Source organism: Pseudomonadota bacterium, from assembly GCA_026388255.1.
GTDB lineage: Bacteria > Desulfobacterota > Syntrophorhabdia > Syntrophorhabdales > Syntrophorhabdaceae > JAPLKB01.
The window spans coordinates 1-57,671 of sequence record JAPLKC010000093.1 but is presented as its reverse complement, the minus strand read 5'-3'; the positions used below and the strand labels follow the sequence as shown (position 1 = coordinate 57,671).

Here is a 57,671-nt window from a genome sequence, read left to right as displayed (position 1 = left end):
CTCCAACTTTGACCAGATCCCCCAGCCCGATATTTGCCTGAATGATAAATTTATTTCTTTCCGGTTTTTCGAGCATAAGTACAGAACCCACGTTTGCGTTTGCCAGTTTCAGGGCACGCTCCAATGTTATATACATAAGCTCCTCTGCATCGTAGGTTATATAACATAGATCTGAAAGCTCTTTTAGCATTGATATTTTGGATGATTTTTTTTCGAGTTGCTCAAATGTATCCTTAAATTGATGTTCGATGGCGCTAAAAGAATGAACGATATTTGTTAATTCATCTGTACTATCCTCAAATTGAAAGCCGGAGATACCGTCACGAAGCTTTTCCGAGATTTTCTTAGAAATGTTTATCATTGAATTAAATATATGCCGGAGTATTAAAAAACCCAGAAAAGAGAAGGCAAGTAAGGCGATCAAAAAAACACTTAATGTTTTATCTTCGAGAAAATCATATTTAATTGCATAAAAAAGAAAACCAAAAACCGGGAAAACAAAAAAAAGACCAACAATAATATAAAGTTTGTAATAAAGTTTTTTATTCTTTAAAGATATTTCATCCAACCATTGTTTATTTAATTTCATACTTTACCTTTTAGGACAGGGCAGACAGGGAATATCATGAATTTACAGACCAGTTCTCATGTCAAAACATCGTTAAGCTGATTTTCCCATCATGCCAAATCTTTTTTCATTTTCCTCCAAGTTTAATAAAAATGCAACTATTTTATGTGATGGCATCTTACGGCTTTGCGTTCGAGGGCGGCTACACTCCCGGGAGAGTTGCGCAGCTTAAAGATTATCGGTTTCAACTATAGTAAGGTTATCTTCTTCAAAACGGGTTTATCCGTAAACTGTATTGAGGGGATGATCCTTTTTGTTGTATAGTATCCTCATGACTGCTGTTCCAAGAAATGCGTCGACTGTCATAGTCCTGAAAGAAGCTCCTCCGGAAGGGTTTGAAGTATTCCTTCTTAAACGGCACGAAAAGAGCGCCTTTATGGGCAGTAATTTTGTTTACCCCGGCGGCGTTGTGGACAAGCACGACAGTGATCCTGAAATCCTCTCTTTCTGCAACGGCATTCCATCAGACAAGTCACAAAAAGAACTTCTCCCTTTCATGATTGCGGGCATCAGGGAACTTTTTGAAGAATCAGGCCTGCTCCTCACCTATGATAAAGATGGTCTGCCTTTCACTATTTGCGATGAGGCAACAAATAACCGTATCCATCAATACAGGAACCTCCTCAATAAGAGAACGATCACTCTTAAAGAGATTGTAAAAAAAGAAAGGCTATCTCTTGCCCTTGACCAACTTTATCACTATGCCCATTGGATTACCCCTGAAGCACGGCCTATGCGTTTCAATACACATTTTTTTGTAGCTCGCTATCCTGAAGGCCAGAAGGCAAGCGCTGATGAAACGGAGACGACGGAAGGGGCATGGATGACGCCAGGCCGGGCGCTTGAGAAAAATCTGGCAACCACCCTTGTACTGAGCCCACCTACCTTGAAGACCCTGGAAGATCTTTCGAGGTTCAGCACCATAGAAGAAGTGATCTCATTTTCAAAAGCCGGCGATAAACCCCCTATCCTTTCCCTTCTTCTTACTATTTCAAATGACTGGTTTCTCGTTTTCCCCTGGGACCCCGAATACGATAGTCTTGGAAAGGGAGAAATCCCTATCTGCCCGGACCACGGCAGGGTATCAACTCTGGCTGACAACACAACCCGCATCCTCACCAGAGAAGGTTGCAACATTCCATACTGTAAAAAACCTGTCGATAGTGTGTAGATGAAGCGTTGAAAGATGTTTATTTCATTCTTTTCCCTGTTGAAATGAAAGAACTATTGGAGTAAACAGTCATTGAATATTATAATGAACCTCCCCGCAGCAGAGCTGCGAGGTATCAGAGGAATGGGGAACATGATTATTTACCCTCACCCCCGTATCAAGTACGGGGCAGGCTCTGCCGTCTCCCGCAAGGGGCGAGGGAATGTGGTTGCCCCGAAGCAGAGCTTCAAGGAATCAATTGATTGAAGGAGATCCCCTGTATTGATTCAGGGATATACGATATACTTATAATTTTGTGTACATCCTCTAAACCTATCAAAAGGTGAAATAATGGGCATTCAGATCTTCGGCACACTCAAATGTCAGGAAACACGCAAGGCACAGAGATATTTCAAAGATAGAGGCGTCCCATTTCAGTTCGTCAACCTTGCAGAAAAAGGTCTCAGCAGAGGCGAGTTAAATAACATTAAGGCTGTCATAGGAATAGAAAACCTGATCGATAAAGACGGTAAAGAGTATGGCCGGCTCAACCTGAAATACCTCACTCATAATGCGGAGGAGGAACTCCTTAATCACCCACTTTTGTTCCGTACCCCCATCGTCAGAGACAATCGCAAAGCAACAGTGGGCTATACACCCGAAGTCTGGAAAGAGTGGATATAAAACTGAGCAATATATTAATTATTTCCAATTGGCGGCAGAGAGATATCGAAATATTGAAGGATGGCCCCGTCAGACGTTTCCATTTAATGAAATAAATGGCTCCAGAGTCAAGAATAAAGATTTGACCCCAGCCTGTTTCACAATATCAGGGAGTTATTCCTTCCCTTTGGTTCGCGAATAGTATCCTGTTTTCGTAAACAAATTGTACGTAAATTTATTGTACAGATGAAACATGTCGTAATTTAAGTATGTTAACCAAATATAGCCCGACAGTGTAAAGTGTATAGAATCTTAACAGTATCATAACATCCCTAAATCATTGCTTTTTCTGCATGTTACCCTCTTTTCCTTATCACCGAATTGAAAGTTGATTGCACCTTCTATATAGTAACTTGCTATTAATACAAGCGTTTTATCTCTGGCACAACCCTTGCAAATAAACAATCATGAACATGAAAAACCATCCTGAAAGGAGACAGACAATGGAAAAAAGGGTATTAGTGGTCGATGACGAGGGTTCTTTGCGGCGGATGGTTGCTTTTGGTTTGATGCAGCGCGGTTACGACGCAGAGCTCTGCGAGAATGGTATGAAGGGATTGCAGGCTCTCGAAGCATACAAAAAGAGAAATATGCCCCTCGATTGTGCTATCGTAGATATCCGGTTGCCTGATATCGATGGCCTGAAGCTCCTCAAGGCAATAAGGTTTAACTATCCTGGCGTTCCGGTCGTTATCATCACCGGTCACGGGACGGAGAAGATAGCGGAAGAGGCGAAAGATGCAGACGGGTATCTGGAAAAACCTTTCCATATGGACGATCTCGCCAAGCTTCTGGAGGAGATACCGGAGGCAAAGGCACAAGACGCTATTGCGCCTCAGCCCCAGCCCGGCCACCCGTATAGCGCCTATGTGCTGGTGACCGTCGACCCAACGGCAAACCAGATGGACGTCTGCCGTAAGCTCAATTTGGCTCAAAACATAGTCTACTGTGATGCAGTTAGAGGGGAGGACCTGATGCTCTTGGTCCAGGCAGAAAGCCCAGAGAAGTTAGCGGCCATCATCGACGAGCAGGTGAAGACCGTCCCCGGAGTGGCCTATGTGGCAACGCTTAACGTTGACACCCCTGTTGTTGCCGATAACGTGGTCGACATCATCGCCACAGTGGATAGGGCGCTCGGGCCGGACAAATCGCACCTGCACAGCCGCTTCGTATTAAGTCTTCTCGACTTCCTCGATCTTCTGCGTACGAGATGAAGGTATATCATAGCGGGCTGTAGGTTGAAGGGCTACGATTCTGAGTTGCGCCTACGCTTCAACATTTCAAGAGCGTCCGGGTTGGCACATTCTCGCATTAACATCTTCAAGTGAACCCATGAACGGACCGGCGGATTCCAACTTAATCGATGTCAGAGCTGCAGCGAACAGGAGAGAGTCTTCAATGGAATGATCCAGCCTACACGACAGATACGCTCCCATAACAGTGTCACCACGACCCATTCTTCCTTGGCTGCTCCTATTGGTAAATTTTGCAAATATGGTTCTACCATTGCTTTTAACCAGCGCTCCATTTGAACATGTTATCACGGTCTCGGAACTCCCCCAGTCTTCCAGAATATCGGCCTGGTCTTGCAGAACCTCAGTACCGGTAAGTGTTTTTGCCTCCACTGCATCAAGTTTCACAAAATCAGCCATATCCAGAATTTCCTTTTTCTCCGGAATATCCTCAATGTAAAGAGCGCCTGTCTTACTGTCCGCCTGGAACATGAAAGCCTGCATATCCACTGATAAACGGAATCCGCGTGCTTTCAGTGCGTGCATAAACTCCAGCGGAAATTCGTGAAGGTGCCATCCGGCAAGGTGAATCAGGCACGGTTCAATAGGAGGTATGTCATTAATAACAAAATGTTCTCCGCTTTTTACGAGAAAAACTTGCCTTTCATCGAATTTTGCAGTCGGAAATACAACACGGTATCGAGGGGTTTCTCGATGCTGCATGAAGAGATCAATGCCAGCCTCTTTGAGCAGCTCCACAAGGCGTGCTTCGCTTTCGGAAACTCTTGTTACCATGCAAATTCTTTTTACAAGACAGGAAGCTGCTGCCACACTAAAAAAGACCGGACCGCCCGATTCGACGGAAGAAGGTCCATCAAAAGGAACAACTGTATATGTACCTAAATAACCCACAAATACAATATCGTAATGACTCATTTCCGCCTTTCCTGCAATTTGGGGTTGCCAGTGGACCGGCTACATATTTGCTTTGTGTACCACATATTAATATTTTTCTCTATCGAAAATAGAATAAACAGTAGTTTTAGCTTATTGGAAAGAGGCCGAACATATAATTTTCGGATGAAGACTCTGGGCGAGACTTTTCTCCGGGGTCTGCCTGCCAACATAATGTTCAATAAAAGAAACCTGTAAAGCGGCGAAGTGGAAAATGTGTTATTGCAAGACCTGACCCCTTATGTTTTTACTTGTTCTATCAATCCTCAGCCAAAACTTGATAATCTACCCCCCCCTCAACACCATATCCAGGCAAAACTCTGTCTCCTGATATGAGTTTTTATTATTGATTAATAAAATATTTTAGAATATATTGCATTCAGGAGGTGCAATATGGCAAAAGTAGTAACACTCAGGCTTAATGATGAGGTATATAACACCTTCAAGACAATAGCTGAACAAGAAAACAGGCCTCTCTCTAATTTTATTGAAACAGCCGCATTGCGGTACATCAACGAAATTGAATTTGTTGATGAATTCGAGATGGCAGAGATAAATTCCAATACAACGCTAAAGGATTCGATGAACCGGGGGATCGATGATTACAAGAATCACAAAGGTCAGCTTCTCTGATGTACCGGATTTTTCTTACATCCGAATTTCTGAAACAAATTGAAAAAATAGAGCCTCGTTTCAAAAGATCTCTTGAAAAAAAAATCGATGAATATATTTCTCCACTATTGTAAGGATGTTCTTCCATTATTTTTCCCGTTGAAATGAACATTTTATCTGTGATATTCTAAAGATACAAAGAGGAGGTTCCTGATGAAAACAAGTCATAAAATTACTATGGATATACCTGATGAAATATTTGCCGGAATCTCTGATTTCAAGAAAAAATCAAAAATAACCGATGACGCTGCAGCAGTATTTGAGCTTATTAAGTATGCGTTATCCTTTCCCCTGTATTTCAAAAATTATGATTGGGATAAAGCGGAGAAGGAAGCTGATAACGACATCAAAAAGGGCAGAGTTAAAAGCTTTTCTTCAGTTGATGAATTCCTTGCCGACCTAAAGGCATGAAAATAATCCATACTGATTCCTTTAAAAGAAATTTCAAGGAATTGCCAAAGCATATTCAAGACAAATTTGAAAATAAGATTGACGACATAACCATTTATGCGTAGAATGAAGAATTGAGGTGCATAAAATGGCTATTAAAAACGAAGCGATAGAAAAGATAAGAAAACAGCGTGACTATCTTTCTTCAGAATTTGGTGTTGAGAAGATTGGTCTCTTCGGTTCTGTCGCTACGGGAGCCGATAACGATAGCAGCGATATTGACCTTATTGTAGAGTTCAGCCGGCCCATGGGCCTCAAATTTATCAGGCTTGTCGAATACCTTGAGGAAATTCTTGGAAGAAAAGTGGATCTTCTAACGCGTGACGGTCTTGAAAATATACGCGTAAAGAAGGTCGCAGATGACATACGAAGCACCCTGACCTATGTCTAAACGAAACGATCAGGAACTCGTTCAAGATATTATTGAATGTGCTCATCGGATCCGGTCATATATTGAACAAATGGAATATGACAATTTCCTGCAAGACCACAAAACTCAAGATGCCGTAATCAGAAATATCGAGATTATTGGAGAGGCAGTCAAACTTCTATCTGATAATATTAAAAAAAGACATCCCAATATAACATGGAAAGAAATTGCAGGTACAAGAGACAAACTGATCCACGACTATTTCGGCGTTAATATTGATGTGGTTTGGAGCATAGCAAAGGAAGATCTGCCAGGTTTTGTCGAGCAACTGGAAAAAATGTTATGAAGACAGGCCACAACAAAAATATATTGAAATATTTAAGGACGGCACCGTCAAGTGCTGCCTTTTAATGGAATAAAATAGCTCCTGAGCCATATTGGTTTTACGAGAATATTTATATTTTCTAACACTGTGTTAGCAAATATTTTGAGGGGGGGGCGGGAACGGCACATTGGAATATTTTCAACCAGTGGCAGGGAGATATTTATAATTCGTACATCCAATTTTCAGCAACTGTTGCTGCAAATCTAATTCCATTTCTAAATCAAAGATGATATCAAGGCGGCAAGGAAGAGGTGGCGTAGGCGTACTAAAACGGTACGTCGAGACACCGACGACGAAGGCAACGATGGTAGCGCTTTGATTTAGGAATGGAATAAATCATCTGCAAACCCAAGCCAGCGCTTGTTTTATCACATCTTCTTTATTCTGAGAGAGACTTTTCTCAGGGGTCAACCTGGCAAAACAGTTTTTTATGAAATAAAACAATTGAAAAAACCTTAATAAAAGTAGTTAAATAAAGAATACAATTCAACTTCGCAGGTCAGAAAGAAGCATAGAACGCAATACATTATGCAGGGGGAGTGACCATACCCCCCCTCTTTAGTACAACACAAGTTTAGAGGTTTTGTATTCATCCTGTCAATATCATTCGCTCTGCATATTCTACAGGGGTTAAGCCATAATTTACTTGACAGGAGGATTATAGGATTTCCTCTAAGCCCTCCTCGCACGACAAGAGCCTTTAAGGATTGTTTTCAATAATATTGATGATTTCTTCATATGCTGCCTTGAGTCTGTGAGCAAATTTATTTCTCTCTTGCGTTTTCAAATAGTTTGTTTGACTGCCAGTTTTCTTTTCGTAAGGATGCGAACCAGGAATACTGTTTCGTCGTTTATTCATATCTCTAAAAACGTCTGCAATGGACGGGTAAGTTTTTGAAAAACTCGTATTGTTGTCCAAGCGGACTCCAAAATCTATTAATTGGCTGTTTGCATTAGTGATTTTTCCAGCACCTGCGAGGCTTCTACTGTTTAAGTATGCAAGTAATGCTTTTTGCACTGCGTCGTTAAAGGAGTTTTGCCACTGAATCCAAATACTCGGGGCAGGAAGATAATAAACTTCAGCTTGTATAAGTATTTGTAACACATGCGTAAATTCATCCGAAAAAAGCTTTCGCCAAGACTGGCTCTCCTTGACACCAAATTTTCTGTATAAAATGTCAGATATTTGGTCAATTTTTGGCGAAAACCTTTTGCCAACTATTCCAAGTGATTTTAATATGTTTTGTATCACAGGATGACAATCTTTCGGTTTCAATAAATAATCTTTTAACGTCTGGCTTCTTATAAAAAGTTGCTCGGGAGCCAACAGGCCTGACATAAAATCCTTTGCGGATATCAAGTCCTTGAGTATACCTTTTTCACAAAACTCCTCATCTGGAATAACCGGAAACAACAAAGCCTGGACGATGGACTCTTGCTTAGTTATTCTACTAGATATCCGACATATGCCAAACTTCTGACAAGAAAGGAGGAGAGAAATTGCCCCCCACTTCAATACTACACATGCGTTTTTGTCTTTTAAGTCTCTTTTTGCTTGCATTTGCAGTATTCTCAAAGACTCCAAAGTTCCTATACGAGCCATTATATGATATAGTTCTCCTCTTACGTATCCATATGGCGAACCTTGTTCAAAAATTTTCAATATTGTCTTTTCAAGTGGGGCGCTCTTGTCGTAATTTCTTAAGAAATTGGCAAAAACATCTATATGTTCTGGGTGTCTTGCCAGAAGTATTAAAACTTTATTCATGATTATCTTAGATTTAGGGGACCGGAATAGGACGTATCGAGCTTTTGAATTGTCGTCTATTCTCAGAGGTCTTTTGTTCAGGGATCCCAAAAAGAGTCGTTCCGCTTCATCAATTGTCATCTGAGGAATTTCTTCGGCAGGCACAGTATCTTGTGGCTGAATGCTGGGTAATGCACCCAATGCATCACTAAGTTTTTCGGCTCTCTTGATTGCAAACTTGTTACCTTGGGGGATCAAACCAAGGTTTCTACAGTAAACCTCTAATTCAACTGCTGCCTGTTGCGCAGCCAACTCTGTCTTGGTAAAAATGCGTATGTCGTCAACATATATGACATAACGGACACCTTTTTTTAAAAACATTTCATCCATTGGTAGTAAGAATGCCTCAGCCAAAAAATCAGCAGCTATTGGGCCCTGTGGTATGCCATGCCCGTGTCCATCAACGCCTTCAGGAGACGACCAGAGACCCAACCATTTCTTATAAGTCTTCCAAGGTTCCTTTTCATGGGATTTTGGCGCAATAGTCTTAATTAATAATTCATGCGAAATAGTATCGTAGTATGCAGCCAAATCAAAATGAGCAATCCATCGAAAGCCTTTCCGATAATTTTCTTCACATTTTTTTTGAAAAATTAAATATGCTTTATGCCAATCCTCAAGAAAAAAGACATTGTCTTTTGCACTGGCTAACACATTACTAAAAGCCACATGGTATTCAATTTTTTTTCGCCTTGCATACAACTTGTCGGCAATCCTATTTGCTATTAGTTGCAAGACAATCTGGTCTTCAATATGTAAAAGTGTGATGGGTCGTTGTAGGCCTGAAGACTTTGGAGTGTAAATCCTCCAAGGCTTTTGCGGCTGCCAACTACCTTTGAGCTTGTCCCTCAATCGGTTCAAGTTTTGTTCCTCGGCCAGTTGGTATGCCAGATACATGGAACGAAAGAATCTTTTGTATGCGATATTACGGCCAGTGGAAACTCTCTGTAACGCAAGCTTCAATTCTTTCAGTGCGATTTTCATGCTAAGTATGCTTTCTCCAATATCGAATAACTGAGCGAAGTAGTACTATAGAGTATTAATCTGTCCTCATCGTGCCCATCACTCCAACATCACTCACTAACTCTCCAAATATTCTCTCAAGCTCATGATCCTGATCCCCTTAAATTCTTTCAGTTTGAGCATCTCCTTGTCGCCGGTTATGATAGCATCGGCTTTGCCCGACACAGCACATTCAAGAATTCTATTGTCAGGTTCGTCTTTAAGTACCGTCAACTTTACCTCCACCGGCTCCACAATTTGAGCAATTTCTGAAAGATAGATTGCCAGATGACTCAATGCTTCTTTATCCCGATAGAATTTTGTCGAAAGCACTGTAAGTGTCTCATTTATAATATCTTTTGAGATGAGCAGCGCGTCTTTACCTTCTATAACCTTCAGAATCGCTTTCTCGGCTTTACTGTGAGGAATGACAAATGCGGATATGTAAATATTCGTATCAAAAACGAGTTTCACTTTTTCAGGTAATCCTCAAGATCATCTTCAGTAAGAATGCCCTTTTCCTTTGCTTTATCACTCCAGTATCCCTGAATATGATAGAACTCTTTTTTCTGCCTTTCCTTCAACGAAATCCTTACGGCATCCTGAACCAAAGCGCTGATAGTCTTGCCTTCTTCTTTGGCCACAAATTCCATCTCTCTCGCAAGGTCATGAGGAAGAGATATGGTCCTCTTAACTGCTGTTGCCATTTAATACCTCCACACATAGTATGAATTAATCATACCGCATCAATATACCATAGTCAACGATCTTTTCATGTTATTATCCAAAACACTATTTTGGGTCAGTGGTATATCAACATACAAAGACACTATTTTTTGGCCGGAAATACTTTCGATGGGCAAGCAGGCACGCGATGGCTGTGGTTTGCAGGCTTACCAATACAGATTTCACCGGGAGGCACGTTTTGTGGCCGATCCAGTGGAACGCTTTGATTGGCCTGTTGTTTTTTGCGCAATTTCAATAAGTGAAAGAAGGGCGTTATTGACTGCCTCTTCATTTGGAAATACTTGTGCAACCTCTGGCTTAAGCACAACGATATTGGATGATTCTTTTATGCGTTTTGCGTATTTGCCCCTTACAAGACAGCCGGGAAAATCAGAACTCTTATACTCGGCCCGTAATTCGTCTTTATCAGATTCTTTATCCTTTTTCATAGAGTTCTCACTCTCCTTTACTCGCTTTGGTAAAGTATTTAGGAACATTCTTCATTATTTCAATAAATTATCTTACATAAAAATTATCAGTTATTCCTTGCCGAAGCGGAATTTCGATGGATAACGCGGAAACAAAGGGTTGCCAACCGGAAGCGTAGCAGCGCTACGTTGAGGATTGTGCGACCCTGCAGTTGACAAAGTTTGCCGCGAAATAACGCTTCGGCTTCTTACTCCACCAAGAAGCATGCAGCAGCATGATTATTGGTGGAGGTGGTGGAACCAGTCAGTTCCGGTTCCGCCACTAAACATGACTGCTGCCTTCTTTCACATCTCGGATAATATGGACACCCACCTGTCACATGTCCATCATCCCCTGCCCTTTTTGCGAATTTACCTTTTACGGAATCTATTAGCATTTTTGTATAAGGGTGGAGTGGATTATAAAATACTTCATCCCCCTTCCCTGCTTCAACCACCCTGCCCTTATACATAACTATAATTTCGTCTGATAAGAACCTTACAACATTCAAATCGTGGGAGATAAAGAGCATCGTTATCCCGGCTTTTTCTTTTATATCCATGAAAAGGTTTATTATCTGCGCCTGGATTGATACATCAAGAGACGACACAGGTTCATCGGCAACAATCAAGGAAGGATTTGTCGTAAGGGCACGGCCTATTGCCACCCTCTGTCTTTGCCCTCCACTCATTTCATGTGGATATTTGTAAAGATAATCAGTACTTAGCCCGACAATCTCAAGTATTTCCTCGACTTTTTCCATAACATGCTCTTTTTGCACAATATTATGGAATAAAACAGGCTCAGCCAGGGTTTCATAAATCTTCATTCTCGGATTGAGGGAGGAATAAGGGTCCTGAAAGATAATCTGCATTTCTCTTCGTAATTTCCTTAAATCCTGCCCATTTATTTCATTCAGGATATTTCCTTGGAAGACAATTTTCCCGGAGTCCGGCCTTTCAAGGAACATGACGCATCGCGCCAGAGTGCTTTTCCCTGAACCGCTTTCACCGACAATGCCAAGGGTTTTCCCCTTATCCACCTGAAAAGATACGCCGTCAACTGCTTTTACTATTTCCTTAGCGTATGAAAAGGCGCTTCTTTTAACTTCATATGTCCTTTTCAGTTCTGACACTGAAAGTATCTCACTCATACGGATAGCACCTCACTCATAGAGAAAGCACCTCACATATTTCCCCTCACCTTTTTCACACATTGATGGTTCCTTTTCTTTACATATGGGCATTACAGATGTACATCTCGGATGGAATTTGCAGCCTTCAGGGATTTCCGACAGTTTCGGCACAAAGCCGGGTATTGCCGTCAGCCTTTTTTCCCTGCTTTCAAATCCGAAAACAGAATTCAGCAGCCCTTTGCTGTACGGGTGCAGAGGCTCTTTAAAAAAATCTTCAACAGGGCTTTGCTCCAGCATCCGCCCCGCGTACATTATGTTTACTGTATCGCACAGCTTTCTTACAATATGGAGATTGTGGGTTATAAAAAGCATGGAAGTATTGAATTGGCGCACCAGCTCCTTGAGCAGAAAAAGTATCTGCGATTCCGTAGCAACATCAAGGGCTGTTGTCGGCTCATCGGCTATTATCAGAGAGGGATTGCAGGATATGGCAATCGCGATTAACACCCTTTGCCTCTGCCCTCCGCTTAACTGATGAGGATACTGCGTATATCTTTTTTCCGGTTCATCAAAACCGACCTGTTTTAAAAGATCAATTGAACGTTCTTTTGCCTCGTCCATTTGGACATGCTTATGGATCATGATGGTTTCACTTATCTGTTCGCCGATCCTGATAACCGGATTCAGGGCAGTCATAGGTTCCTGAAAAACCATTCCGATCCTGTTGCCCCTTATGCTTTCCATTTCTGTTCCTGATAATTGAACGAGGTCTTTATCCTCGAAAATAATCCGACCTTCAGTGATCTTTCCCGGAGAAGGCACAAGACGCATTATTGAAAGGGATGTCATTGTTTTTCCGCATCCGCTCTCCCCTACCAGTCCGAATATCTGACCCTTCATGATGTCAAAACTGACGCCTTCCACGGCCCGGACTATATAAGAATCCGTTTTAAATGATGTATTTAATCCTGTTACACTGATTGCAGGCTCATTCATAAAAATCTCTTTGATTATTTTAACCCTATGCATTATACTAAACCAATAAAAAATGGCAAGCCTTTTATAGGCTATAACGTTTATCTTCTTTGTTTATACAAATAATTTACAAGCTATGGATTTAATAAAACTACCGGAATCAATTAACAGAGAAAAAGCATATTCCTGAAACGCAATTATAACAAGGAGCCGTTATGGATGAAAACAGAATAGAAGAAGGTCTTACATTTGACGATATTCTCTTATTACCGTCATACAGTGAAATAATGCCGAAGAGCGTAGACGTGTCCGCCTATATAACAAGGGATATAAAACTTAATATTCCTCTTTTAAGCGCTGCCATGGATACGGTAACAGATGCAAAAGCGGCCATCTGTATCGCACAGGAGGGTGGCATAGGCATTATTCACCGGAATATGAGCATTGAAGATCAGGCGCACGAGGTGGAAAAGGTAAAGAAATCTGAAAGCGGGATGATTGTTGATCCCATTACCATATCACCCGCACATAAGATTAAAGATGTCCTCGATCTCATGTCAAAATACAGCATATCCGGCATACCGGTTACAGTAGGGAAAAAACTTGTGGGCATCATAACGAACAGAGACCTGAGATTTGAAACCAACCTCGAAGAAACTGTAGAAAACGTCATGACAAAGGATAATCTGGTCACTGTTGAAGAAGGCATCAGCCTTTCGGAATCGAAAAAAATCCTGCATAAACACAAAATTGAAAAACTTCTTGTTGTTGACAAAAAATATAACCTGAAAGGTCTGATTACCATAAAAGATATTGAAAAGATGAGAAAATTCCCTAATTCCTGCAAGGACCATCTCGGCAGGCTCAGAACCGGAGCGGCCGTAGGCGTAAGCAAGGACAGGGACGCCCGCGTTGATGCCCTTTTAAAGGCAGGATGCGATGTAATCATCATTGACACTGCCCATGGACATTCAAGAAATGTCATCGAATCAATTATTGATATTAAAAAGAATTTTAAAAATGTTCAGCTCATAGCAGGAAATATAGCGACGGCAAAAGCATGCGAAGCCCTCATTAAGGCAGGATGCGACGGCGTAAAGATCGGCGTCGGACCGGGCTCGATCTGCACAACAAGAATCGTTGCAGGCATTGGTGTTCCGCAGATAACGGCCATCATTGAAGTATCAAGGGCAGCAAAAAAGCACGGAATACCGGTTATTGCCGACGGCGGCATCAAATTTTCCGGAGATATAACAAAGGCCCTTGCGGCAGGCGCCAACACCGTAATGATAGGCAACCTTTTTGCCGGGACAGACGAGACTCCCGGGGAAATGGTGTTGTATCAGGGGCGTACATATAAGGTTTACAGAGGTATGGGCTCCCTTGAAGCCATGAAAGAAGGGAAGACAAGAGACAGATACTGCATAGAAGAAGACGAGATAGAATCCAAAATCATACCGGAAGGCATAGAGGGCAGAGTCCCCTACAGAGGTTCCCTTTCCGTCTGCATTCAGCAACTCGTTGGCGGGCTGAAGGCCGGTATGGGATATGTAGGATGCACCAATCTGGAAGAACTCAGGACCAGATGTAAATTCGTCAGGATAACATCTGCCGGATTACGGGAAAGCCACGTTCACGATGTGATTATTACAAAAGAATCCCCTAACTATAGAATTGAATGAGGAATTATGGATTATCATAAGGAAATTGTCTTAATACTTGATTTCGGTTCACAGTATACTCAACTCATAGCAAGAAAAGTCAGGGAACTCGGCGTTTATTGCGAAATATACCCATATAACATGAATCTTGATACAATTAAGGCCTTAAAACCCAAAGGCATCATCCTATCCGGCGGTCCGAAAAGCGTATCCGAATCTGACGCCCCCATATGTGATAACGGTATTTTTGACTTACATATACCTATACTGGGAATATGCTACGGCCTCCAGCTTATCACAAAGCTCTACAAAGGTGAAGTGGACAAATCAGAAAAGAGGGAGTACGGTAAGGCCCATATTTTCATTGAAAAGTCCGATGACCTCCTGAAGGGGATAAAAGATAATGATATTATATGGATGAGCCATCAGGACAGGATATTCAGAATGCCGGTGGGGTTTATCTCTATTGCCAAATCAGATAACTCACCTTATGCTGCGATAAAAAAACATGATGAGAAGATATACGGGGTGCAGTTTCATCCTGAAGTGCACCACACGCCAAAGGGAAAGCGCATCCTGAAAAACTTCCTGTATAATATCTGTAAAGCAAAAGGGCTTTTCTCCCCGAAATCCTTTGTCGAGCTTTCTATAGAAAAGATTAAAAAAGAGGTAGGCGATGACAACGTCATATGTGGTCTCAGCGGCGGGGTGGATTCGTCGGTTGTTGCTACATTAATCCATCGGGCTATCGGGGACAGGCTGACCTGTGTTTTTGTAAATAACGGTGTACTAAGAAAAAATGAGGCACAGGAGGTGCTTGATCTATTTAAAGATAGACTCCATCTTAATTTGAGATATATAGATGCAGAAGAAAAATTTATTGCTGCATTAAAAGGCGTAACAGACCCGGAAAAGAAGAGGAAAATCATCGGCAGGCTTTTTATTAAAATTTTCGAGGAAGAGGCATTAAAGATAGGCAATGCAAAATATCTTGCCCAGGGCACTCTCTATCCTGATGTAATAGAAAGCACATCTTTTAAGGGTCCCTCCGCAACAATTAAAAGTCACCACAATGTAGGGGGACTTCCGAAAAGGATGAAGCTTAAGCTTTTAGAACCGTTGAGAGAGCTTTTTAAAGATGAAACAAGGGTAGTAGGGAAAGAACTCGGTTTACCTGACAATGTGATTCACAGACAGCCCTTTCCAGGTCCCGGTCTTGCCATCAGGATTATCGGGGATATAACAAAAGAGAGACTCCACATATTAAAAGAGGCAGATGACATTGTAAGACAGGACATTGAAAGAGACGGGCGTTTCCGCCATATCTGGCAATCTTTTGCCATATTGATACCGGTAAAAACCGTGGGCGTTATGGGCGACGAAAGAACATACGCGCATGTGATAGCCCTGAGAATCGTTGAGAGCGAAGACGCAATGACTGCCGACTGGGCGCGCATCCCCTATGAAACGCTTGACAAAGTGGCGCGAAGGATCATAAATGAGGTCCCTGGCGTCAACCGTGTCGTTTATGATATATCATCAAAACCACCAAGTACCATAGAATGGGAATAGAAAACAACAATTTTGAATTTAGAATGTAGAATTTAGAATGTAGAATTTAAAAAACGAATGAAAATAACTGAAAAAAATAGAAACTTTAACGGGAATAGACAACAACAATTTTGAATTTAGAATTTTAAATTTTGAATTTAAAGAACAAAAGAACGGATGAAAACAACTAAAACCTTAGAATATTTAGCTGGACAGGATTAATGAAAGATTTTGTGCATCTCCATTTACATACACAATACAGCCTGCTGGACGGTGCAATAAGGTTTGACCGGCTCTTCGACCTTGCCCATACATATAAGATGCATGCATGTGCCATAACAGACCATGGGAGCATGTTCGGCGTTGCCGATTTTTATTTTGCTGCAAAACAAGCAGGCATTAAGCCGATCCTCGGCTGCGAGGCATACATATCCCCGAAATCGCGTTTTGATAAAAAAGGCAGAGGCGAGGATAACGCATACCATATTGTACTTCTGGCACAAAACAACACAGGGTATAAAAATCTGATCAAAATGGTAAGCTCTGCACAACTTGAAGGCTTCTACTATGTACCGAGGATCGACAAGGAACTGTTAAAGTCTTATCATGAAGGTCTGATATGTCTCACTGCCTGTATTAAAGGTGAGATACCCAACGCAATCCTTAAGGGTGACGAGAATCATCTGAAAGATCTCATAGAAGAATATTATTCAATCTTCGGGGATAGACTTTTCTTTGAATTGCAGGATAACGGTTTAAAAGAACAGGAGATAATAAACAGCAGGCTGATAGAGCTGTCCTCACATTATGGAATACCTTATGTGGCAACTAACGACTGCCACTACCTGAGAAAAGAAGAAGCAAAGGCTCATGAGCTCCTCTTATGCATCCAGACAGGCAAAACAATGCTTGACAAGGACAGGCTCAGCTTTAAAAGTGAAGAATTTTACTTTAAAAGCTGTGAACACATGGAATCGGCATTTGCAAACTACCCCGAATCCTTATCGAATACCATGAAAATTGCCGAAATGTGCAATGTAACCATCGACACCAGCACATATCACTTTCCTGAGTTCAAACCGCCAAAGGACATGGAACTAAATGAATATCTTGAAGATCTCTGTAAAAACGGTCTCTTACAGAGACTCCCGAAAATCAAATCTTTGTATGAATCATTTCCCGAAGAACTATCGGAAAAATACAAAAAAAGACTGGAATATGAGCTTGGAGTTATTAAAAAAACAGGATTTTCAGGATATTTTTTAATCGTTGCGGATTTTATTAACTATGCAAAGTCAAACAATATTCCTGTCGGGCCGGGAAGAGGCTCTGCTGCCGGAAGTCTTGTGGCCTATTGCCTCGGTATTACAGATATTGATCCCATAAAGTATGATCTGATCTTTGAAAGGTTCTTAAACCCTGAGAGAATCAGTATGCCCGATATCGATGTTGATTTCTGCAAGGATAAAAGAGAAGACGTGATCAGGTATGTAACTGAAAAATACGGCAAGGATAATGTGGCTCAGATAATAACCTTTGGAACGATGCAATCAAAGGCTGCTGTTCGGGATGTAGGCAGGGCGCTGGGCATGCCCTATTTGGAAGTCGATAAGATTGCAAAGCTCATACCGGTAATAAATACGGGCATTAAAAGGGCAATTGAAGACGAGCCCAAGCTTAAAGAGCTATACGAAAAAGACGATAAAATAAAAGAGCTTCTCGATAATGCCATAGTGCTTGAAGGACTTGCGAGACATGCCTCAACTCATGCGGCAGGCATCGTTATATCGAACAAACTTCTCACCGAGCATCTTCCGCTCTACAAGGGTCAAAAAGGTGAGACTGTTACGCAATTTACCATGAAAACGATTGAAAAAATCGGTCTTATTAAGATTGACTTTCTCGGCCTTGAAACCCTTACTTTGATAGCTAACGTTATTAAATTGTTGAAATCCGAGGGCATAGAGATAGATATTGCAAATATTCCTTTGGATGATCAGATAACATATGAACTCCTTTCTTCCGGTGATACATCAGGTGTGTTTCAGCTTGAAAGCAGGGGCATGCGGGACCTTCTCGCAAAACTGAAGCCATCAAAATTTGAAGATATCATGCCGCTTATTGCACTATACAGACCCGGCCCCTTAAAAAGTGGCATGGTTGATGAATTTATTAGAAGAAAAAACAACCCTGCTCTTGTTAAGTATGAAACGCCTGTTCTGGAAGAGATCCTCCATGATACATACGGAGTAATTATATACCAGGAGCAGATCATGAAAATTGCCTCTGCTCTTTCCGGGTTTTCTTTAAAAGATGCCGACGCCTTGAGAAAGGCCATGAGTAAAAAAATCCCTGAAGAGCTTGAAAAATATAAAGAAAGCTTCATACAGGGCGCCGAGGCAAATAAAGTAGCGTCGAAAATCGCTTCAAAAATATATGATGTCATCCTGAGGTTCGGGGAATATGGTTTCAACAAGTCGCACAGTACCGCATATGGCCTTATCGCTTATCAGACCGCTTATTTAAAGGCCCATTACTATATCCAATATATTACCTGTATGCTTACCGGCGAGGTGAATGATACGGATAAGCTGATTAAATATATCACGGAATGCAGGGAAGCCGGGGTAGAACTGCTCCCGCCTGACATAAATGAAAGCAAAAAACCCTTTACTATTGTAAACGGAAAAATAAGGTTCGGGCTATCAGGGATCAAAAATGTTGGAGATGCTGCTATTGATCACATTCTTAGTGAACGTGACAACATAGGCAAATTTGATTCTTTTACACAGTTTTTAAGCATTGTTGATTCAAGAAAGTCAAACAAAAAGGTCCTTGAGAGCCTTGCCAAGGCCGGATGCTTCGACAGCCTGGGTTTAAAGAAATCACAGATCCTTTATCTTCTTAAAGAGAAGTTGGACAGGTTTCAAAAAAAGGAAGAAAAAAACAGCTATCAACAGATGGATATGTTTGGTAACGATTTCGGCATGAATAATGTTATTGATATTCCTGATATGGATGAGCTTTCACAGGATGAGATATTAAGGGCTGAAAAGGAAGCCTTTGGTTTTTATTTCAGTCAGCACCCTTTGAAATCCTATGATCACATTATAAATACAATTACACAATACAATACACAAAACATAAAAGAGCTGGATATTACTGAAGATGTTGACATTGTGGGCGTGGTAAACGGATATCGGGAGGTTGTTACAAAACGCGGTGATAAAATGGCCTATGTTACACTGGAGGATACAAGCGGTATTGTTGAGACAATTATTTTCCCGGATTTGTTGTCCAAGCATTCTACTTTATTAAAGGAAGACAAACCGTTGATGATCAGCGGAACAGTTGAAAAATCAGAAGACGGGAAGGCTAAAATAAGAGCAAAAAACATCATATTACTTGAAGATATTACCCGTGATATGGGAAAGGCTGTTAAAATTAAAATTGATTGTGCACTGTTTCCGAAAGATGGATTAAAACTGTTGAAAGATATTCTTTACGGTCTGAAAGGTAAATCAAAGGTATCTATCGAATTACAACAAAATGGTGAAAACAGATTGTTAAACATACAAGATTTAAGTGTTGACCATAATAAAATGGATATTTTGTATAAACATTTTACAGATGGTATAACATTCGAGGTGGAAAATGAGATTTTATCTTGATTTTGAGAAGAGGCTTGAACCGTTGGAAAGGAGGATTAATGAAATTGAAAGGTTTTATGATATTAACGATCCTCATTACTCAAAAGAGGTTACGTCTATTTCAAAAAAGATTTCAAAACTTGAAAAGGAAATATACGGTGATCTTACCAATTGGCAGAGGTCTCAAATATCGAGACATTTAAACAGACCGCATACCCTTGATTATATAAACTATCTCTTTTCAGATTTTACAGAGCTTCACGGGGACAGGAAATTTAGAGATGATCCGGCTATTGTAGCCGGTTTTGCAAGATACGAAGGCATTAGCCTTGCAGTTGTGGGACAACAGAAAGGGAAAGATGCGAGGGAAATGGCCAACAGAAACTTCGGTATGGCACATCCCGAGGGATACAGGAAGGCAACAAGAGTAATGGATATGGCCAACAGATTGGGAAAGCCGATTATTTCTTTTATTGATACACCCGGGGCTTTCCCCGGAATCGGCGCTGAAGAGAGGGGACAGGCAGAAGCAATTGCCTCGAATATTGAGTTTATGTTTTCCTTGTCTGTTCCCATAATTTCCTTAGTTATCGGCGAAGGGGGCAGCGGAGGCGCACTGGGAATAGGTGTGGGGAACAGGATTCTCATGCTGGAAAATGCTACATATTCAGTAATATCCCCGGAGGGTTGTGCAGCCATCCTCTGGAGGGACGGCTCAAAAGGGGCTTTGGCTGCAGATGCTTTAAAGCCTATTGCTTCCGAACTTCTAAAATTGAATGTTATAGACGATATTATTAATGAACCTTTTGGTGGCGCACATAGAAACTGGGAAGAAACATTTATTAATACAAAAGGCATGTTTGCTAAGCATTTAAAAGAATTGCTGGAGATTTCCAAAGAAGAATTACGTGAAAATAGATATAATAAATTCAGAAACATGGGAATATTTATGGAGGGAAGATGAACAGCATATATTTTGATATTACAAATGTACTTTCAACTGCTGTAGGTAAAGAAGGCCTCGAAAATACATCCATAGCAGCTATCTCTGAAAAACTCCAATCTTATAATATGAAACTTTGGGCTACCCCCTACCCCTTTATGGATCTGCCTTCAAAGAAATTTCAATTTTCGGAAATGAAGAGGCTTTGTGATACCATTAACACAAAAAAGCTGAAGAACATCGTGCTTCTCGGCATCGGAGGCTCTTCTCTCGGCACTGAGACGATTTTCAACGCGCTTCTCAAACCCTTCCACAATCTGAGCGATACGGCAAGAGGCAATAAACCGAGGTATTTCATACTTGACAATATAGACCCCAATAAAATTAACATGATTATTGATATCATCACGCCTGAAAAAGAAGATACTCTTTTAATAGCAATCAGCAAGTCAGGCGAAACACCGGAAACGATATCTCAATTCATGATTTTCAAAGAACTGCTTGGCAATGCAAAGGAAAGGATTGTGGTAATAACCGACAGAGATAAAGGGATTCTCAAGGAAATTGCCGAAAGAGAAGGATATCCTGTCCTGAATGTTCCTGACGGCGTGGGGGGAAGGTTTTCCGTACTTACGCCTGTCAGCATGTTCCCGGCAGCCTTAATGGGTATTGATATCGATAAAATAATGGATGGCGCCAAAGATATGGCGCAGCACATTAAAGAAAAAAGGCCTGATGAGAATATCGGCATCATAATTTCAAGCATCCTTTACCTTATGGACAAACAGGGCAAGAACATCCACGTAATGATGCCTTACTGTGAAAGACTTTCCGGCTTTGCCGACTGGTTCAGGCAGCTTGAAGGGGAAAGCATCGGAAAAAACACGAAGGGCCCAACTCCTTTAAAATCCATAGGCGTTACTGACCAGCATTCTCAGCTCCAATTATATATCGATGGTCCTAAAGATAAATTTATTACCCTCATATACAGCGCCGATGATGACCGGACCATTCCCGATTCCTTTTCTTACATCGAATCCATTGATTATCTTGCAGGGAAGAATCTGCGCGACCTTTTTTATGCTGAATTCCTCGGAACCGCCCTTTCAATCACTGAATCCAAAACACCTAACATTACCATCCTCATTAACGAAATTAACGAATACAATCTGGGCGCGCTGTTTATGTTGTATGAAATGGTTATTGCTTTTCTCGGCTATCTATACGAAGTAAACCCCTTTGACCAGCCTGGTGTTGAACTTGGAAAAATATACACAAAGGCAATTATGGGAAAAAGAGGTCTTGAAGATAAACAGGAAACAATCAATGCAAAGCTTTCAACTTCAAAAACCATTATAAAGTTTTAATAACCTGCTCTGATGCGAACACCAGTTACTGCACCTGCAAGGTCGCCCGGTTGCACCTAAGAGACATTTTTTTATGATACAGGATTGTTATACTTGATATTCCAATAATTTTAAGATGTTTACAAATAAGCTCTTAAATCAAGGACAAAAACCGAGATATTATCAGCGCTTCCATATTCCAATGCCGCTTCTTTTATCTGTCGGGCTCCTTCCTGGGGGTTTTCAACAGACCTCGCTATGCCGATCACTTCCTGCGGGGTAAGCACATCCCATACACCATCACATGCAAGTATGACAAAATCGTTTTCTCTTTCCAGACGGCCTTCGACAATCCTCGGCTCAGAGCTTACAAAAGGCTTTAGACTCGCATCACCCAATGCACGGCTTATAGCAAGTACACCCTGAACCCTCGGCGTTCCGTAACCTGATATAAAACCGCCCGATTTTTCAATTCTTGACCTCTCTTCTGGAAGTGATGGTTTGTGATCAATAGTCAATAAATCAACACCGGCCTTGGTTCCGATTATTACCCGCGTATCGCCGACATTTGATGCAATAAACTTTTTATCTATTATATAGAACGTTGCTGCTGTTGTTCCGCTTTCAACTCCAATATTTAAAATATGATCATCAACTTCAATATATGACTGCCTCAAGAGTTCCAATTCTCCACGACGTTCTTTCAAGGGTTTTTCAGCTTCCCTTGTCCATAAATGCAAAAAACAGGGTGTGAGCATTTCTGCAGCAATTTGAGCCGCTCTTTTTCCGCCGTGACCATCGTAAATTTCTGCACTGAAAAATAATTTCTCCGGTGCATGGTAGATTGCATGTGAGTCTTCCATGCTTGTACGGCGGCCGATATCTTCAATAAAACCATATGAAATATTCATTATTGTTTATATTCTCCGATTATCCACGGTTCTGGAAATGTTCCTTAACCTGGTACATAAAAGCTTCAAGCCTTGTTGTTATGTTTGTTGCGCCCTGACCGTCATAGGCTATATTAATAATGGGAGTATGATACCTCTTTTGAATCAATTTCATAATGGCGCTCGACACTGTTCCGGGCATACAGGTAAAGGGCATTGCATTAATAATCCCGGACACACCCCTGTGAATAAAATCAACAGCCTTTCCGACACTTAATATTGCCTCACCTTCAAAACTCACATGGACATAAGGACTTGCCTTTTTAATTATGTCGTCTATCTTCGGCTCTTTTCCATACCTCAGCTCTTTCGCAAATATCTTTTCAATCCGATGTTCGTCTTTCCCCTGTATATATCCGGTAATGAGAAAATTCATCATGTTGGGAATGCTGCCCTTTTTTTTTTTTTTTTTTCTATTAATATAGTTTACATAGCTTATCCATTCCGCAATAGATGCAAGCCATGCTACTCCGCCAAATTCCTCTATCTTTCTCACAAGGTCGTTATTACTGAACCTGTTAGACCTTATATATATTTCACCGACAATGCCTACAAGCGGTTTTTCTGTTATTACCCTCTTAATGTTCAAATAATTATTTATTGCGTTTTCAAGCACGTCAAAAATGTCTTTACCGCCCTTTTCTATAGATTTTGAAATATGAAGAAGCACATCTTTATAAACCTTATCCGCATCTCCCTTGATTTCCTCGTAAGGTCTTATCTCGTGAAGCATTTTCATGATAAGGTCTGTTGCCACTATTGATCTCCAGGCTAATCGTTTGAATTTGCTTCCGAGCATATCGAGTTCATCATATAGCCTGTGATCCTGATTAGGCGCATATATGGGCACTTCTTCATAACCCATTTCATCAAGAACCATTCTGTGAAACCTGTGATATTGTCCGAACCTGCACGGTCCGCCGCCTGTAGGCATAAAAAATGCGCTTTTTTCAGGATCAAAAGATGATTTGCTTACTGCTTTCAGCATATCGCCCGTAGTAAGTATGCATGGATAACATTCCTTGCCGGAGGTAATCTTTCTCCCAAGGCGCACTGCTTCTTCATCGGATTCATCCATAACATCCGTTTCAACGCCACAAGCACGGAAAGCACTTGATAATGTAACAGAGTGGTCACTCATATAGGGTATATATACCTTTCTCTTCTTGCCGTTCACATCAAATTTTGAAACCACTTTCTTCATTGTCTTCGGTTCATGCTTTGCATTCCTGATACTGTCGAGAAAAGCCTCAAGCCTTGTAATAATGCCGGCATCGGCGCTATGCTCGTCAATTTCCAACTGCAGGAAGGGTTTCCCTTTCATGATCTTTTTAAAGAAATGCATGATAAAAGAATCAGGGCCACAGCCAAAGTTTGTAATATATATCCCGTAAAAATTATCGTGTTCTTTGACAAGCTTTGCAGCCCGTAAAATCTTTTGTCCATAACCCCAGTACATATCTTTCAGGTCTTCATCTTTTTCTGCACCATCCATGATGGGCAACATGTCCAGCGGCACAGGAGTTACACCAAGGTCCATCAATTTTTTATGTATATTCAGGTTTGCCCCGGGGTCCACGCTGTTATATGGCCTGCCGATTATCACCATTACCTTTTCATGCTTTCCAAGTGTAGTTAACAATTTTGCGCCTTCATTAAGGCATTTACTATAAAATGTGTTTTGTGTTTCCATTGCAATATCAAAGGCTTTTTCCACTTCTTTACCGGTTTTATTAATTCTTCTTCCAAAGACTTTAAGTGTTTTTAATGCATTATCTTTGCTGCCGCCAAAATACACAACCGGTGAATCCAGTTTTACTCCTGCAGCATCAAAATCAATGGAGGCTTTGACAGTGTAAGGTATTGACTGAGCATAGGGACAGGAAAACGTGTTTGACGTATGGTTGGAAATGTTTTTGAGATTAATAACACTTGGAAGAAAAATCCTTTTAACGCCTTTATGTATGAGATTGAGTATATGACCGTGCGCGAGCTTTATGGGAAAGCATGACTCCACAATGATATTTTCAACGCCTTCTTTGATGATTTTATTATTTGTAACATCTGAAATTACAATGGAAAATCCGAGCTCTGTAAGAAATGCCTTCCAGAAAGGCAAAAAGTCACAGATATTTAATATCTCAGGTATCCCTATCGGTTCACCGTCGACCTGTTTATTATAAATTTCATGCAGCAGCTCGTCTCTTACCTTGAATAGGTCTGTTACATGCCTTTTTTCGATATTTCTTTTCACATCGTATTTTTCGCACCTGCTTCCATAATATAACGGTGCTTCATCCTCTACCGTCACTTTCCTGATTTCACATAAATTTTCGCAACCTTTGCACTCAAAAGTATCAACTACATACTGTCTCTTGCTCAGGTCAAATCCCTTAAAATTGCTTTTTGCCCAATCCCTCTCTTTCATTGCAAGGATTGCAACGCCTATGGCGCCGGTAATATCGTGGTGAGACGGCACTTTTACAGGTTTTTTGAGTACATTTTCAAATGCTGCTATAACACCTTTATTAAAAGCGGTTCCACCTTGAAAAAATATTCTCTCCCCTACCCTCCTGTCACCTACTACTTTATTCAAATAATTTGTAACTATCGAATACGAAAGGCCGCTCACAAGGTCATCGGTCCTTGCACCTCTCTGCTGATGGTGCACAAGATCTGATTCAATAAAAACCGTACACCTCTCACCCATCTTTACGGGTGCTTTTGATGCCAGGGCAAGACTGCCAAATTCCTCTTTTATGGATATCCCGAGTTTTTCAGCCTGTTCCTCCAGAAAAGAGCCTGTTCCCGCGGCACAAGCTTTATTCATTTCAAAATCTACAATAACACCATTGTCAATACTGATATATTTTGAATCCTGCCCTCCAATTTCGAAAACGGTATCAACTTTGCTGTCTATATTTATTGCCGCTTCAGCCTGTGCCGTTATTTCATTTCTGACTATATCGGCGCCGATGAAATCGCCCGTAAGGTATCTTCCCGAACCTGTGGTCCCGGCGCCTATTATTTCAATTTTTTCCCCTATTTCCTCTCCTATTTCTGCCAGACCTCTTTTAACAGCATCAAGAGGTCTTCCTTCAGTCATAAGATAACTTTTGGCAAGGATATCCTTCTCTTCGTTAATCACCACAAGATTTGTGCTTATTGATCCGACATCAAGACCAAGGTATGCCCTGGTTTTCTCCTTTATGTTTTTCAATTCATAAGATACATTCAGATTTTCTTCTGATATCTTTAAGGGTTCATGCGCTTCATGAAATCTTTCCTGCAACAGATATTCCTCCAATCCATCCACACCTACAAAGGTTCGCTTCAAAACCGGCTCATCAAGTACCGTATAGATTGCACCAATTGCACCCATTAATGTAAAGTGTTCGGGAACTATCAGTTCGCCATCTTTTAAAGCAAATACATCCCTTATGGCCTTTTTCATCCCTGCATTTGCAGCCACGCCGCCAACAAAAGCCACAGGATTTCCTATTTCTTTTCCTTTGGCAATATTGCTTTTAAAATTCCTTGCAAGGGCATAACAGAGTCCGGCAACTATTTCATAATCAGGTGTTGCTATTTGCTGAAGGTGTATCATATCGGATTTGGCAAAGACAGTACATCTTCCGGCAATCCTCGGCACATTGATTGCTTTCAGGGCTATTTCGCTGAACTCTTCTATTGTAAAACGGAGTCTGGAGGCCTGCTGGTCTAAAAATGAGCCTGTTCCTGCTGCACACAAGGCGTTCATAGAAAAGTCTTTTACTCTCAATCTGTTTTTTTTGCCCGACTTTTCAAATATGATAAGCTTGGAATCCTCGCCGCCTATATCGATTATGCTTCCGATATGCGGATACAGATGACTGAATCCGGTTGCAAGGGCCACTATTTCATTTACAAACGATCCGCCTATAATGGAGGTGAAATGCTTTGCCCCTGTACCTGTTGTTGCAATAAATTCTATATCGTGTGTTTTAATCAGTTCTTCGATGACTTCTTTTGCTGCTTCAATTGGCCTGCCCAAATGGCGTATATATCTGTCAATCGTTATATTGCCCGACTTATCTACTACAGCGATGTTTACACTGACAGAACCGATATCAATACCGACTCTATACATCCCTTTATCACCCTATATTATACAAAGATTTTGATTTTGTAAGGTTCTTATGTTTTAATTATAATATATAAAGGCTTTAAATCAATACAAATATCAACTATGAAAAGAAATCATATATATGTCAGCGGTTTAGTACAGGGTGTATTTTTCAGGCACAATACGATGATACAGGCCGAGGAACTTGGCTTAAAAGGATGGGTAAGAAATCTAACAGATGGCAGGGTCGAAATTGTTTGCGAAGGAAGTGATGAATCCGTTGACAAATTCGCAGAATGGTGCAGCATTGGCCCAAGAGGCGCTTACATTGAAAGTTTAGACATTCAGCAGGAAGAATTTAAAAATGAATTCAAAAAATTCCAAATTTTATACTAAACAATTGCACTATCCTCTTTTTCTGGATATTGCAGACAAGTCCTGTATTGTTATGGGAGGCGGAAAAATCGCCGAAAGAAAGGTCGTAATGCTTCTTAGATTTAACGCTAAAGTAAAATTAATCAGTCCAAAAATAACCGGGGCCTTAACAAAACTTTCAAAATCGGGGAAAATAGAGGTTATTGGACGTGAATACAAAGAAGGTGATTTAGACGGGGCGTCATTGGTGTTTGCAGCTACAAACAGAAAAGAAATTAACGAAAGAATAAAAAAAGAAGCTGCAATTAAAGGTATCCTGGTTAATGTTGTTGACGATCCGGGTTTATGTGATTTTATTGTCCCGTCGATTGTAAAAAAGGACCCTATTGTTATTGCCATCTCCTCATCCGGCGTTCTGCCTTCATTATCCAAAAGGCTGAAAAAAGAGATAAACAAATATATTACAGGGGATTATATAAAATATGCACATATTATCGGGAAATTCAGAAAACTTTTGATAGAAACCGTGAAAGACAGAAAAAAGAGAGAGGAAATAATGGCGGCAATCAATAAGACAGATATGAAAGAACTGATAAATATGAATATGAAAGAAATTATAACAAGATTCCTGAAAGAAACCAGATGAATATATACATGTTTTATATCGCCCTCTTTTTCTACGTGATCTCAACAATGTCCTACCTTTTTTACCTTACTGCTAACAAAAAGATAACCGAGAGGCTGGGACATTATTTTTTTATAACAGGTTTTTTTATCCATTTTCTTGCAACCTTTGTCAGGTATCTGAAGGCAGGTTATACGCCAATTACAAACGCTTATGAAGCGCTCTCATTCTTTTCCCTTTGCATCGCCTGTTTTTTTCTATATATCAAAAAAATGTACAAAATGGAAATGCTCGGCAGCATTATCCTGCCTGTTTTGACGATAATTTTTGTAGTTGCCTTTGCTTTTCCGACAGAAATCAAGCCCTTGCCCGCCGTACTCAACAGTTGGTGGCTGCCTGTTCATGCTATATTTTCTTTCATTGGCTGCGCGGTTTTCCTCATAAGTTTTTTCGTCTCTGTGGTCTATTTGATTGTTGAAAAAAAAATCAAGGAGAAGAGGTTTTCGCCTGTAGCCGCAAGGTTCCCTTCTCTCGAAACACTTGATTCCATTAACTACCGATGTATTTCTTATGGTTTTTTATTTCTTACGATAGGCATCATAACCGGCTCTATATGGGCAAGTACGACCTGGGGTTCATATTGGAGCTGGGACCCGAAGGAGACATGGTCTCTTATTACCTGGATTGTATATGCCATCCTCATTCATAATAGGCTCACAATCGGCTGGAGGGGCAGAAGAACTGCATACATGATGATTATTGGTTTTTTTTCAATACTTATAACCTTTTTTGGCGTTAGTTTCTTTTTAGGAGGACAACATTCGTTCATTTAAATCCCTCCCGAAGGCTTCTTAAAATGCACATTTTAGTATTCGGACTTAATCACAATACCGCGCCTATTGAAATAAGAGAAAAGCTCTATATTCCTGAAGAAAACATACCTGACGTTTTAACCATGATGAAAACGGCGGGTATCATAGAAGCAGTTATTGTTTCTACATGTAACAGAACTGAAATATATTTTTGTACAGATAATCAGGATAAGTCACTCAATATAATCAATGATATGCTTTTCGGTTATTGCGGCATAAAACAGGATTGGTTAGACGATTACACATACTGTTTTAAAGATGAAGATGCTTACAAACATCTATTTCTTGTAGCGTCAGGACTTGATTCGATGGTTATCGGGGAACCGCAAATACTCGGTCAGGTAAAGGATGCATACAGGACAGCCACACTTCAAAATTCTACAGGTTTTTTTCTCGACAAAACCTTTCATAAAACCTTTAATGTTGCAAAAAGAATAAGAACTGAGACCAGGATAGGCTATAACCCGATATCGATCAGTTCCATGGCAATAGAGCTGTCCAAAAATATATTTGGCGAGTTACATAAAAAAAAGATCCTTGTAATAGGCGTGGGAGAAATGTGTGAAATTGCATTAAAATATTTCAAAAAGGAAGGGCTTAACGAAATCTTTATTGCAAACAGAACATTTCAGCATGCTCAGAAACTTTCAGAAGATATTATCGGTACTGCCTACCCCTTTCGGGAAATACCTGACTTGTTGACAAAAGTCGATATGGTGCTTTCATCTACAAGTTCCGAGAAACCAATAATTGATAAAACACTTGTTCATTCAATAATGAAGAAAAGGAAGAATAAACCTCTGTTCTTTATAGATATTGCTATGCCAAGGGATGTGGACCCCGAGGTGAATGATATTGAAAACGTGTATCTTTACGATATTGATGACCTAAAAGATCTTTCACAAAAACATCTTTCAGACAGGGTTAAAGAATCAGAAAAAGCTATTGCTATCATAGAAGAAGAAAAATTAAATTTTACAACCTGGCTTAAAAAACTCGATATGAATCCCCTGATAACACATATTATAGAAGCAGTTGATAAAACAAGAGAAAAAGAGCTTAGGAAAATTGTACAGAAACTAAAAGATACTGACGAAGAGACTTTGAAACTTATTGATATATTGACCAAAAATATTGTTAACAAGTTAATTCATCCGTATATTTCAATTATAAAACAGAACGAAGACCCGGTTGCAATGGATATAATAAAGAAAATATTCAGCTTTGAGGGAGAGGATGAAAACAAGATGGATAGTGGGGACGAGAGGCAGTAGGCTTGCGTTAAAACAAACGGAATTAACAATAGAAACTCTGAAGAAGATATACCCTGATTTTGATTTTCCCGTAAAAATTATTAAAACAACCGGTGACACTGTCTGGGATACCCCGCTGAATCTTATCGGCGGCAAAGGCCTCTTCGTCAAAGAGATTGAGGAAGCATTATTAAGAGAAGAAATAGATATAGCCATTCATAGCATGAAAGACCTTCCGACCGAGCTTGGCAAAGCACTAACAGTCGGTGCAATCCTTAAAAGAGAAGACCCCCGGGATGTATTCATTTCTCTGATCTATGAGAATATAAATAACGTTGAAAAAAAAGCAAAAATAGGTACAAGCAGCATAAGAAGAAAATCGCAAATCCTTTATTTCAACCGGAATATCGAGGTGGTAAATCTCAGGGGAAATGTTGATACAAGAATAAGGAAACTGACAGAACAAGGATTGGATGGCATAATACTTGCGTATGCAGGGGTAAAAAGAATGGGTTTTGATGAATATATAAAAGAGGTTCTCCCCTTTGAGATAATGGTGCCTCCAGCCGGCCAGGGCGCAATAGGCGTTGAAATAAGAGATGAAAGCGAAGCATTGCATATGTTAAAACCTATAAACCATGAGAACAGTTTTTTAGAGGTTTCTATAGAGAGAAAACTTCAGGCAGCCATCAGGGGAGGCTGCAACACGCCTCTCGGCATCAATGCAAAGGTTATGGACAAAAATATAGACTTACATGTTGTATTGTTTAAAGATAACGGAGATCTTTCCGTAAAAGAAAAATTTGAAGGTTCCATCAGCTATCCCGATGATCTGGTTGCTAAAGCTTTAAAAATAATGCCTAAAACATAAATGCCTCCCAAAGAGGGAGGCATTTGTTATTAAGTAGTTATTTAATAATTTATACTGCTTCCTTGAATGCCTTACCTGCTGTAAACTTCGGTACTTTTCTGGCAGGTATCTTTATTTCTTTACCTGTTCTTGGGTTTCTCCCTTTCCTTGCCTGCCTCTTAGAGACTGAAAATGTGCCAAAACCTACAAGTGTAACCCTTTCTTCTTTCTTCAAAGATGCCTTAACACTTTCGATAAAAGCATCTAAAGCCTTCCCGGCTGCTGCTTTTGATACTTTTGCACTTACTGCCATTTTGCCTATTAACTCTGCCTTTGTCATACTACCCCTCCTTTTAGACTGTTATTTTATGGTAGCTTTCGCAATAACCACCCAGTAAATACTTTATACTCATTATTATATAAAAGTTTCAATATTTTTTTTATTTTTCTTAAGTCTTATGAAATCAAGAAGAACTTACGGCTGAGAGACGCTTTGCGTTATCTCTTCGGCAAGTTTCCACAATCTGTTAGAATGCTTGTGTTCCTGAAGGAAATTCAAGAAGTTGGCAGCTATTGGGGAAAGGGTTTTTCCCTTGAGGTGGATAACATCAATGTCTATTGAGAACTTTTCGTCCTTAAGAGTAAGTGCGGACAGTTCGCCTTTCTCTATTTCATCTCTTACACTAATGCTTGATAGAAATGAAAAACCTTTATTTTTTTTCACTAATTGCTTTATAAATTCAATATTTCCGGCCTCTATTACCACAGATGGATGCAAATCTCTCTTCTCAAATTCTTTCCAAATAGAAAATTTTATGGCCGACCTTGCATCAGTACATATTAATGGTTCTTTCACAAGATCCTTTAGAGAAACACTCCTTTTGTTCGCCAGTTTATTTTGTGGAGCTATAACCATAAGGATGTCATCCTTGCTGAAAGGTATAGCATTTATCTGTTCCGGATAAGGAACTTTTGCTACTATTGCCAGATCTAACAAATGTTGCATAACATTATCGACCAGCTCTTGGGAGCCCCTTTCAACAAGGTGTACAGAAATATGAGGATGGCTGTCCTGGAATGAGGAAATGATTATCGGCATGAGATATTGTGCAATGGCTCTTGTTGAACCAAGGCGTAGCGAGCCCTTCTTGAGTTCCTGGAGTTCATTGACCTCTATGGTCAGATCATCAACAAGGGTAAAAATCTTTTCAGCATACTCATAAAGGAGTTTACCAATCTCTGTAGGCCTTAACTCTTTTCCAAACCGGTTAATAAGCGTAAAACCCACGTAACGCTCCAGTAAGCGGACCTGTATAAAAACCGCCGGCTCAGTAACGCATAGTTCTTCGGCCGCCTTCGAATAGGCACCCATTTTGATTACATTATAAAATACCCGGAGTTGGTTAAGATTCATATATACATATGCAATTATTACGATGTCTCACAATGCCTATTATAATTCAGGATAAATTTAAGATAAAATTATTAAGTAAATTATAAAAATAATTATGTTGACCTGTCAATACGAAAAGAAGTATACAAAACACATTGAACGTATTGCAAAGCATGAACCTTGTGAAAAATTTAATTTTCTTATAAAAAACACTGGAGAATAAGGGTTGTGTTTCATCAGCCTTTAAACTGCTGTATGACCTTAGAAACATTATTGTTACATGGGGTCTTTGTTTGTTAACATAAAGTGTGTTACGATAGTATATTATCTTAGAGGAGGATTCAATGGCTAAGGATCAAAGTATTTATTGGAATCCCATTGCGGAAACTTTGCCAAGGGAAAAGCTTCAGGTATTACAGATTAAGAAGTTTAAAAGGATTTTTGAATGGGCTTATAACAACTCACCATTCTACAAAAAACTTTACAAAGAAGCCGGCATGGAACCGGGTGATATCAAAACTTATGAAGATATTAAAAAGGTTCCCAAAACCGACAAGGCCGTATTAAGGGACGTACAGGACAGGCCACCCTTTCCGTACGGCGATATGCTGGCAGTCCCTCTAAGTCAGATCACTGCATTCAGACAGACAAGCGGCACCACCGGCACCCCGGTATATCAGGCAGATACCTGGGCAGACTGGGAATGGTGGGCAGAATGCTGGGCATACATCCTTTACGCCCAGGGTTACCGGGATACTGATAGAATGTTCATTCCATTCGGTTACAACATATTCGTTGCCTTCTGGGCTGCTCACTATGCGGCAGAGAAATTAGGTTGTGAGGTTGTACCCGGCGGTGTTCTGGATACAGAGGCAAGGATTATGAAGATGCAGGAGCTCAGATGTACTGCCTTTGGCGCTACCCCGACTTACGTTCTCGGCATGGCTGATACGGCAAGAAAAATAGGTATTGATCCAAGGTCAATCGGCATCAAGAGAATTACCTGTGCCGGTGAACCGGGTGCAAGCATACCTACCACAAAACAGAGAATTGAAGACGCATGGGGCGCAAAAGTTTATGACCATATCGGCGCAACTGAAATAGGCGCATGGAGCTACATGTGCACCGTTCAGAAAGGACTCCATATAAATGAAGCAATGTTCCTTGTAGAAATAGAAGATGTAGATACAGGCGAAATCATAGATACACCTATGAAAAACGGTAAGATGATTATTACCGCCTTTGACAGAATCGGTAAACCCTGTATCCGCTTCGATTCCAAGGACGTAATCCGTTGGGCAGACTATGACTGCGACTGCGGCCGTACCTTCAGAATGATTGACGGCGGTGTTGTAGGAAGAGCTGATGATATAACCAAAGTAAAGGGTGTGCTCCTTGCCCCAACGGCAATCGAAGAAGTAGTAAGAAGTTTCAGTGAATTAAGCGATGAGTATGAAGTTATTGTCACTAAAAAAGGCGATATTGACGATATTATGCTAAAAATAGAGCTTAGACCCGGTCAGGAAAAGAATGAGGCAGACATACTGAATCGTTTAAAAGATCTGCTCAGAGTCAAGACAAATCTCGGTTACAAGATAGAGATCCATCCTTATGAGAGTCTGCCCAGGTATGCATTGAAAGCAAAAAGATTCAAAGACATGAGACCACACTAAGACGAGGAGGGATAACCCATGGCAGGAGAATACAAAATTAACGAAATGGATGAAAAGATAAAATTAATAAGAAAAACAGCAGAAGAATTGAATGCCATATCAGGCGGCATTCAGGCAGTAGAGAAGAATATCGTTCGGCTTCTCGCAAGTACAAAGATGTTGGAGCTGAATATATCTGACTTCAAGGACTTTGTATAAATAACGAAAATTAGTTTTAAGTTTTTGATGTTTTAACACTTATCTTACTGCATGCTACTCGCATCTACAGTAAGATAAGTGTTTTTTTATAGTTCCCCGGGAATTACAGAATCATTTCTTACTTGACATTATACAATCTAAAGTATATTTTCAGTTTTCAGGGATTAATAATGAAAAAAATATCCTTTATTTTCCTTTTTCTTATAATGTTTTCTCACATCGGACCTGCTCAGAGTGTTGATAATAACCAAACCGTATATACCCTTTCTCCTCTTTTGAGCGTAACACCAAAGATATACGTCCTTAATGAGTCGGATTTGAAGAAATATCAATTACCTCAAAACTATATGATTGTCAAAAACCCTTCAAAAAACATAGTAACTCTATGGGAATTTCCTAATGAATTTCCAACAGGTCAGGTACAACAATTACCGGCAACTTTACCGGCAGGACAATCAATAAAAACCATCCAGGAAAAACAAAAATCAGTAGATGAGCAAAAATCACCTCCAGGGCTCGGACAAATGACAAAACTATTGGAATCATTAGGTCTTGGATCGGGCAAAGAAGTTTCAATTTTTGATCTAAATCAACTCTTGTCGGGCGCAGATAAAAAATAATAATGCAGTTTAATTCAAGCAAAACTTATGGATAACAACATCACTTTTAATACAGAAATTTGCAAGAAGTGCGGTTTGTGTGCAGAGGTTTGCCCAAACAAAATAATATTAAAGGATAATGAGCATGGAATGGTCTTGCGGCCCGAGCGTATGCATCTATGCTTTCAATGCGGACAATGCATGTCTATTTGCCCTGTAAAATCGATAAACATAAGAGGTCTTTCATACACAAAGGACTTTTTTGATTTACCAGAGGATGAAGGATCATATAAAAACATGTTTTTTAACATGCTATATACCCGCAGGGCAATCCGTAATTTTCAGGATAAACCTGTGCCAAAGGACTTATTGGAAGAAATCGTTCGAGCTATATCTTTTGCCCCTCCCGGTTTTCCTCCGTTAAAAACCCGTATTATTGTTGTCCAGGACTCAAACCTGATCAAAAAAGCAATGCCATACATGGTTGAGTTTTATGACTATTTTGTAAGGTTAATGGGCAACCCCTTGATGAGATTCTTCATTAAAAAAGAGGTGGGAAAACAAAAATTTAAAACATTGAAAAACCATTTAATGCCTTTATTGAAAACTAAATTGCCGGACATAAAATCAGGGGGTGAAGACGCATTTACACGAAATGCCCCCGCTATGATACTTTTTCTTGCCGACAGTAATGATGAGGATATCAAGGCCGATATCTATATTACTGCCACATATGTTTTCCTGGCTGCCCATGCCCTGGGTCTGGGCGGCTCTGTAATGGATATAATTCCACCGGCAATCGAAAAAAAGACTGAGTTAAGAAAGCTTTTCAATATACCGGATAATTGCAATGTAGTCGCCTCAATAATAGTGGGTTATCCGAAATATACATATCAAAGGGGTATAAAGAGGAGATTGAAAAGTGTAGAATGGCTTTAGGTTAATTATGTTAAAACTCTCCTGGCCGCTAACGCCGCATTAAAGCCAGGATTCAAAACCGATTGATTTAACGCCTGTTACTGCTTTTATTGTCTATTATTAATGTTACAGGACCTTCGTTTATCAATGATACATCCATGGAAGCCTGAAAAATACCGCTTTCAACCTTTTTTATTTGCTCTCTTGCCTTCGCAACAAACAACTCAAAGAGGGTTTTCGCCTCTTTAGCCTCCATAGCATCGGTAAATGACGGTCTTCTCCCTTTAGAACAATCCCCGTAAAGTGTAAACTGTGAAACTACAAGAAGTTCGCCGCTTATGTCAATGAGGGATTCATCAAGCTTCCCATCCTCTTTTTCAAATATCCGCAGGTTTACGATTTTGTCAAGCATCCATTGTATGTCCCTGGCATCATCAACTTTGCCGATACCGAGGAGCACAAGAACCCCTCTTCCTATCTGACCGACAACCTTGCCCTCAACCTCTACAGACGCTTTTTTTACACGTTGTACAACTGCTCTCATAAAAATTATTTTAAATTACTTTTCCTGCTCTCTGTACTTCTTGGCCTGTTCAATAACCTTTGGGGCTATATGCGCAGGGAGTTCTTCATAATGGGAAAATTCTATGGTGAATGTGCCTCTGCCGCCGGTCATTGATTTCAGGTCCGGGGCATATTTCAGGATTTCTGCCATGGGGACGGTTGCTTTTACTACCTGGCTATTGCCCTTTGATTCAACACCAATAATCTTATCTCTTCTTGAATTCAAATCCCCCATTATATCGCCCATGTATTCATCAGGCACGATAACCTCTATCTTTGTGAGCGGCTCAAGGAGTGTCGGCTGGCACATCTCCAATCCTTTTTTGAATCCCATAGAACCGGCAATCTTGAAAGCCATTTCAGAGGAATCTACATCATGGTACGATCCGTCATAAAGCGTAACCTTAAAATCAATGACAGGATATCCCGCAAGTATACCCTGGTTCATAGCCTCGACTATGCCTTTTTCAACAGCAGGTATGTACTGTCTGGGTATTGCCCCGCCTACTATCTTATCGACAAATTCAAACCCTGCATTCCGTGGAAGTGGTGCAAGTTCAAGCCATGTATCGCCGTATTGTCCTTTACCGCCCGATTGTTTTTTATATTTTCCCTGAACCTTTGTAGTTCCTTTAATAGTCTCCTTATACGGCACTTTCGGCTCTTTAAGCTCAACATCGACACCGAATTTTCTCTTCATTTTTTCAACGATCACTTCAATGTGTACCTGTCCCATGCCGGACAGAATGAATTCCTTTGTCTGCTCGTCTCTCGTGTATTTGACTGTTTGGTCTTCTTCCATCAGTCTGGCAAGCGAAGTATTCAGTTTATCTTCATCTCCTTTTGATTTTGGTTGTAAAGAGAAAGATATGAGCGGAGGGGTGTTCACAACCCCTTCATATTTTATAGGCGCTTTTTCATCACAGATTGTGTCCCCTGTGCCGACTGTTTTAAGCTTTGCCACAACTCCGATATCTCCTGCAGATGCTGAGCCGGCCGGCTTCTGTTTCTTGCCCACGAGATAAAATATCTGCCCGATTCGTTCCTTCTCCTCGTTTGTGGCATTGATAACAGTCATATCAGGATGGATCTCGCCGGAATATACCCTGAAGAGGGTTAATTTTCCTGCAAAAGGATCGGTAATGGTCTTGAATACAAAAGCACTGAAATGTTTATCTGAAGAAAATTCTCTTTTTATTACATTCCCTGTTTTAGGATCTATGCCTTCCGCTTCTTTCCTGTACGCAGGTGAAGGAAAATATTTTACCATAGTATCGAGCAACATCTGAACGCCTATGTTCTTCATTGCAGAACCACACATCACAGGGACAATCTTTCTGCTCCATATACCTTCTCTTAAACACTTCTCAATCTCTTCTTTTTTTATTTCATCACCATTGAGATATCGTTCCATAACCTCATCATCTATCTCGACCGAGGTCTCAATAAGCTTCTCCCTGTACTTATTTGCTTCATCAACAAATTCTTGCGGAATTTCTGCAACATCATACTCTCCGGAGATGTCCCCTTTATAAACAAATGCCTTCATTGTAAGGAGATCTATGATACCCTTGAAATTCTCCTCTTTGCCCATTGGGAGTTGAAGGGCTAAGATCGATTTATCGGAAAAATTCTTTTGGATATCTCCGAGAGTTCGTTCAAAATCAGCCCTCTCCCGATCCATTTTGTTTATAAACAAACAGATGGGGATGGAAAACTCGTTGGCATACTGCCATACCTTTTCGGTTTGTACCTGAACCCCGGACACGGCGCTTACTACAATTACAGCCGCGTCAACAACCCGCATGCACGACTTGGCATCAGCCACAAAATTGTCATCACCAGGAGTATCAATAAAGTTGATCTTGTGCTTATCCCATTCAAAACCGGCAAGGGAAGAAGATATGGTTATTTTTCTCTCAACTTCTTCAGGTTCATAATCCATTAAGGATGTCCCATCATCAACCCTTCCAAGTCTGGTGTTTTCTCCTGAAAGAAAAAGCATGGCCTCAACAATTGATGTTTTACCTTCACCTCCATGCGAAAATATTCCAACATTTCTAATAAAATCAGGCTCATACTTTTTCATGTAAACTCCTTTTAAGAAAATAAAAAATAGAATAAAATTTTGTGAATTTTACATGGCTTTTTCTTAAAAATCAAGAATTAACCGAATCTGCCCGTTATATATCCTTCGGTTCTTCCATCATTGGGAGAGGTAAATATTTTTGACGTCTCTCCAAATTCTACAAGATCGCCCAGTAGCATAAAACCCGTATAATCGGAGACCCTTGCAGCCTGTTGCATGTTATGGGTAACAATTAGTATCGTATAGCTTTTTTTAAGTTCCAGCATAAGTTCTTCTATCCTCATTGTTGCAATAGGGTCAAGAGCCGAGCAGGGTTCATCAAGAAGGATAATTTCAGGTTCCACTGTAAGAAGCCTCGCAACACAAAGCCTCTGCTTCATTTCTTCGGAAATACTGAGCGCCGGCATAGACAATTTATCCTTCAAATCATCCCATAACCCGACTGCCATCAAACATTTCTCCACAATTTCACGATCCTTTCTTCTGTTGGTCAGACCATGTATCTTGAGACCATAAACCATATTTTCGTAAACCGAAAACGGGAAAGGATTGGGTCTCTGAAAAACCATTCCTACTTTCTTCCGCAGCTCAATTAAGTCTATCTCTTCAATGTGCTGTTGATTTACAAAAATATCGCCTGTAATTTTTACATCGTCAATGAGGTCGTTCATCCTGTTGAAACAGCGCAGCAGCGTAGATTTACCGCATCCCGAAGGTCCTATAAGAGCGGTAATTGAGTTTTTATGCACGTTAAAATCCACGTTCTTTAATGCATAGAAGCTGCCATAATACATATTAAGTTTTTCTGTTGAAAGAGCGAAACTGTTTATCATCCGAACTTCCCCGAGATGTAGTCTTCCGTCTTCTTCTCTGAGGGGTATGTAAACACCCTTTCGGTAGGCCCGTACTCGATAAGATCTCCGAGATAAAAAAAGGCGGAATAATCGGTAATACGTGCAATCTGTTTAGTATTATTCGAAACAAGTATAATCGTATATTCTTTTTTAAGCTCGCTCAAGGCATCTTCTATTTTTGCTGTGGAGATCGGATCCAGTCCTGAGCATGGCTCATCCATCAATATTATTTCAGGCATCAATGCAAGAGTCCGTGCAAGACAGAGCCTTTGCTGCTGCCCACCGGATAGTTTTAATGCCGATATTTGGAGTCTTTCCTTCATCTCATCCCATAGAAATGCTTTTTTCAGACTTTCTTTAACGATTGCATAGATCTCTTCTTTATCCTTGATGCCCTTCAGCTTGGGACCGTAGGCAATATTCTCATAAACTGAACGGGGCAGTGGTATGGGAACTGCAAATACAGTACCGATCTGTCTTCTCAATTCCACAGAATTTATATCACCGTTTATAATGTCGACGCCATTAATGATGACCTTGCCCTTGATGCTGACGTTGTCTTCAAATTCTATCATCCTGTTCAAAATTGATATTAACGTAGATTTGCCGCTTCCGGCAGGCCCCATAAATCCGGTAATCATATGCCTGTGCACATCAACATCAATGTCTTTCAAAACCTTATTCTTCCCAAAAGATACACTTAATTTTTCGACCTTTATTTTAATGTCCATTTATATCACTCACGAATATTTTGAAATCATCTTGTTCATAAGATAATAGGCAATAATGTTAATCAGAAGAATGCTCAGGACGAGCACCAGGGCGGTAGCATAGGCCTTTTCCATAGAAATGCCTTCACGGGCAAGTATATAGAAATGGACGGCCATTGTCCTGCTTGAATCCATTAAAGATGTGGGGAGCCTCAAAGAGCTTCCAGTGGTAAATAATGTTGCCGCTGTTTCGCCAACTGCTCTTCCTACACTTAACATAATCCCCGTTAATATCCCTGGGACTGCTGAAGGTATTACCACCTTTTTAACGGTTTCCCATCTTGTAGCGCTTAAGGAATAGCTCACAATCCTTAAATTCCTCGGAACAGCCTTTATCGCCTCCTCACTTGTTCTTATTATTGTTGGAAGAATCATAATCGTTATTGTTAATACGCCTGATAAGACTGACCAGCCCATTTTAAGCTTTATAACAAAAAATATGAAACCGAAAAGACCGTATAGAATAGACGGGATGCCTGCAAGCGATTCAACACCGAAGCGGATGATCTTAGTAAATATAGATTCTTTTGTATATTCTGTGAGAAAGATTGCAGTCCCGACGCCAAGGGGAGTAGCAAGAAAAATTGACAGCAACACAAGAATTACGGTTCCGATAATCGTCGAAAATATGCCTCCGTGTCTGCCCATATCCTCCGGCGAAGAAAAAATAAATCCCAGATTTACATGGGGAGCGCCTTTAAAAAAAATGATAGCTATAATTACTACCAGTATCCCTACGGTAAAAAACGCCTGAAAATTAAGGCATATCCGCACTATATTATCTACCAGCCGCGGTTTTATTCTCACTTTATCACCTTTTTCTTGATTCCAAAATTAGCAATATAATTAAGAATCATGATGATTACCAGAAGGACAACACCGGTTGAAAAAAGACCCTGCCGATGATCACCTGTGGCATATGAAAGCTCAAGGGCAATATTTCCGGTTAACGTCCTCAATGGATCAAGGAGGCTTGTCGGTATCTTCAAGGCATTCCCGGCAGTCATAATAACTGCCATTGTCTCTCCTATCGCCCTCCCCATGCCAAGAATGAAGCTTGCCAGAATGCCCGATTTGGCCGAAGGGATAACCACTTTATAAATTGTCTGCCACTTAGTGGCTCCCATGGCAAAGGAACCTTCCCTGTAAGTTTTAGGCACACTCGTAATCGCGTCAAAAGATATGCTTATTATGGTAGGCAAAATCATCACCCCAAGGATAATGGATGTGGAAAGGAGAGAGAAGCCTGCTCCGCCAAAATGATTTCTAATTAACGGAACTATATAAACCACTCCCAGAAAACCGTATACCACTGAAGGGATACCCGCTAAAAGCTCAAGGGCAGGTTTTAAGAACATCTTCATCCTTTTACCTGAATATTCGGACAGGTAAATCGCACAGGAAAGTCCCATAGGTGCGCCAACGGCAAGTGCGCCGAAGGTTACAAGAAAAGAAGATACAATCATGGGAAATATACCGAAAGAACCTTTTGTTGGCGCCCATTTAAAACCAAAGATGATATTTTTCAATCCGATTTTATGAAAAAGAGGTAAACCTTCATAAAAAATAAAGATAAAGATCAGGAAAAGAAATAGAAGTGATGACAGGGCAAATATCGTTAGTATATATTTAACAAAATGCTCTTTGGTAAAATTTATTTTAGTCATTTAATGCCTATTAGTCCCTCTTTTTTCAATATGTTCTGCCCGTCAATGGAAAGAACAAAATCAATAAATGTCTGTACAATCTCATTTGGCAGGCCGTTTGTGATAAAAAGAAAGGGTCTTACAATTTTATATTTCTTTGCCTTTATATTTTGAAGACTTGCAGAAACCCCATCGATAGACAAAGCTCTGACCCTTTTGTCAACAAGACCAAGCGATATGTATGCTATTGCATATGGGTCTGTGGCAACAATCTCCTTTACCGAACCATTGGAGTCCTGGACCATAATCCCGTCATATATCTCCTCGCTTTTCATAATAAGATCCTCAAAAGATCCACGTGTTCCCGAGCCTTCTTCCCTTGTTATGGCATCTATTTTCCTGTCAATCCAGCCCAAATCTTTCCAGTTTTTTATTTGTCCGCTGAAGATGCTCCTTATCTGTTTTAAGGTTAGTTCCCGGATTGGATTCTCAGGATGTACAACCACCGAAATGCCGTCATAACAGATTACGATCTCATTTAATATTTTTTCTTCTTGCTTCAATTGCCTTGATGACATGCCGATTTCAATCGTTTTATTGAAACATGCCTGGATACCGGCAGTAGAGCCTCCGCCCTGGACATTTATTCTAAACATCGGTCGGTCAACCATGAAATGCTCTGAAAGTTTTTCTATAAATGGCATCACAGAAGTTGAGCCGGCTATTGTAATAGTATGTTTTTTCCCATGCGTAACCTTGTTAGAATTATCATCGCAGGATGAGAGCAATATTGTAGACATCAACATCAGGATCAAACTAATTATCTTTGGCATTGGGCCTATTCCTCGGGGGAGCTTTTAATGTGTCTTATTATCTTCCCCTCGGCCATAAATATGACAAGTTCGGCAATATTTACAGCGTGGTCAGCTATTCTTTCCAGAGACTTTGAAATGAACATTACCCGTGTTGCCCTTGAAATTGTCCTCATATCCTGCATCATGTATGTAAGAAGTTCTCTGAAAACCTGGTCGAGAAGCTGATCAACACGTTCATCGTCATTTGTTACCTTTAATGCCAGTTCCACATCTTCCTTCACAAAGGCATCCAGGCTTTCTTTGAGCATAATCTGCACAATATTTGCCATAGTAGGAATATCTATATAAGGTTTTAACTGCGGTTCCTTGTTAAGCTCAAGCACTCTCTCGCATATATTTACGGCAAGATCCCCGATCCTTTCAAGATCATAGTTAATTTTGATAGCTGTCGTGATGAGTCTCAAATCCCTTGCTGCAGGCTGCCGGAGAGCAAGCAGTTTCAGGCAGAACTCGTCAATTTCTACTTCCCTTGCGTTAACCACATCATCATTCTCAATAACTCTTTCTGCAATCTCTGAACGTCTCTCAAGAAGGGCATTAATAGCATCCTGTATCGCCCTTTCTACAAGTCCACCTTCAAGGAGAATCTTCTCCTTTAATTCTCTAAGCTCCATATCAAATGCCTTATAGATATGTCCTTCCATAATTTCCATAACGGGAAGCCTCCTTATAGTTTGACCAGAAGATTATAGTAATTTTTTTCTTTCATTACAACAGAATGTTCCTGCCTGTTCAAGGCCTGCGGATTAGAGAACAAAAGATACCACCTGTTCACAAAATACACTATTAAAAATAAAAAAGGCAGTTAGAATATATATTGTCTAACCGCCTTGTAACCACCTTGGATATTGTAAGTTTTATGCGCGCCTGCCGCGACTCGAACGCGGAACCTACGGATTAGAAGTCCGTTGCTCTATCCTGATTGAGCTACAGGCGCATGGAGTTTTTATTATATCTATTTTTATATGCCCTTTCAATATAAACATCGTTGAAACAGGGGTTTCAGATTCAAAACTTTCAATATAGTCAGCAAAGCAGGCTATGTTGACAGGGACTTGTTGAAAAACATTGTAATACCAAATTGCCCTCATTTGCAACTTGGTATAAGGCCGGGAATACACATTCTGCCCTGCCTGACTCATGAACCATTTGCGAATATAAGAAATATTTAGTATGATAGGCAGACAATGCGGCGGCCTACATATCATGCAAAATTATTAATCGTATTCGCTATTTGTGTTTTATTATTGCCCTTTACGGTATTTTCTAAGGATTTTTCTTCCTATGCAATCATCGGCGATACAAAAATAGGAACTACGGAATCCGTATATAAACAATTTCTTGATATAATAAGCAAAAAAGGTATACATACCATTTTTCTTGTTGGAGATGTTATCGACAGGCCCGGAAACGAGAAAGAATGGGGTAGATTTCTGGAACTAACATCGAACAATTACGACTTTTATATAGCACCCGGAAATCATGACATCAATAGCGCTAAATCACTAAAAATATACGGTAATTTAATAAGAAAACCCGTCTACCATTCTCTGTCTACAGAAGACACTAATTTTATTGTGCTTTCCACGGAAACGCCCGGAGAGACAAGCAGGATAACCGGAAAACAGTTGGAATGGCTTAGAGAAGAGCTTAGGAAGAACTCGCTATATAAAATTGTATTTCTTCACAAACCTCTATTTCCAACGGCCTTCGGCAAAGGTTACTGTCTTGACAGGCATATGGTGGATAGAGACGCTCTTCACGATTTATTTGTTAAAAGTGGCGTAAATGTTGTCTTTGCAGGTCACGAACATCTGTATAACAGAATCGAAAAAGACGGAATTATATATGTTACCACAGGCGGTGGAGGTTCGCGTCTTCTCACATTCGATGAAGAATATGGAGGTTTCTTTCATTATACTATTGCAAAAAGAGAAAATGGAGGTTATATTTTCACCGTTTATGACATGAACGAATATCCAAAAGACAAATTTTCTATAAAAAAAGAGGTGAAATAATGGGTAGTGTTTTAAAATGGAGAAAAAAGAAAATTAGAAAACATAAATATAGAAAGCTAAGAAAAAGAACGAGACACCAACGGAGAAAATAAGGATCACATAATCACTATATTTCCTTTGTCAATTTTGCCCATCTTCGCAGTTTCCATAACTACCGGGAAGATGGGCAAAATTTTATTATCAAAATAAAATCTGATAAAACCTTAACCGATGAGCCTCTTGCAAAACTATAAAATGCCGTCACTAAGCCTGCCCCGCAAGCTGGTACCCGCTTGCGGGTGATCCTGGGAGGAAGCCGGAGTCCAGAAGACCTTGAATTCACTGAATGTTGCTTGCACAAGCACGACAAAAAAAGGCAATTAATGATACTTTTGCAAGAGACTCTGATTTTAAAATATTCAATAAAAAGCTTGCAAATACAGAAAGAAAAATGCAAAATAAACCCATATGGCAAAAGATACAGTCGGAATAATAGTTGGCGGTGGGCCAGCGCCTGGAATTAACGGAGTCATAAGCGCCGCAACAATTGAAGCTGTAAATCAAGGGAAAAAGGTTGTCGGCATTATAGGGGGATTCAAGCCCCTCTTCGATGGAAACAAAGACTGCATTATCCCGCTTACAATTGATGATGTTTCGAGACTACATGCTACAGGTGGATCGATCCTCAGAACATCCCGTGATGCCCCGGAAAACGCCCGTCAAAAATTTAAAACCTTGCTGTCTACACTGAAGCAGATCGGTATAAAATATCTTATAACAATAGGGGGTGAGGGCACCCTCTATATGGCAAGCTGGATAGAGAGAGAAGGAAGGGGTTCCATAAACGTTGTTCATACTCCAAAGACAATAGACAATGATATTCCCTTACCGGGCGGCATTTCAACCTTCGGATATCAGACCGCAAGGCATGTTGGAGTCGAGCTTGTCAACAATATAATTGAAGATGCAAGGACAATGGGAAGATGGTATTTCATCAGCACCATGGGAAGACATACAGGCCATTTGGCCCTTGGAATCGGCAAGGCATCCGGCTCAACGATATCGCTCATCCCTGAAGAGTTTACAGAGCAGAAGGTTTCAATACAAAAAATAGCCGATATCCTGACCGGTTCAATAATAAAAAGGCTCTCCATGGGAAAAGATTACGGGGTTGCTATCATAGCTGAAGGTTTAGCTGAAAAGTTTGATGAAGAAGAGCTTAGCAGATGCGAAAATGTCGAAAAGGATGAAATATCCGGTAAAACAAGGCTGTCCGATATTCAACTCGGCAGGATTCTCAAATCACTCGTAAGGAAGAACCTCCATGACATGGATATATCCGCCCCTATTGTCAGTATGAACATAGGATATGAATTAAGGGCAGCAAGCCCTATACCATACGACATTGAATACACAAGAAACCTCGGATACGGTGCAATACGTTTCCTTCTGAAGGGCGGGTCAGGTTCGATGATAGCTGTGTATGAGGACCATATTATCCCCATCTCTTTTACTGAAATGCTGGATTCATGTGGCGGCTCTAAAGTACGGAAGGTAGATATCAATTCCGAAACATATGAAGTTGCAAGGAAATATATGATTAGAATCGAGAAGGAAGATTTTGAAGGAGATCGTTTAAAACATATTGCAAGTACAGCAAAGCTAAAACCTGAAGAATTCAGGTCGAAATTCGATTATCTGCTCAAGTAACAGTCATTCTGATTCAGATCAGCAAAACTTTTATTCAGTATTTTTTATACCTGATTCGCTGTTGCCACGATTAAAGGGTATAAAGAGTATTTTTACCCGCGATTTATTTATACCGAATAATCCTGAAAGGATTTCATAGCCCACATAGCCCGATTCCTTTTTAAGCTCAAAAAGAAATGCAAACCTCATCTTCCAGTTGTTATCATCTTCTTCTTCCCTTGTAATAAGCCCGTAGAAAAAACTTGTCATGCTTTTATTTCCTTCCGTACGATGTTCCATTATTGTAAAAAGTGGTTTTATAATTCTGTCAATATCGGGAGACCTTACAGGCAGTAAAGACGGCATAATTACGTCAGTATGTCCCTGCTTTTCCTGATGTTCAAATAAAGGCCAAACATTAAAATAAATACCATCTTCATCATCCACATACCTGTTAAACAATAACACCCGTTTATTTGTATATAGCCTGTCCCTTATAGACCATTCCGACTGGTTGTACAAAACAGGCCACAATATGCTCAAAGTACTGTACGATTCCCGTGTTTCCGACGATACCAGCGGGAAAATGCTGTAACCTGACATATCATCGCCTTTTGTGAACGAAAAAACAGGCCAGAGGATCTTTGTTTTTTCCCTGTACTGGTCTTTCGAATATGAGTACAAAGGGAACATAATCATGTGTTCATCTCTTGTTTTCGATCTTGATGACAGATAAAAAGGTATGGCATAGAATTTTTCTGTTGGCTCATCTGAATCAAGATAATTATCTTCCTTATAAAATATGGGCCAGAGAAAAAAACTTGACTTTTTTATCCCCTCCTGTTGTTTTGTCCCGAATAAAGGCCACAGTTTAAAACCTTTTTCTGTACCGCTGTAAACAGAAATGAAAGGCCAGAGGATATGCGTTTTCTTCGCCTCGTCAGTTTCAGTATAACTGTAAAAGGGCCACATACAAAACCCCATTTCGTCTTTTCCAAACCTGTCATAGAGTTTTCCATAAAATGGAAATATCCCGCCGTAGACCCCCTTAGATGATGTGCCATGAAAAAACAGCAGAAATGACGTATCAGATGGCTGGGATGGAATTCTTTCATCCGAAGCAGCTCTGTCGGACTGAGATAAGCCTTTTGAGAGGTAAAAAGGCAGAAAATATGATTTATCTTTAGCTGATTTTCCAAGAGGATAAAGATAATTATAAATCCCTCCCTCATTGGAATCATAAGAAAAGAGGAATGGTCTTATTGTAAGGCTGGTTTCATTGTTTTCCTGTTTATAAGAAACAAGGGGGCCGAAGAACCTCTTTTCTCCCCCGAATTCCCAATATACAGGCCAAAATGCCTGTAGAGTGCAGGGGAAAAGTATAAGGAGAAAAACAAATTTCCACATTAAAATCAGAAGAACATGCCGAAAATCGTGCCAAGGATCGTAACAGGCGTCATTTCCGAGATGCCATCCGCTGCCCTTTGAACCTTTCTCACGGCCTTTTCCGTTTCGTTATACAACTTGTCATCCTTTGCAAACTTTCCTAACGAGCCCTCGCCTTTCTTTATGCCGTCTGTAATATCCTTTATATTTTTTACCGTATCCTTTGCGTCCGCATATATCGCGTCATCCTTAACAAGCTTACCGATTGTACCCTTCCCTTGTTCTATATCGGATGTAATGCTTTTTATCGTGCTGACAGCATCTTTTGCGTCTTTGTAAAGTTTATCATCCTTAACCAAAAGACCCAGTGTCCCCTTCCCATCCTCTACATTTTTCACAATTACCTTGAGTCCTGTTAATGTTTCGTCGGCATTATCAACAATACGGCCTATGTTCTCTTTATTCTCTTTAACAAGGTCTTTAAACTCACCGCTGACTACCTGGATATTCTCAATGCTTCTTTTTATGTTAACCCTTTCATTCTCGCCCACTAATCCTTTGAATTCGCTCATCGTGTCGCCAAAGTTCTTTGCAGCCGTACTGACATTTGTAAAGATTTCATCAAAATTAGGCGCCTGTATTACGTTCTCAATTATTCCACCCTGCGCCAGGAACGCTTTTCCCGGTCCGGGTATGATTTCGATAAATTTATCTCCGAGAACACCCTGTGATTTCACTGCCGCTTTGCTGTCAGCCGGTATTTTCACGCTTTTCATTATGGTAAGTGTTGCCTTGGCCATGTAGCCGTCAAGCACAATCTCTTTAATCTTCCCTACAGCAACACCGGCAATCTGGACAGGCGTTTTAACATCAAGGCCGCTTGCGTTGCTGAAGGTCACAAAAAGCTCATACCCCTGCTCCCGGAATAGCCCGAACCTTCCAATCCTGAATGACATATAAAAAAGCATCAAAATCCCGACAAGAACCAGTATGCCCACCTTCAATTCAGTGGAAATTATTTTATTATTCATATATCTCCTCCTGCAAACCCCGGTATTTTTGTCGCCCTCAAGAACTCCCTGGTGTCATCATTGCTGCTTTGCTTTATTTCAAGGGGCGTTCCGTATTCTATAATCCTGCCATTGCTCAACATGGCAACTTTATCGGCAATCCTGAACATACCGAGTATATCGTGGCTTATTACAAGGTATGTTTTTTTAAAATATGTCTGAGTCTCCTTTATTAAATCCAATATTGTTAACGATATAATAGGATCAAGGGCGCTCGTCGGCTCATCAAATAGTATTATACCCGGATCAAGGGCAAGGGCTCTTGCAAGTCCTACTCTTTTTCTCATACCGCCAGACAGTTCGGACGGTATCTTTTCGGTAACATTAAAAAGACCAACCTGCTTGAGCCTATCCTCAACAATCCCCTTTATTTCTGTTTCAGTCATCTTCGTACGTTCACGCAGCGGGAAGGCTATATTATCAAAAACATCCATAGAGTCAAAGAGGGCTGCTTCCTGAAAAAGCATTCCGAACTTTTTTCGTACATCATTCAGATCTCTCTCGTTTAATCTTGTAATTTCAACACCGTCTATCCATATTTCGCCTTTATCCGGTTTTAAAAGTCCGATTACATGCTTCAGCAGAACACTTTTCCCGCCTCCGCTTTTTCCGATTATTACCGTAGTTTTCCCTATTTCTATCTCAAGATTTATTCCATCAAGCACTTTTTGATTACCGAAGCTTTTATGGATATCTATTAATCTTATGGCTATATCATCCATGTTAAAACATCAAAGAAGTCAATACGTAATCCGATATCAATATCATTAGGCTCGAAAAAACAACAGCCTCAGTAGTTGACCGGCCTACGCCTTCCGCGCCCCCTTTTGTGTAAAAACCCTTATAACATGAGATAACACTCAAAATAATCCCGAAAAAGGCTGCTTTCACAAGACCATTGTATATGTCTTCAGGGTTAAGGTACTTAATTATCTTGTTGATAAATGCGCCTTCGTTAATCCCCAGGAGCTTAACCCCTACAAGGTAACCGCCGACAATCCCGACAAAGTCCGATATGATGGTTAAAACAGGAAGCATCAAAAAAGATGCAATAACCCTGGGCACAACAAGATATTTTATCGGACTGAGGGCCATGACTGTTAATGCGTCTATCTGCTCGGTCACTCTCATTGAACCAAGTTCCGCTGCCATTGCAGAACCTGCCCGGCCGGTAACCATCAGGCTTGTGAGAATAGGACCAAGTTCACGAGTCATACTTAATGCCACAGTAACCCCGACAAGCCCTTCAGAGCCAAATCGCCTGAAGCCATGATATGATTGCAAAGCAAGAACCATCCCGATAAATCCGCCGGAAACCACTACAACCGCAACCGAATTTACACCGATAAATTCCATCTGTTTGAGTATATAGTCAAGTTTAAAGGGTCTCCTGAAACACAGGTAGATGCTTTGAATAAAAAACATCCCTATATTGCCGGTCTCTTTTAAAAAATCTATACCAGGGATCAATATTTTTCTTAGAATACTATTATTCATAATGCCTCGTGATAAATCCTCGGGACTCTCCCGGATATTTTACAGAGTATTTCGTAAGGGATAGTACCTGTCAACTGCGCTATCTCGTCGGCAGTAATTGTGTCGGTATTGCCTCTTCCCAGTAAAATCACCTCGTCGCCTGCATGTACGTCCTCAATATCCGTAACATCAACCAATATCCAATCCATACAAACCTTTCCAACCACATTGCACCTTTTATCTCTTATCAATACAGAACCTTTGTTTGATAGAGCCCTCGGATAACCGTCAGCATAACCTACAGGTATACATGCTATCTTTACACTCTTTTCCGTAGTATAAGATCTCCCGTAGCTCAGCGAATATCCCGAAGGAAACTCTTTTATCAATGCAATCCTTGATATCAGCTTCATTACCTGCTTAACAGGGAGTTTTTCTTTTAATTCAACAGCAGTGCAAGATCCGTAAAGGTTGATTCCGACTCTGACCATGTCGAAATATGCTTCAGGATAATTACTTATCGCCCCGCTATTTGCCATATGAGAAAGTTCTGTTTTAATACCACTATTTTGGAACAACTGCAAAATATATTTAAAAGCCTTTACCTGCGCCATCCCGTATGCATCCCTTATCTCTGAAGAAGAAAAATGGCTCATTAAGCCTTCCACCTTGATATATTTTGAGCCTTTTATCTCCTCAATCACAGAAGGCATATTATCAGGGTGAAAACCAAGCCTTCCCATCCCGGTATCAACTTTCAGATGGATACTGATAGATTTTTCCTGAAGTGTACAGGCATCCTTTATCCTTTTTAACATATCCATATCATGTACAACGAGCATAAGGTCATAGTCTAATGCCTGTTGAACGTCCTCCCAGGGCATCATGCCGCCCATCACAAGCACCGGGATACTCACGTTATGAGACCTTAGGTGCATACCCTCACTGATTAATGCAACACCTAAGTAATCCGCGCCTATAGATGCAAGTTTTCCGGCGACTTGAATCATACCGTGGCCATATGCATCGGCTTTCACGACACAGAGTATTTTCACATCCACAGGCAGTCGTGACTTTATCATCCAATAATTTTCTTCAAGAACCTTTAAATCTATATATGCAGTAGCTCTATGGTTTTTCATTTCAATCATTTATAAAAACCTTTAAGCGTTTTAAAAACCTTTTCGCAGGCATCTATGGTCCTCAATAATTCCTTGTCCCCGTAAGAGGCTGTTAAGAATGAAGCCTCAAATGGGCTTGGAGCAAAAAATATTCCCTCTTCAAGCATTAATTTGAAAAACTGTTCATAAAGCGCACGGTTTGATGTCAGAGCGGCCTCGTAATCGTTGACATTATTTTCGGAGAAAAATCCTGTGAACATCCCGGTAATATGGTTAATCTTGTAAGGAATACCGAACTTATCCGCAATTTGAAGCAACTGTGTTTTTAACATTTCAATCTTTTTATCCATTGAACTATATATGTCGCTGTTTTTTCTCAGATGCTCAAGCACATAAATCCCTGCTCTTACTGCAATGGGATTGCCCGACAATGTGCCAGCCTGATAAACATCACCGAGAGGGGCAATCATATTCATAATCTCTTTTTTGCCTCCAAAGGCGCCAATAGGAAAACCTCCGCCGATTATTTTTCCAAGACATGTTATATCAGGATCAATCCCGTAAATGTGCTGCGCTCCGCCGTATGCAACCCTGAAGCCTGTTATGACTTCGTCAAATATAAGTAAAATCCCTTCTTGTTTGCATATCTCCTGCACATCCTCAAGAAATCCCTTTCCGGGCAGGATAAGCCCCATATTGCCCATGACAGGTTCAAGTATGATACAGGCAATATCCTTGTTTTCTCTGACAATATTCCGCACCGTATCGATATGATTAAAATCTGCAACATATGTACATTTTGCAAGTACTTCCGGGATACCCCCGCTGTCAGGTATTCCATAGGTAGCCAGACCTGAACCTGCTTTTACAAGAAGACTGTCAACATGCCCGTGATAGCAGCCCTTAAACTTTATGACACCGTTTTTTCCGGTAAAACCTCTTGCAAGCCTTATGGCGCTCATTGTTGCCTCTGTGCCGGAGCTTGTCAGCCTCAGAAGATTTATTGAAGGGAATGCTTCTGTAATAAGCTTTGCCAGTTTAATCTCGTTGGGATGGCAGGCACCGAAGCTTGTGCCTTCATCAAGCGCTGTCTTTACTTCTTCAATAAGGCCGTTGTGGGCATGTCCGAGGATTATTGCGCCCCATGAAGCAACATAATCAAGGTAGGTGTTTCCATCCACATCAAAAAGGTATGCACCTTTGGCTTTTTTCACATAAAACGGCGTATCGTGAACAGATTGAAAAGCCCTTACAGGACTGTTTACACCGGCAGGCATGTATTGCCTTGCTTCTGCATATAATTCACTCGATATTTTTCTATTCATAAATCATCCTTAACGGTATCTTTTTAAATTCTCTCCGGCTGAAAAACATTTGAAAGTCTTTTATACCGGTCCTATCTGATATGCGCCCGGCAATTTCCTTACAGTCTTCCAGGCTTTTTCCGTGTATCATGGTATATACATTGTAATCCCAGTAACCTCCCTTTTCCCTCTCATAACAGTGGCTCACCTCAGGGAAAGAAGCCATTATGCCCCCTACCCTGTCAATGTCAGCATCCTTCACCTTCCAGACAACCATTGCATTATGCGTGTATAGAGCCCTTCGATGATAAAGCACAGCGGCGATTCTTCGTATTATGCCTTCTTTTTTAAATTTATTGAGTACGGACAATAGCTCGACCTCACTAATGCTTGTTTTGTCTGCCATTTCCTTGTATGGTCTCTCAATGATTGGGAAATCACCGGGTATGTTTTTCAAAATCTTATACATGCTGTTTATTTTCACATATACCCGAAAGGGTTTTCAAATAAAAAACATAATCTTTTATCTTCCACGCAAAGATATATTAAACAGATAATTTACCTGTTCGATGTTTGATAACGGTACCGTTGCTGCGATAAACTGTTTTTCGCTGATTTACGGTATGCCCCTTTCATAAACTTGTATGATTTTACAATTTAAAGTAGAATGTATTTTTGAGGCAATTGAATATTGATTAAAGGGGGTTAAAATGGAAAAGGGGATGAAGATTGCAATCAATACCGGTGGTGGTGATGCACCGGGGCTTAACGCAGTTATAGAGGCAGTGGTTTTGGCCGCAAACAGCAGAGGCTGGGATACATACGGCATTAAAAATGGATATGCAGGTCTCTTAAACACGGACGAAATCATTCCTCTCACCCCGGACAAGGTGCATCATATTGCAAATATCGGAGGCACAATACTGGGTACAACAAATCGCGGAAACCCATTCCAGATGCCCATTACCAATCTGGCCGGCGAAACAGAGATACGCGATGTATCGGATAAAGTTGTGGAAAATTTCAAAAGGCTACATTTCGACTGTCTGGTGGCAGTGGGAGGAGACGGAAGCCTTTCCATTGCTTACGACTTTTACAAAAAGGGCATGCCTGTAATTGGTGTACCAAAGACTATTGACAACGATCTTTGCGGCACGGTAATTACATTCGGTTTTGACACAGCAGTAAGCATTGCCACCGAGGCAATAGATCGGCTTCACTCTACAGCGAAGTCCCATGAACGAGTCATGGTGGTTGAAGTTATGGGAAGGCATGCGGGATGGATTGCGCTGAACAGCGGTTTATCGGGTGCAGCGGATGTCATCCTGATTCCCGAAATACCCTTTGATATTGATCGTGTTTGCGAACACATCATGGATCGTGAATTACATGGACAAAAGTACTCTATAGTGGTTGCTGCTGAAGGGGCAGCCTCTCTTGGAGGACAGGCCGTTGATAAAGGGATGGGCGAAACAGGACGTCAAGATGTTGTGCTTGGAGGAATTGCCGAGTTCTTAGCCAAAGAAATCTCTAAGAGGACCGGAAAGGACACAAGATCAATCGTACTTGGACATCTGCAGCGTGGAGGATCGCCAACGACATTTGACCGGCTCATAGCGCTTCGCTTCGGTGCAGCCGCTGTAAGGATGATTGAAGCAAAGAAATTCGGCACTATGGTAGCCCTTGACCCTCCCGAAGTAAAGGCCATCCCCCTTGAGGAGGTAATCGGGAAAATAAGGAATGTTTCCGTTGATTGCGATACCGTAAGAACTGCACGGGAAATCGGGGTGTCTTTCGGGGATTAGTCAGGAAACGGGAAAAGTAACAATAATTCTTCGTTAATCATCAAGTGCCAATCAATTAAATAAACTTCGCTTGCTGCCCGCACAGACTTTTTTTTGCAAACCCTGTGAGAGATAATGCTTTTTTCTGAAAACAACTGACTGTTGTTACTCAGAAAAACCTGCCGCTTTTTATTTAATCATTATTGATAAAATAAATAACAAATTTATTTATAGACTCGTAAAAATAATTGAGTGCAAATATTCACAGTTAAAATGTAAAGTATTTTATAAATCACAATTCATTTAAACTTTGGGGAAGATAAACAAAAGGTTTGAACAACAGACTGCCGGTGATAACAACACTCAAAGAATGGAGAGCATAAGCGGCATATGCCGTAACCGGACCTGATTGAATGATCATATGAAGGAGAAGAGGTTATGGATATTTCGAGAAGAAAGTTCATTATTGGGGGCGGAGTTGCAGCCGCCGGACTTGTGATTTCTGAAAAACGGCCGGTGCAAGCAATTTCGATTCACCGGAGCTTCGAACCAAAGGTCTAAAAACAACAACTACTGTGTGCCCGTTCTGTGCAGTTGGGTGCAGCATGATCGTGCACGTTAAAGACGGCAAGATCGTCAATATTGAGGGGGATGACTCAAGCCCGATCAACCAGGGCTCGCTGTGTTCAAAGGGTGAAGCCATGTTCCAGGTGGCAAATAATGAGCGGCGCCTTCAAAAAGTAATGTACCGCGCCCCAGGCTCAGAAAAATGGGAAGAAAAATCCTGGGATTGGTCTCTTGACCGGATAGCAAAGCTAATGAAAGAAACACGTGACCGGACATTCAAACTGAAGGAGACCAACAAGAAAGACGGTGATCTATATACTGTAAACCGCACCGAGGGCATTGCCATCTTTGGCGGAGCAGGCCTCGATAACGAAGAGTGCTACCTTGAAAGTAAATTCGCCCGTTCCATGGGCGTAGTGTATTTAGAACATCAGGCTCGCCTCTGACACTCGTCTACAGTCGCCGGTCTGGCGGCTTCTTTTGGACGGGGCGCAATGACAAATCATTGGAACGACCTGAAAAACAGCGATTGCATTATGGCCATAGGCTGTAATCCTGTCGCAAATCACCCGATCTCTTTTAAATGGATCGAGGCGGCCATGGAAAAAGGGGCAACGCTCATCTCTGTAGATCCACGTTATACAAGGACTTCCTCAAAGGCTGATATTTATGCCCGCACCAGACCTGGAACCGACATTGCCTTTCTCGGTGGGCTTATCAATTATGCTTTGCAGAACAACCTTATCCACAAAGAGTATGTGAGAGAATATACAAATGCCTCATTCATCGTTACCGAAGGGTATGGCTTTAAGGAGGGGATGTTTGCAAACTGGGATGACCGTGAAAAGGCTTATGACATGAAGTCCTGGGCCTATGCCCTGGACGGATCAGGGAAAGCGCGTCGCGACCCGACGTTGTCAGACCCTCGCTGCATATTTCAGCTCCTGAAAAAGCACTACTCACGTTACACTGTCGATATGGTTTGCTCAGTTACGGGCGCAAAAAAAGAGGACTACCTCAAAGTTGCTCAGGCTTTCTGCGGCACAGGAAGACCTGACAAGGCAGGTACCATACTTTACGCTATGGGCATCACCCAGTCTACCCACGGGGTTCAGAATGTGCGCGCCACTGCCCTGCTCCAATTGCTGCTCGGCAATGTAGGTATCGCCGGTGGCGGTGTAAACGCAATGCGCGGCGAATCCAATGTTCAGGGTTCTACGGACTTCGGCCTTCTCTTCCATGTTCTGCCGGGTTACATAGCATCGCCGGATTTCAGCGATACCTCTCTCGAAGCATACATCGGAAGATATTTCCCGAAGTCAAAGGAGTCTAAAAGCACCAACTGGTGGCAGAACGGCGGCAAATATATTATAAGCCTCCTCAAAGCATGGTGGGGCGATAATGCAACTGCTGAAAATAGTTTCTGTTATGATTATATGCCAAAACGAAGCGGCAACTATTCTTATGTCCAGGCTATGCACAAGATTTTGAAGGGAGAGATTGAAGGCCTGGTTTGTATGGGGATGAACCCTGCCGTAGGCGGACCGAACTCCCTCAAAGCCCGTGAAGGGCTTGGGAAGCTCAAATGGCTCGTCACTGTCGATCTCTGGGAAACTGAAACATCCATTTTCTGGAAGCGCCCAGGAGTAAATCCAAAGGATATTAAGACAGAAGTCTTTATGCTTCCGGCAGCAGCATCCGTGGAAAAAGAGGGAAGCATAAGCAACTCCGGACGGTGGGCGCAGTGGCGTTATGCAGCAGTAGAACCACCCGGTGAAGCTAAAAGTGACCTCTGGATCCTCGACCAGTTCCACAAAAAGATAAAAGCCCTTTACAAAAAAGAGGGCGGGGCTTTCCCTGGTCCGATTGTAAAAATGGCATGGAACTATGGCGATGGTCATGAGCCGGACGTGCACCGGGTAGCCAGGGAAATCAACGGATATTTTACACGCGATACAGCCATTAAGGATAAAGACAAAACTCTGGAGTTTAAAACCGGAGATCAGGTGCCGGCTTTTGCCCAGCTCCAGGACGACGGGTCAACAGTGTCGGGCTGCTGGATATATTGCGGGTCATACACAAAAGACGGGAACATGATGGCCAGGCGCGACTCCACAGACCTTCCCAACAATCTTGGGATGTATCCGAAATGGGCATGGTCCTGGCCCGTAAACCGGCGTATCCTTTACAACCGTGCCTCTGTTAATAAGGCAGGACAACCGTTTGACCCGAAACGTCCTGTTATTGTCTGGAATCCTGTTGAAAAGAAGTGGCAAGGGGATGTACCCGATGGAGGCGCCCCACCTGTGGACGATGAAAAAGGAGCCAACCCTTTTATCATGAATTCCGAAGGTGTTGGTCGCATCTATGCTATTACTATGAAAGACGGGCCTTTTCCTGAACATTATGAACCGATTGAAAGTCCGGCCAGGAATCTTCTCTCGAAAGTACAGAACAATCCCTGTGTGGTGTTATCTAACAACGACAGTTGCGATATAAACAAATATCCTTTTATCGGCACTACTTACCGGATGACCGAGCACTGGCAAACCGGCAGCATGACACGCAGTCTGCCATGGCTTGTAGAAATGGTTCCGGACATGTTTGTAGAGATAAGTAGATCACTGGCCCAGACAAAGGGGGTCAAAAACGGCGACCGGATTCGTGTAAGCACTGAAAGAGGTTCTATTGAGGCTTACGCACTGGTTACTTCCCGTCTTAAACCCTTCGTTGTTGACGGAAAACCCATTGAACAGGTAGGAATGCCGTGGCATTTCGGTTACGCCGGTATGGCCACAGGAGACAGCGCCAACGTCCTGACCCCGGAATCATTAAGTCCA

The 57,671-nt window shown here is 41.0% G+C and carries 53 protein-coding genes, 1 tRNA gene and 1 pseudogene (1 of these 55 running past the window's edge); 27 read left to right on the top strand and 28 right to left on the bottom strand.

Going from position 1 to position 57,671, the window contains the following annotated elements; all coding sequences use genetic code 11:
• Window positions 1-589, bottom strand: partial view of a GAF domain-containing protein gene (locus tag NT178_14290; protein ID MCX5813696.1) — the 5' end (the start) only. It extends 1,991 nt beyond the left edge of the window; 589 of the gene's 2,580 nt are visible here — the first part of the coding sequence; its start codon is at window positions 587-589; its stop codon lies beyond the left edge, outside the window.
• A gap of 292 nt (window positions 590-881) precedes the next feature.
• On the opposite strand from NT178_14290, the gene NT178_14285 reads away from it, so the two are divergent.
• The 4 genes from NT178_14285 (at window position 882) to NT178_14270 (ending at window position 3,715) form a co-directional block, all read left to right on the top strand.
• On the top strand, window positions 882-1,799 hold the full coding sequence (locus NT178_14285; protein MCX5813695.1) for a hypothetical protein: 918 nt from the start codon (window positions 882-884) through the stop codon (window positions 1,797-1,799).
• A gap of 84 nt (window positions 1,800-1,883) precedes the next feature.
• Window positions 1,884-2,045 (top strand): hypothetical protein, encoded by a 162-nt coding sequence (locus NT178_14280; GenBank protein MCX5813694.1) that lies wholly within the window; start codon window positions 1,884-1,886, stop codon window positions 2,043-2,045.
• An 84-nt stretch (window positions 2,046-2,129) separates the two neighbouring features.
• Complete coding sequence (locus NT178_14275) at window positions 2,130-2,462, top strand: arsenate reductase family protein (GenBank protein MCX5813693.1); 333 nt, start codon at window positions 2,130-2,132, stop codon at window positions 2,460-2,462.
• Window positions 2,463-2,908: 446 nt separating this feature from the next.
• Window positions 2,909-3,715 (top strand): response regulator, encoded by an 807-nt coding sequence (locus tag NT178_14270; protein MCX5813692.1) that lies wholly within the window; start codon window positions 2,909-2,911, stop codon window positions 3,713-3,715.
• 66 nt (window positions 3,716-3,781) lie between these two features.
• Here NT178_14270 and NT178_14265 read toward each other — a convergent pair whose 3' ends face one another.
• Window positions 3,782-4,669 (bottom strand): PfkB family carbohydrate kinase, encoded by an 888-nt coding sequence (locus tag NT178_14265; GenBank protein MCX5813691.1) that lies wholly within the window; start codon window positions 4,667-4,669, stop codon window positions 3,782-3,784.
• A 411-nt stretch (window positions 4,670-5,080) separates the two neighbouring features.
• On the opposite strand from NT178_14265, the gene NT178_14260 reads away from it, so the two are divergent.
• From NT178_14260 to NT178_14245, 4 genes are all read left to right on the top strand, one after another.
• Complete coding sequence (locus NT178_14260; GenBank protein ID MCX5813690.1) at window positions 5,081-5,320, top strand: CopG family transcriptional regulator; 240 nt, start codon at window positions 5,081-5,083, stop codon at window positions 5,318-5,320.
• 192 nt (window positions 5,321-5,512) lie between these two features.
• Complete coding sequence (locus tag NT178_14255; protein ID MCX5813689.1) at window positions 5,513-5,770, top strand: hypothetical protein; 258 nt, start codon at window positions 5,513-5,515, stop codon at window positions 5,768-5,770.
• A gap of 127 nt (window positions 5,771-5,897) precedes the next feature.
• Window positions 5,898-6,200 (top strand): nucleotidyltransferase family protein, encoded by a 303-nt coding sequence (locus NT178_14250; GenBank protein ID MCX5813688.1) that lies wholly within the window; start codon window positions 5,898-5,900, stop codon window positions 6,198-6,200.
• Window positions 6,193-6,525 (top strand): DUF86 domain-containing protein, encoded by a 333-nt coding sequence (locus tag NT178_14245; protein MCX5813687.1) that lies wholly within the window; start codon window positions 6,193-6,195, stop codon window positions 6,523-6,525. The genes NT178_14250 and NT178_14245 overlap by 8 nt, the downstream gene beginning before the upstream one ends.
• 739 nt (window positions 6,526-7,264) lie before the next feature.
• Here NT178_14245 and NT178_14240 read toward each other — a convergent pair.
• The 6 genes from NT178_14240 to NT178_14215 form a co-directional block, all read right to left on the bottom strand.
• Window positions 7,265-9,355: an RNA-directed DNA polymerase gene (locus tag NT178_14240; GenBank protein ID MCX5813686.1), complete on the bottom strand. Its 2,091-nt coding sequence runs from the start codon at window positions 9,353-9,355 to the stop codon at window positions 7,265-7,267.
• Between the two features lie 96 nt (window positions 9,356-9,451).
• Complete coding sequence (locus NT178_14235) at window positions 9,452-9,847, bottom strand: putative toxin-antitoxin system toxin component, PIN family (protein ID MCX5813685.1); 396 nt, start codon at window positions 9,845-9,847, stop codon at window positions 9,452-9,454.
• On the bottom strand, window positions 9,844-10,080 hold the full coding sequence (locus tag NT178_14230) for a hypothetical protein (GenBank protein MCX5813684.1): 237 nt from the start codon (window positions 10,078-10,080) through the stop codon (window positions 9,844-9,846). The genes NT178_14235 and NT178_14230 overlap by 4 nt, the downstream gene beginning before the upstream one ends.
• Window positions 10,081-10,281: 201 nt before the next feature.
• Complete coding sequence (locus tag NT178_14225; GenBank protein MCX5813683.1) at window positions 10,282-10,548, bottom strand: hypothetical protein; 267 nt, start codon at window positions 10,546-10,548, stop codon at window positions 10,282-10,284.
• 227 nt (window positions 10,549-10,775) lie between these two features.
• Window positions 10,776-11,720 carry an ATP-binding cassette domain-containing protein gene (locus tag NT178_14220; protein ID MCX5813682.1) on the bottom strand — a complete coding sequence of 315 codons (945 nt, stop codon included), beginning with the start codon at window positions 11,718-11,720 and terminating at the stop codon, window positions 10,776-10,778.
• Window positions 11,721-11,732: 12 nt separating this feature from the next.
• Window positions 11,733-12,698 (bottom strand): ABC transporter ATP-binding protein, encoded by a 966-nt coding sequence (locus NT178_14215; protein ID MCX5813681.1) that lies wholly within the window; start codon window positions 12,696-12,698, stop codon window positions 11,733-11,735.
• Between the two features lie 194 nt (window positions 12,699-12,892).
• Between NT178_14215 and guaB the strand changes: the two genes are divergently transcribed.
• From guaB to NT178_14190, 5 genes are all read left to right on the top strand, one after another.
• Entirely contained in the window at window positions 12,893-14,359 is a 1,467-nt protein-coding gene (gene guaB, locus NT178_14210; GenBank protein MCX5813680.1) for an IMP dehydrogenase, read from the top strand.
• Between the two features lie 6 nt (window positions 14,360-14,365).
• Window positions 14,366-15,910, top strand: coding sequence for a glutamine-hydrolyzing GMP synthase (guaA, locus tag NT178_14205; protein MCX5813679.1), 1,545 nt, complete (start codon window positions 14,366-14,368; stop codon window positions 15,908-15,910).
• A 200-nt stretch (window positions 15,911-16,110) separates the two neighbouring features.
• On the top strand, window positions 16,111-19,560 hold the full coding sequence (locus NT178_14200) for a DNA polymerase III subunit alpha (GenBank protein MCX5813678.1): 3,450 nt from the start codon (window positions 16,111-16,113) through the stop codon (window positions 19,558-19,560).
• Window positions 19,544-20,503, top strand: a complete 960-nt coding sequence (locus NT178_14195) for an acetyl-CoA carboxylase carboxyltransferase subunit alpha (GenBank protein ID MCX5813677.1) — start codon at window positions 19,544-19,546, stop codon at window positions 20,501-20,503. Before NT178_14200 ends, NT178_14195 begins: the two co-directional genes overlap by 17 nt.
• Window positions 20,500-21,849 (top strand): glucose-6-phosphate isomerase, encoded by a 1,350-nt coding sequence (locus NT178_14190; GenBank protein ID MCX5813676.1) that lies wholly within the window; start codon window positions 20,500-20,502, stop codon window positions 21,847-21,849. Before NT178_14195 ends, NT178_14190 begins: the two co-directional genes overlap by 4 nt.
• A 119-nt stretch (window positions 21,850-21,968) precedes the next feature.
• Here the strand turns inward: NT178_14190 and NT178_14185 are convergent, their stop codons facing one another.
• Together NT178_14185 and NT178_14180 are read right to left on the bottom strand one after the other, a co-directional pair.
• Entirely contained in the window at window positions 21,969-22,739 is a 771-nt protein-coding gene (locus tag NT178_14185; GenBank protein MCX5813675.1) for a PP2C family protein-serine/threonine phosphatase, read from the bottom strand.
• Between the two features lie 19 nt (window positions 22,740-22,758).
• Window positions 22,759-26,907, bottom strand: a complete 4,149-nt coding sequence (locus NT178_14180) for an acyl-CoA dehydratase activase (protein ID MCX5813674.1) — start codon at window positions 26,905-26,907, stop codon at window positions 22,759-22,761.
• 99 nt (window positions 26,908-27,006) lie between these two features.
• On the opposite strand from NT178_14180, the gene NT178_14175 reads away from it, so the two are divergent.
• From NT178_14175 to hemC, 5 genes are read left to right on the top strand one after another with little or no spacing between them, the layout of a single operon-like run.
• A complete protein-coding gene (locus NT178_14175) occupies window positions 27,007-27,279 on the top strand; it encodes an acylphosphatase (GenBank protein MCX5813673.1) in 273 nt (90 codons plus the stop codon).
• Window positions 27,248-27,904, top strand: coding sequence for a bifunctional precorrin-2 dehydrogenase/sirohydrochlorin ferrochelatase (locus NT178_14170; protein MCX5813672.1), 657 nt, complete (start codon window positions 27,248-27,250; stop codon window positions 27,902-27,904). Before NT178_14175 ends, NT178_14170 begins: the two co-directional genes overlap by 32 nt.
• A complete protein-coding gene (gene ccsB / locus NT178_14165; GenBank protein ID MCX5813671.1) occupies window positions 27,901-28,716 on the top strand; it encodes a c-type cytochrome biogenesis protein CcsB in 816 nt (271 codons plus the stop codon). The genes NT178_14170 and ccsB overlap by 4 nt, the downstream gene beginning before the upstream one ends.
• A gap of 23 nt (window positions 28,717-28,739) precedes the next feature.
• A complete protein-coding gene (gene hemA, locus NT178_14160; protein MCX5813670.1) occupies window positions 28,740-30,029 on the top strand; it encodes a glutamyl-tRNA reductase in 1,290 nt (429 codons plus the stop codon).
• Window positions 29,992-30,879: a hydroxymethylbilane synthase gene (gene hemC / locus NT178_14155; protein ID MCX5813669.1), complete on the top strand. Its 888-nt coding sequence runs from the start codon at window positions 29,992-29,994 to the stop codon at window positions 30,877-30,879. Before hemA ends, hemC begins: the two co-directional genes overlap by 38 nt.
• Before the next feature lie 49 nt (window positions 30,880-30,928).
• Here the strand turns inward: hemC and NT178_14150 are convergent, their stop codons facing one another.
• Both NT178_14150 and NT178_14145 read right to left on the bottom strand, forming a co-directional pair.
• Window positions 30,929-31,198: an HU family DNA-binding protein gene (locus tag NT178_14150; protein MCX5813668.1), complete on the bottom strand. Its 270-nt coding sequence runs from the start codon at window positions 31,196-31,198 to the stop codon at window positions 30,929-30,931.
• 135 nt (window positions 31,199-31,333) lie between these two features.
• Window positions 31,334-32,272, bottom strand: a complete 939-nt coding sequence (locus NT178_14145) for a LysR family transcriptional regulator (protein MCX5813667.1) — start codon at window positions 32,270-32,272, stop codon at window positions 31,334-31,336.
• Between the two features lie 323 nt (window positions 32,273-32,595).
• Here NT178_14145 and NT178_14140 point away from each other — a divergent pair, with 323 nt between their 5' ends.
• The 4 genes from NT178_14140 to NT178_14125 all read left to right on the top strand — a co-directional run bounded on the left by NT178_14140 (window position 32,596) and on the right by NT178_14125 (window position 35,660).
• Complete coding sequence (locus NT178_14140) at window positions 32,596-33,924, top strand: phenylacetate--CoA ligase family protein (GenBank protein MCX5813666.1); 1,329 nt, start codon at window positions 32,596-32,598, stop codon at window positions 33,922-33,924.
• Between the two features lie 18 nt (window positions 33,925-33,942).
• Window positions 33,943-34,122 (top strand): hypothetical protein, encoded by a 180-nt coding sequence (locus NT178_14135; GenBank protein MCX5813665.1) that lies wholly within the window; start codon window positions 33,943-33,945, stop codon window positions 34,120-34,122.
• 206 nt (window positions 34,123-34,328) lie between these two features.
• Complete coding sequence (locus NT178_14130) at window positions 34,329-34,742, top strand: hypothetical protein (protein ID MCX5813664.1); 414 nt, start codon at window positions 34,329-34,331, stop codon at window positions 34,740-34,742.
• Between the two features lie 288 nt (window positions 34,743-35,030).
• Window positions 35,031-35,660 carry a nitroreductase family protein gene (locus tag NT178_14125; protein ID MCX5813663.1) on the top strand — a complete coding sequence of 210 codons (630 nt, stop codon included), beginning with the start codon at window positions 35,031-35,033 and terminating at the stop codon, window positions 35,658-35,660.
• 67 nt (window positions 35,661-35,727) lie between these two features.
• Here the strand turns inward: NT178_14125 and dtd are convergent, their stop codons facing one another.
• From dtd to NT178_14080, 9 genes are all read right to left on the bottom strand, one after another.
• Window positions 35,728-36,183 (bottom strand): D-aminoacyl-tRNA deacylase, encoded by a 456-nt coding sequence (dtd, locus tag NT178_14120; protein ID MCX5813662.1) that lies wholly within the window; start codon window positions 36,181-36,183, stop codon window positions 35,728-35,730.
• Window positions 36,184-36,198: 15 nt separating this feature from the next.
• Window positions 36,199-38,292, bottom strand: a complete 2,094-nt coding sequence (gene fusA / locus NT178_14115; protein ID MCX5813661.1) for an elongation factor G — start codon at window positions 38,290-38,292, stop codon at window positions 36,199-36,201.
• Between the two features lie 77 nt (window positions 38,293-38,369).
• Complete coding sequence (gene pstB / locus NT178_14110; GenBank protein ID MCX5813660.1) at window positions 38,370-39,125, bottom strand: phosphate ABC transporter ATP-binding protein PstB; 756 nt, start codon at window positions 39,123-39,125, stop codon at window positions 38,370-38,372.
• Window positions 39,122-39,877 (bottom strand): phosphate ABC transporter ATP-binding protein, encoded by a 756-nt coding sequence (locus NT178_14105; GenBank protein ID MCX5813659.1) that lies wholly within the window; start codon window positions 39,875-39,877, stop codon window positions 39,122-39,124. The genes pstB and NT178_14105 overlap by 4 nt, the downstream gene beginning before the upstream one ends.
• A gap of 9 nt (window positions 39,878-39,886) precedes the next feature.
• Complete coding sequence (gene pstA / locus NT178_14100) at window positions 39,887-40,723, bottom strand: phosphate ABC transporter permease PstA (protein ID MCX5813658.1); 837 nt, start codon at window positions 40,721-40,723, stop codon at window positions 39,887-39,889.
• Complete coding sequence (gene pstC / locus NT178_14095) at window positions 40,720-41,583, bottom strand: phosphate ABC transporter permease subunit PstC (protein ID MCX5813657.1); 864 nt, start codon at window positions 41,581-41,583, stop codon at window positions 40,720-40,722. The genes pstA and pstC overlap by 4 nt, the downstream gene beginning before the upstream one ends.
• Complete coding sequence (locus NT178_14090) at window positions 41,580-42,395, bottom strand: phosphate ABC transporter substrate-binding protein (GenBank protein MCX5813656.1); 816 nt, start codon at window positions 42,393-42,395, stop codon at window positions 41,580-41,582. The genes pstC and NT178_14090 overlap by 4 nt, the downstream gene beginning before the upstream one ends.
• Before the next feature lie 5 nt (window positions 42,396-42,400).
• Entirely contained in the window at window positions 42,401-43,090 is a 690-nt protein-coding gene (gene phoU, locus NT178_14085; protein MCX5813655.1) for a phosphate signaling complex protein PhoU, read from the bottom strand.
• A gap of 209 nt (window positions 43,091-43,299) precedes the next feature.
• Window positions 43,300-43,374, bottom strand: a tRNA-Arg gene (locus NT178_14080).
• Window positions 43,375-43,624: 250 nt separating this feature from the next.
• Here NT178_14080 and NT178_14075 point away from each other — a divergent pair.
• From NT178_14075 to pfp, 3 genes are all read left to right on the top strand, one after another.
• Window positions 43,625-44,455 carry a metallophosphoesterase gene (locus tag NT178_14075; protein ID MCX5813654.1) on the top strand — a complete coding sequence of 277 codons (831 nt, stop codon included), beginning with the start codon at window positions 43,625-43,627 and terminating at the stop codon, window positions 44,453-44,455.
• Window positions 44,455-44,547: an aurora kinase A-interacting protein gene (locus NT178_14070; protein ID MCX5813653.1), complete on the top strand. Its 93-nt coding sequence runs from the start codon at window positions 44,455-44,457 to the stop codon at window positions 44,545-44,547. The genes NT178_14075 and NT178_14070 overlap by 1 nt, the downstream gene beginning before the upstream one ends.
• Before the next feature lie 355 nt (window positions 44,548-44,902).
• A complete protein-coding gene (gene pfp / locus NT178_14065) occupies window positions 44,903-46,144 on the top strand; it encodes a diphosphate--fructose-6-phosphate 1-phosphotransferase (GenBank protein ID MCX5813652.1) in 1,242 nt (413 codons plus the stop codon).
• 30 nt (window positions 46,145-46,174) lie between these two features.
• Here the strand turns inward: pfp and NT178_14060 are convergent, their stop codons facing one another.
• The 7 genes from NT178_14060 to NT178_14030 are packed head-to-tail and all read right to left on the bottom strand — an operon-like array spanning window position 46,175 to window position 52,949.
• Complete coding sequence (locus NT178_14060) at window positions 46,175-47,530, bottom strand: hypothetical protein (GenBank protein MCX5813651.1); 1,356 nt, start codon at window positions 47,528-47,530, stop codon at window positions 46,175-46,177.
• 5 nt (window positions 47,531-47,535) lie between these two features.
• A complete protein-coding gene (locus NT178_14055; GenBank protein ID MCX5813650.1) occupies window positions 47,536-48,540 on the bottom strand; it encodes an MlaD family protein in 1,005 nt (334 codons plus the stop codon).
• Window positions 48,537-49,301, bottom strand: coding sequence for an ATP-binding cassette domain-containing protein (locus tag NT178_14050; protein MCX5813649.1), 765 nt, complete (start codon window positions 49,299-49,301; stop codon window positions 48,537-48,539). Before NT178_14050 ends, NT178_14055 begins: the two co-directional genes overlap by 4 nt.
• Window position 49,302: 1 nt before the next feature.
• Window positions 49,303-50,076 carry an ABC transporter permease gene (locus NT178_14045; protein ID MCX5813648.1) on the bottom strand — a complete coding sequence of 258 codons (774 nt, stop codon included), beginning with the start codon at window positions 50,074-50,076 and terminating at the stop codon, window positions 49,303-49,305.
• Window positions 50,073-51,197 (bottom strand): alanine racemase, encoded by a 1,125-nt coding sequence (gene alr, locus NT178_14040; protein ID MCX5813647.1) that lies wholly within the window; start codon window positions 51,195-51,197, stop codon window positions 50,073-50,075. The genes NT178_14045 and alr overlap by 4 nt, the downstream gene beginning before the upstream one ends.
• A gap of 5 nt (window positions 51,198-51,202) precedes the next feature.
• Window positions 51,203-52,501, bottom strand: a complete 1,299-nt coding sequence (gene hemL / locus NT178_14035; protein MCX5813646.1) for a glutamate-1-semialdehyde 2,1-aminomutase — start codon at window positions 52,499-52,501, stop codon at window positions 51,203-51,205.
• A complete protein-coding gene (locus NT178_14030) occupies window positions 52,494-52,949 on the bottom strand; it encodes an Lrp/AsnC family transcriptional regulator (protein ID MCX5813645.1) in 456 nt (151 codons plus the stop codon). The genes hemL and NT178_14030 overlap by 8 nt, the downstream gene beginning before the upstream one ends.
• A 241-nt stretch (window positions 52,950-53,190) precedes the next feature.
• On the opposite strand from NT178_14030, the gene NT178_14025 reads away from it, so the two are divergent.
• The gene (locus NT178_14025; GenBank protein MCX5813644.1) at window positions 53,191-54,285 is read left to right on the top strand and encodes an ATP-dependent 6-phosphofructokinase; all 1,095 of its coding nucleotides are present in this window, start codon (window positions 53,191-53,193) and stop codon (window positions 54,283-54,285) included.
• Between the two features lie 417 nt (window positions 54,286-54,702).
• Window positions 54,703-57,671: pseudogene (gene fdnG, locus NT178_14020) on the top strand (formate dehydrogenase-N subunit alpha).

Excerpts from the sequence above, each read along its gene's own strand:
- pfp (MCX5813652.1), top strand. The coding sequence starts at position 44,903 with ATGGCAAAAGATACAGTCGGAATAATAGTTGGCGGTGGGCCAGCGCCT.
- NT178_14240 (MCX5813686.1), bottom strand. The coding sequence starts at position 9,355 with ATGAAAATCGCACTGAAAGAATTGAAGCTTGCGTTACAGAGAGTTTCC.
- pstB (MCX5813660.1), bottom strand. The coding sequence starts at position 39,125 with ATGATAAACAGTTTCGCTCTTTCAACAGAAAAACTTAATATGTATTAT.
- NT178_14125 (MCX5813663.1), top strand. The coding sequence starts at position 35,031 with ATGCTATATACCCGCAGGGCAATCCGTAATTTTCAGGATAAACCTGTG.
- NT178_14195 (MCX5813677.1), top strand. The coding sequence starts at position 19,544 with ATGAGATTTTATCTTGATTTTGAGAAGAGGCTTGAACCGTTGGAAAGG.
- NT178_14060 (MCX5813651.1), bottom strand. The coding sequence starts at position 47,530 with ATGTGGAAATTTGTTTTTCTCCTTATACTTTTCCCCTGCACTCTACAG.
- NT178_14130 (MCX5813664.1), top strand. The coding sequence starts at position 34,329 with ATGTTTTCTCACATCGGACCTGCTCAGAGTGTTGATAATAACCAAACC.
- NT178_14150 (MCX5813668.1), bottom strand. The coding sequence starts at position 31,198 with ATGACAAAGGCAGAGTTAATAGGCAAAATGGCAGTAAGTGCAAAAGTA.
- ccsB (MCX5813671.1), top strand. The coding sequence starts at position 27,901 with ATGAATATATACATGTTTTATATCGCCCTCTTTTTCTACGTGATCTCA.
- NT178_14225 (MCX5813683.1), bottom strand. The coding sequence starts at position 10,548 with ATGAAAAAGGATAAAGAATCTGATAAAGACGAATTACGGGCCGAGTAT.
- hemA (MCX5813670.1), top strand. The coding sequence starts at position 28,740 with ATGCACATTTTAGTATTCGGACTTAATCACAATACCGCGCCTATTGAA.
- hemC (MCX5813669.1), top strand. The coding sequence starts at position 29,992 with ATGAAAACAAGATGGATAGTGGGGACGAGAGGCAGTAGGCTTGCGTTA.
- alr (MCX5813647.1), bottom strand. The coding sequence starts at position 51,197 with ATGAAAAACCATAGAGCTACTGCATATATAGATTTAAAGGTTCTTGAA.
- NT178_14215 (MCX5813681.1), bottom strand. The coding sequence starts at position 12,698 with ATGAATGAGCCTGCAATCAGTGTAACAGGATTAAATACATCATTTAAA.
- dtd (MCX5813662.1), bottom strand. The coding sequence starts at position 36,183 with ATGAGAGCAGTTGTACAACGTGTAAAAAAAGCGTCTGTAGAGGTTGAG.
- NT178_14135 (MCX5813665.1), top strand. The coding sequence starts at position 33,943 with ATGGCAGGAGAATACAAAATTAACGAAATGGATGAAAAGATAAAATTA.
- NT178_14075 (MCX5813654.1), top strand. The coding sequence starts at position 43,625 with ATGCGGCGGCCTACATATCATGCAAAATTATTAATCGTATTCGCTATT.
- NT178_14055 (MCX5813650.1), bottom strand. The coding sequence starts at position 48,540 with ATGAATAATAAAATAATTTCCACTGAATTGAAGGTGGGCATACTGGTT.
- NT178_14260 (MCX5813690.1), top strand. The coding sequence starts at position 5,081 with ATGGCAAAAGTAGTAACACTCAGGCTTAATGATGAGGTATATAACACC.
- NT178_14230 (MCX5813684.1), bottom strand. The coding sequence starts at position 10,080 with ATGGCAACAGCAGTTAAGAGGACCATATCTCTTCCTCATGACCTTGCG.
- NT178_14275 (MCX5813693.1), top strand. The coding sequence starts at position 2,130 with ATGGGCATTCAGATCTTCGGCACACTCAAATGTCAGGAAACACGCAAG.
- NT178_14270 (MCX5813692.1), top strand. The coding sequence starts at position 2,909 with ATGAACATGAAAAACCATCCTGAAAGGAGACAGACAATGGAAAAAAGG.
- pstC (MCX5813657.1), bottom strand. The coding sequence starts at position 41,583 with ATGACTAAAATAAATTTTACCAAAGAGCATTTTGTTAAATATATACTA.
- NT178_14030 (MCX5813645.1), bottom strand. The coding sequence starts at position 52,949 with ATGTATAAGATTTTGAAAAACATACCCGGTGATTTCCCAATCATTGAG.
- NT178_14140 (MCX5813666.1), top strand. The coding sequence starts at position 32,596 with ATGGCTAAGGATCAAAGTATTTATTGGAATCCCATTGCGGAAACTTTG.
- NT178_14145 (MCX5813667.1), bottom strand. The coding sequence starts at position 32,272 with ATGAATCTTAACCAACTCCGGGTATTTTATAATGTAATCAAAATGGGT.
- NT178_14250 (MCX5813688.1), top strand. The coding sequence starts at position 5,898 with ATGGCTATTAAAAACGAAGCGATAGAAAAGATAAGAAAACAGCGTGAC.
- NT178_14265 (MCX5813691.1), bottom strand. The coding sequence starts at position 4,669 with ATGAGTCATTACGATATTGTATTTGTGGGTTATTTAGGTACATATACA.
- phoU (MCX5813655.1), bottom strand. The coding sequence starts at position 43,090 with ATGGAAATTATGGAAGGACATATCTATAAGGCATTTGATATGGAGCTT.
- hemL (MCX5813646.1), bottom strand. The coding sequence starts at position 52,501 with ATGAATAGAAAAATATCGAGTGAATTATATGCAGAAGCAAGGCAATAC.
- NT178_14070 (MCX5813653.1), top strand. The coding sequence starts at position 44,455 with ATGGGTAGTGTTTTAAAATGGAGAAAAAAGAAAATTAGAAAACATAAA.
- NT178_14280 (MCX5813694.1), top strand. The coding sequence starts at position 1,884 with ATGAACCTCCCCGCAGCAGAGCTGCGAGGTATCAGAGGAATGGGGAAC.
- NT178_14180 (MCX5813674.1), bottom strand. The coding sequence starts at position 26,907 with ATGTATAGAGTCGGTATTGATATCGGTTCTGTCAGTGTAAACATCGCT.
- NT178_14045 (MCX5813648.1), bottom strand. The coding sequence starts at position 50,076 with ATGAATAATAGTATTCTAAGAAAAATATTGATCCCTGGTATAGATTTT.
- NT178_14220 (MCX5813682.1), bottom strand. The coding sequence starts at position 11,720 with ATGAGTGAGATACTTTCAGTGTCAGAACTGAAAAGGACATATGAAGTT.
- NT178_14245 (MCX5813687.1), top strand. The coding sequence starts at position 6,193 with ATGTCTAAACGAAACGATCAGGAACTCGTTCAAGATATTATTGAATGT.
- NT178_14050 (MCX5813649.1), bottom strand. The coding sequence starts at position 49,301 with ATGGATGATATAGCCATAAGATTAATAGATATCCATAAAAGCTTCGGT.
- NT178_14200 (MCX5813678.1), top strand. The coding sequence starts at position 16,111 with ATGAAAGATTTTGTGCATCTCCATTTACATACACAATACAGCCTGCTG.
- NT178_14255 (MCX5813689.1), top strand. The coding sequence starts at position 5,513 with ATGAAAACAAGTCATAAAATTACTATGGATATACCTGATGAAATATTT.
- NT178_14175 (MCX5813673.1), top strand. The coding sequence starts at position 27,007 with ATGAAAAGAAATCATATATATGTCAGCGGTTTAGTACAGGGTGTATTT.
- fusA (MCX5813661.1), bottom strand. The coding sequence starts at position 38,292 with ATGAAAAAGTATGAGCCTGATTTTATTAGAAATGTTGGAATATTTTCG.
- NT178_14170 (MCX5813672.1), top strand. The coding sequence starts at position 27,248 with ATGAATTCAAAAAATTCCAAATTTTATACTAAACAATTGCACTATCCT.
- NT178_14105 (MCX5813659.1), bottom strand. The coding sequence starts at position 39,877 with ATGGACATTAAAATAAAGGTCGAAAAATTAAGTGTATCTTTTGGGAAG.
- NT178_14190 (MCX5813676.1), top strand. The coding sequence starts at position 20,500 with ATGAACAGCATATATTTTGATATTACAAATGTACTTTCAACTGCTGTA.
- guaB (MCX5813680.1), top strand. The coding sequence starts at position 12,893 with ATGGATGAAAACAGAATAGAAGAAGGTCTTACATTTGACGATATTCTC.
- guaA (MCX5813679.1), top strand. The coding sequence starts at position 14,366 with ATGGATTATCATAAGGAAATTGTCTTAATACTTGATTTCGGTTCACAG.
- NT178_14090 (MCX5813656.1), bottom strand. The coding sequence starts at position 42,395 with ATGCCAAAGATAATTAGTTTGATCCTGATGTTGATGTCTACAATATTG.
- NT178_14185 (MCX5813675.1), bottom strand. The coding sequence starts at position 22,739 with ATGAATATTTCATATGGTTTTATTGAAGATATCGGCCGCCGTACAAGC.
- NT178_14025 (MCX5813644.1), top strand. The coding sequence starts at position 53,191 with ATGGAAAAGGGGATGAAGATTGCAATCAATACCGGTGGTGGTGATGCA.